Genomic DNA, 57,248 nt, shown 5'->3' with positions numbered 1-57,248 from the left:
AGGACGACGATGACGCGCGTCATGGCTGCCGTCTTCGTCACGCCGAGCGCGTTCACGATCGTGAGCGCCACGACGACCGCGACGGCGATGGCGCGTTCGAGATCCGCCGGGGCGACGTAGGCGGCGACGGCGAGCGCCATCGCCGCGCAGCTCGCGGTCTTGCCGACGACGAAGCACCAACCGGCGACGAAGCCCCACACCGGCCCCAGTTCGGCGCGCCCGTATGTGTAGGCACCCCCGGAAGTCGGGTGCGCCGCCGCGAGCCGCGCCGTCGAGCGGGCGTTGCACCACGCGACGACGGCGACGACGAGCAGCCCCACGAACAGGAGCGCGCCCGCCGATGAGGCGGCCGGAGCGAACACCACGAAGACCCCGGCGCCGATCATCGACCCGAGACCGATCATCACGGCGTCGCGGAGACCGAGCCGCCGCTCGAGGTCGGTTCTCCCGGCCGCGCTCGGAACAGACCCGGACGGCGTGGACATGCTCACCCGATCACCCTCTCACGAGGCGGTGAACGACGGGTGACGCCGATGACGCCATGACGCGAGGTCGACGACGTCATGGTGCACGCCGCCTGAACGCTCCTCGAGTCAGGCGGCGCCGTCGAACATCGACGTCACCGAGCCGTCGTCGAAGACCTCGTGGATCGCGCGCGCGATGAGCGGAGCGATGGGCAGGATCTCGAGCGTCGGGAAGCGCTTGGCGTCGGAGATCGGGAGCGTGTCGGTCACGACGACCGAGTCGATCGCGTCCGACTGCAGAAGCTCGGGAGCGGGGTCACTGAAGACCGCGTGGGTCGCCGCGACGACGACGCCGATCGCGCCGGCCGCTTTGAGCGCTTCCGCCGCTTTGACGATCGTGCGGCCCGTGTCGATGAGGTCGTCGACGAGCAGGCAGACGCGCCCCTCGACCTCTCCGACGATCTCGTGCACCGTCACCTGGTTCGGGACGAGCGGGTCGCGGCGCTTGTGGATGATCGCGAGGGGCGCCCCGAGCTTGTCGCTCCAGATGTCGGCGACACGCACCCGCCCCATGTCCGGCGAGACGACCGTGAGGGTCGACGGGTCGAGCTTCTCACGGAAGTGTTCGAGCAGCACCGGCATGGCGAAGAGGTGGTCGACAGGGCCGTCGAAGAAGCCCTGGATCTGCGCTGCGTGGAGGTCGACCGACATGATGCGATCGGCACCGGCCGCCTTGAAGAGGTCGGCGACGAGGCGAGCGGAGATCGGCTCGCGTCCACGACCCTTCTTGTCCTGGCGCGCGTAGGGGTAGAACGGTGCGACGACGGTGATGCGTTTCGCCGACGCACGCTTCAGCGCGTCCACCATGATGAGCTGCTCCATGAGCCACTCGTTGATCGGCGCGCAGTGCGACTGGATGACGAACGCGTCACTGCCGCGGACGCTCTCGTCGTACCGAGCGTAGATCTCACCGTTCGCGAACGTCCGGGCGTCCGTGTGGACGAGCTCCGAGTCCAACTCCTCGGCGATCGCTTCCGCGAGTTCGGGGTGTGCACGCCCCGAGACGAGCACGAGCCGCTTCTCACCACTGATCTTGATGCCGGACACTGGCCCTGCTTCCTGCCGTTTTCGGCTCTTGCGCTCTGATGCTCGGCTGGTTCACTCTTCGTCGGACGCGGCGCCTTCGGCCGCGGACGCGGCAGCGCTGCCCGGACGGTTGGCGACCGTCCACCCCTCGAGGTTCCGTTGGGGTGCCACGTTGATGGCGAGGGCGCCGGCCGGCACGTCCTTGCGAACGACCGTTCCCGCACCCGTGTACGCTCCGTCTCCGATTCTAACGGGAGCGACGAACACGTTGTGCGACCCCGTGCGGACCTCATCGCCGACGACTGTCGAGTGCTTGTGGACGCCGTCGTAGTTCGCGAAGATCGTGCCCGCGCCGATGTTGGCCCCCTCGCCGACCGTGGCGTCGCCGACGTAGGAGAGATGCGGGACCTTGCTGCGAGGGCCGATCTGCGCGTTCTTCGTCTCGACGAAGGCGCCGATCTTGCCGGCCGCACCGAGGTACGTGCCCGGTCGGAGGTAGGCGAAGGGTCCGACGGTCGCCCCTGCGCCGATGACGGCGAGGGTGCCGTCGGTGCGTCGCACCTCGGCCTCCTGACCGATCTCGCAGTCCACGAGTGTCGTGTCCGGACCGACCGTCGCGCCCGTCTCGACGACGGTCGCCCCGAGCAGTTGCGTGCCCGGCTTGATCGTGACGTCTTGCGCGAGCGTGACCGTGAGGTCGATCCACGTCGTCGACGGGTCCTGTACCGTCACTCCCGCGAGCTGCCACTTCTGGATGATGAGCGCGTTCAGGCGGGCGGCCTGCCGCGACAATTGGGCGCGGTCGTTGACGCCCTCGACGACCCACGACTGGGAGACCGGGACGGCCGCGACCTCGTGACCGACCTCGCGCAAGAGCCCGATGACATCCGTGATGTATTTCTCCCCTTGCGCGTTCTCGGTCGTGAGACGCACGAGCTGCTCGCGCAGCGGGCTGATCGAGAAGACGTAGACGCCCGCGTTGATCTCGGTCACGGCGAGTTCGTCGGGACCCGCGTCCTTCTGCTCGACGATGCGGTCGAGGGTGCCCTCCTCGGAACGCACGACGCGGCCGTAACCGGTCGCGTCATCGAGCAACGCCGAGAGGATCGTCGCGACCGCTGCGCCCGATCGGTGTCGCGCGAGGAGCTGGGCGAGGGTGTCGGAATCGAGCAACGGGACGTCGCCGTTCACAACGAGCACGTCGCCGTCGAAGCCCGCGGGGAGCGCCTCGACGGCTTGCTCGACGGCACGTCCCGTCCCCGGCACGTCGTCCTGGTCCACCACGATGCTCTCCGGGAGTTCGCGCGAGACGACCTCGGCGATCCGGTCGCGCTCGTGCCGCACGACGGTCACGACATGGTCGGCGCCGAGTGCTCGGGCCGTCGCGAGCACGTGCCCGAGGATCGGCACTCCCGCGAGGCTGTGCAGGAGCTTCGGGGTCGTGGACTTCATCCGGGTGCCTTGCCCTGCGGCAAGGATGACGACGGCGAGGGCTGGGTCTCGGGTGGTCTGTTCGCTCACGCTCCGCCTCCAGGATTCGAACCTGGTCCTAACAGCTCCAAAGGCTGTCGTGCTGCCGTTACACCAAGGCGGATCGTGCGAGCGCCGGGGCGCCGCACCGCTCCAGTCTGCCAGATCACGAGCACCGGGCCGGTGGACGCGGCGTTCGGAGGCACCGGGATAATGGGTCCATGGCGGAGCAGAGCGACGAGGTCGACCGGATCGTGGAGGCGTGGGAGCGCGAACGACCCGACCTCAACTTCTCTCCGCTCCAGGTGCTGTCGCGGGTGTCACGGCTCACCCGTCACCTCGATCGCGCGCGCCGGCGGGCCTTCGACCGCTCGAAGCTCGAATCGTGGGAGTTCGACGTGCTCGCCGCACTCCGCCGGGCGGGAGACCCTTACACGCTGAGCCCCAAGCAATTGCTGCAGCAGACTCTCGTGTCGAGCGGCACGATGACGAACCGCATCGACCGACTCGTCGCCGCCGGACTCGTCGAGCGCCGCACGGATCCTCACGACGGGCGCGGCATCCTCGTCGTCATGACGCCGACGGGGCTGACGCGCGTCGACGCGGCGATCACGCGTCTCGTCGACGCCGAAGCCGAACTCCTCGCGAGCCTCACCGCCGCCGACCGCGCGCGGCTCGCGGCGCTGCTGCGCAAGCTCAGCGTCGACTTCGACCAGGTCGGCGAGGGTTCGGTCTGAAGGCGATCCGTCTCGTCAGCGGCGCAGCACCTTGCGGGCGAGCCCGTTGCCGAGGAACTGGACGAACTGCACGAGCACGATCACGATCGCGAGAGCGGTCCAGGTGACGACGGGCTCGAACTGCCTGAACCCGTACTGGATCGCGAACGCGCCGAGCCCGCCGCCGTTGATGACGCCGGCGACCGCCGACATGTCGACGATCGCGACGAAGACGAACGTGTAACCGAGGATGAGCGGTCCGAGGGCCTCGGGGATCACGATCGTGACGATCGTCCGCACGGGGCCGGCTCCTGCGGCCCGCGCCGCCTCGATGACGCCCGGCGACACGGTCAGCAGGTTCTGCTCGACGATCCGGCTGATGCCGAAAGTCGACGCGAGAGACAGGGTGAAGATCGCCGCCTCCGTGCCGATCCCCGTACCGACCACGAGCCGGGCGAGAGGCTGGAACGCCGTCAGGAAGATGATGAAGGGGATGGGACGGAAGATGTTCACGACGACGTTGAGAACGCCGAAGACGGCGCGGTTCGCGAACAGATTGCCCGCTCGCGTCAGATAGAGCGCGAGACCGACGACGAGACCGCCGAGGCCGCCGAACAGAAGGCTCGCGAAGACGAGCCACAACGTCTCGAACGTCGCCTCCGCGAACAGCGGAGCGAGATCGACGAGCACGTCCATCACACCACCTCCACGATCTCGACGCGGCGACGCAATCGCTCGATCACGGCGTCGACGCGATCGCCGGCCCCGGTGAGTTCGAGAGTGAGGTTCCCGAACGCGCGGCCCTGGATCTCATTGACGCCTCCGTAGACGAGCTCGAAGCCGATGCCCTCGCGCCCGAACTCGAGGAAGACCTCCGACTGGCTCGCTCCCCCGTCGCGGAACGTCACGGTGACGAAACGTCCCGCGTGCCGCTCGCGGAGCGCCGCGAGCTCGGAGTCCGACGGCACGCCCTTGACCACGGTCGAGACGAACCGCTGCCCCGCGGGAGAACGGGGCCTCGAGAAGACCTCGAACACCTCACCGCTCTCGACGACGCGGCCGCTCTCCATCACGGCGACCTTGGTCGCGAGGGACTGTACGACGTCCATCTCGTGCGTGATGGCGATGATCGTCACGCCGAAGTCCCGGTTGACGGTGCGGAGCAGACCGAGCACCTCCTGCGTCGTCTCGGGGTCGAGAGCGCTCGTCGCCTCGTCGGCGAGCAGGATGCGCGGCGACGTCGCGAGGGCCCGAGCGATCCCGACGCGCTGCTTCTGACCGCCGGAGAGCTCGTCCGGGTGGTTCGACGCCTTGTCGGCGAGCCCCACGAAGTCGAGCAGCTCGTCGACGCGCTTCCGCGTCTCCGCTCGGGAGCGCCCCGCGACCTGCAGGGGGTAGGCGACGTTCCCGCGCACGGTCCGCGAGGAGAAGAGGTTGAACTGCTGGAAGATCATGCCGATCCCGAGCCGCAGCTTTCGCAACTCCCGCTCGGGGAGCGTCGTGATGTCGGTCCCGTCCACGACGATGCTGCCGGAGGTGGCCGGCTCGAGTGCGTTCACGAGCCTCACGAGGGTGCTCTTGCCGGCACCGGAATAGCCGATGATCCCGTAGACGTCGCCCTCCTCGATGTCGAGGTCGACGCCATCGATCGCGCGGACGGGGTCACCACTTCTCGTGGAGGGCGGGTAGACCTTCGTCACGTCACGGATCTGTACGAGCGGCACGTCTGCTCCTTCGTGTGGTGCGGGTCGAACGCGCGAGTGCGGCGGCCGGGTCGCGGTCGCCGCACTCGATGGGATGGTGCGTGGATCAGCCCTGGTCGGCGATGTCCGCCTGGACGTCCTCGAGTGACGACACGAGGTCCTCGACCGGGGTCGCGAGCATCACGGCGGTGTCGCCCGAGTTCTCGACGACGCCGTCCGTCACCGCCGGCGTGTCCTGGTAGATCTCCACAAGCCGCGTGTAGGTCTCGTTGTCGACGTCGGACGATCGGGCGGCGAAGATGTTCACGTACGGGAGGGCATTGGGGTCGTTGGGGTCGTCCTCGGCGATGACGTCGTCGGGCGAGAGACCGGCCTTCGTCGCGAAGTCGTTGTTGATGATCGCGCCGGCCACGTCGGGGAGCGACGTCGCCGTGAGATCGGCCGCGAGCGGCGTGACCGTCACGCGGGAGTCCTCGGCGACGATCTCGTCGGGCGTCGAGAAGATGCTTCCGCCGCCCTCGAGCTCGATGAGTCCGGCGGACTGGAGTACGAGCAAGGCGCGCGCCTGGTTGCTCTCGTCGTTCGGAATGGCGATCTCCGCCCCGTCCGGGATGTCCTCGACCGAATCGTACTGCGTGGAGTAGAGCGGCAAGGGGTAGATCGCGGTGGAACCGATCGGCTGCAGATCCTCGCCAGCCTCCTCGTTGTACTGCGCGAGGTAGACGATGTGCTGGAACTGGTTGAGGTCGATCTCCCCGGCGCTCAGAGCGGGGTTCGGTTGCGCGTAGTCGGCGAAGTCCACGAGCTCGACCGTGATGCCCTCGTCGGCCGCGGCGTCCACGTAGGTCTCCCAGTAGGGGTCGCTCGCTCCGACGACTCCGATCGTGACGGGGTTCGATTCCGTTCCCTCGTCCTCGGCGGCGCCTCCGGCGTTCGAGCCCCCTCCGCACCCCGCGAGCAGCCCGACGACCGCGATTCCCGAGATCGCCGCGGCGATCTTCTTGGTGACTGACATATGGTTCCTCCTGGCTGTGGTGCGAGCGGCGCGCGGGTTCAGCACCGCCGCCGTCCAGAGTATGCATGGTGTGTGTTACGTCCCGACCGGGACGTAACACAGCGGAACATGCGGCCCTCCGGGGGGAGCTGGACGCCACGGCTCAGGTGATCGCGACTGCGTCGAATGAGATCAGCCCCATTCCGAGCGAGTTCGAGATCCAGTCGCCATCGGCTATGTCCGCACTCGCAGGGCCGACCGATCCCGCGTGGCCTACGTAGCTCAACGTCGTCGTCGGAGGGACGGACGCAGTGAGGGTGAGCGTCAGCGTGCCGGTCCCGCAGGAGATGTCGGCCACAGTCGCCTGCGTGCCGGAGAGGCGGAAGTCCCGTGCAGCACCGGCGCGACACGTCAGCGCCAGACCGGGATCGGTGAGCGAGATCCGGATCGTCGTCCTGCCCGCGTCGCCCCACGTCGCCGTCGCGGCCTGCGGAGCGGCGATCGGGCCGGCCGGCGCCATGCCGAGACGGTCTCGGGACAGAGGGCGCACGATCCAGTCGGCAAGTTGTCTGTACCCTCTTTCGTACCCGAAATGGCAACCGTCGTGATTGTCGAGACCGTTCGTGCCGATGAGAGTCACATCGGCACGCGCATCGAGCCGACGCTGCACCTCCTGGATGTCGGAGGTGTCACCGCCGCATCCCGCTCGGACCTGGACAAGGTACGTCTGCTCGAGGGACGGATAATCGACGGCCCAATCCTCGAGGAGCGTCACGACGTTCGCCTGGTGGGCTGCTGCACCGAGCGGGACGTCGGACTCGCCCTGATACCAGATGATGGAGCGCACTGAATGCACGAGTCCACCCGCCTCGAGTCGTTGCTTGAGGCGTCCGTAGTTCGTGCGGGCGTCGGAGGGATTCGCGTCGGAGCGTTGAAAGAACGTCGATCGTTCTCCGGGATGTCCGCCCAGGATGACGGCAACCGGGACCCCGGCCTTTTCCGACATGACTTGTCCGATCCGCGCGCCGAGTCGCCCGATGAGACCGGGCGTCTGCCAATCAGGAATGCCCATGGACTGGCCAATCCCCCGGTACCACACCCGGTCCGCTACCGAAAGCGTCGGGTCCGCGGTCGTGGAGCCGAACGTCCGCACCCACGGCGACGAGTCGTCGCCGCTGCTGAACTCCGGAGCGTAGGACCAGACGGTCGCCACCGAATTGGACTGCCCGTTGATGACGTAGGTGTCGCCGGCGACGACGTCGACCGCGGAGCGGACGAGCACGTCGCGACCATCGGTGCGAATCGCCCGGAGCTCGAAATCGTATTGTGCGAACTCCGCGGTGATGCTCGGGCGGAAATCGAAGGCCGGACCCGTCGACCGAATGTCCTCGACCGTGACCCCGTCACGCCGCACGATCAGCCTGGTGCCGGCGATCCCGGCGTCGGTCGTCCGACCCGTCACCGGGACGGCGACGCGGTCCGACCCGCTGTCCCTCGGATAGAGCTGGTGGTTCGCGGGCGCTGCCAAGATGCTCACGCCGCCCGGCTTGACGAACACTTTGAGCCGCACGTCCCTGTACTCGGCGCGATTCTTGGCGAACGTCCAATCGGGGTGCGAGGTCGCGCGACTGCCGAAGCCGAGATCGAGCGGCGTCGCCGCTTGTGAGGCCCAGCCGTTGACGGCGAGCACGGTCGTACGATTCGTGACGTTGTGAACCTGGAATGAGCCGTACCCCGTCGTCGTCGTCGTCGGCAATCGCGTGTCCGAGTAGTCGTATGACGCGTTGTCGCCTCCCGCTGCTCCCCCGGCTGCGACGGCTGGCAGATACCGACTCGACCAGAGTTCGAGGTAACCGCTCGCGCCATTGGCCGGGGGCGCGACGGCACGCGACTGCACGATCGAGCTACGCACGGTGAGGCCCGTCACCGGTCGGCGGACGGAGGCTGCATCGGCCTCGGGCACAGCCAACGCATCGAGGTCCTGCGTCCAGGCGTCCATTGAGGCGTACGACCAGGTCGGTGTGAGCCCCTGCTGACCCTCGAGGCAATACGCCACTCTCGAGATCGGGGTGTCGATCGTCGCCGAGTTGTCGACGGCATAGTCGACACCGTCGAGCCAGGGCGCCGCGGTCGTCGGGACCTCCATGTCGTACAGAAGCGAATAGTCCGCCAACTCACCGACGCCGTCCTCGCACCCCGGAGCCGCCACGGGCGCGGCCTTGACATATGCCGACAGTGTGGCCGAACGGAGGCTCGCACTGGTGCCCGAGAATGTCCAGTCAGGGTGACCGGTAGTGCGATTGCCGATGCCGATGTCGAGAGGGTGTCCTGCTCGATTCCATCCGTTGACGGCGATGAGCGTTCGTTCGCCTGTCGTATCGTGGACCTGGAACGAACCGTACCGCGTGGTCGTGATTGGGGTGTCCGAGTAGTCGTACAAGGCTGACCCGGTGCCGGATGGTGACACGGGAATGTACCCGAATGACCACATTTCCACGGTGCCTCCCGGCGCGTCCGTGAGGGGAGCCAGGCCATCTCCTCGCACTGTGAGGTTGCTGACCGGTCGTGCGATCGGTGTGTCGCCGACGGGGATCTCGTAGTCGGCGGTGCGGGAGCTGAAGGCGTCGAACGAGACGAACGCTCGAGACGCACGCCCCGTCAGATCGACTGTCTCGAGACAGAATGCCACGCGCTCGAGAAGCCGTCGGCTATCCGGAGTGCGGTACCTGTAGGGAATCGGCGCGGCGGCCACCGGTTTCGTCGGAGCGATCTTAGGAAGCTCGGCGCGGTACAGCGGTTCGAAACCATCCGCCAACTCCGGAACATCCTGACATCCGTTCGCCTCGGCGACCGCCGATTCCCCTGATGCAACACTCGCCACCATGCCGCACACAAGAGCCACAGTCATGACGATCGCGCCCAATTTCGGGCGCACCCCATTCGCCGACCGATTCATCGGCCCCTCCGCTTCCCCCGGTATCGCGTTACGCGATCGACGACCGCTCACGTCGAGCGGCCCCGTTCGGCTGGAGATTATCAGGGGGACTACGGTGCGCGACTGCTGCCGTCGAAACCTGTGGAGAACGTCTGCGGAGGCTACCGCGCGCGTGACCGTCAGCCGAGCTGCTCCTGCAGTTCGAGCCAACGGAATTCGAGGCCGTCGATCTCGTCGTCGATCTCCTGCACACGGCGCTGGATGCCCCCGAGATGCTCGTAATCGCTCTGATCGGACTCGGCGAGTTCGATGTGGAGCTTCGCCCGCTCGCTCTCGAGCTTCGCGATGCGTCGCTCGGCGGCCGAGAGCTCCTTCTCCGCCGTGCGCCGCTCGGACCCGCTCAGCCCCGACGCGGTGGGTGCAGCGGCGGCGGAGGCCGTCGAGGCCGCGAACGACGACTCGTGGAGGGTGCCCGAGCGGGCATCGTCCTCGAGCGCGCGGAGGCGCACGTACTCGTCGACACCGCCCGGAAGGTGACGGAGCTTCCCCCCGATCACGGCGTACTGCTGATCGGTCACGCGCTCGACGAGGTACCGGTCGTGCGAGACGACGAGCAGCGTGCCCGGCCACTCGTCGAGGAGGTCCTCGATCGCGGCGAGCATGTCCGTGTCCATGTCGTTCGTCGGCTCGTCGAGAATCAGCACGTTGGGCTCCGAAAGGAGCACGAGCAGGAGCTGGAGCCGGCGGCGCTGGCCGCCGGAGAGCTCGCCGATCGCGGTCGAGAGTTGCGCGCTCGAGAAGCCGAGGCGTTCGAGGAGCTGACCCGGCGAGAGGTCCTTGCCGCCGATCGAGTACGCGGTGCGCAAGCGGCCGACGACGTCGCGGACACGCTCCTTCTCGAGTCCCTCGAGCTCCTCGAGACGCTGAGAGAGCGTCGCGACGTTGACCGTCTTGCCACGCTTGACGCGACCGCTCGTCGGTTCGAGGGTGCCCGCGACGAGCGAGAGGAGGGTCGACTTGCCGGCGCCGTTCGCGCCGAGGATGCCGGTCCGCTCCCCCGGCGCGATGCGCCACGTGACCCCGTCGAGGACACGCTTCGTGCCGAACTCGACACCGATGTCCTCGAGGTCGACGACGTCGCGGCCGAGCCGGGCTGTCGCGAGCCGCGAGAGCGCGATGCTGTTGCGCGCGGGCGGTTCGTCCGCGATGAGTTCGGTCGCGGCGTCGATGCGGAACTTGGGCTTCGAGGTCCGCGCCGGCGGGCCGCGTCGCAGCCACGCGAGCTCCTTGCGCATGAGATTCTGGCGGCGCGCTTCGGACGCCGCGGCCATTCGATCCCGTTCGACGCGCTGCAGGACGTAGGCGGCGTACCCGCCCTCGAAGGCCTCGACGACGCCGTCGTGGACCTCCCACGTCGTGGTGGAGACCTCGTCGAGGAACCACCGATCGTGGGTCACGACGACGAGACCGCCGGACGAGGCGCTCCATCGGGACCTGACGTGCTGCGCGAGCCACGCGATGCCCTCGACGTCGAGGTGGTTCGTGGGCTCATCGAGCATGACGACGTCCCAATCGCCGACGAGGAGGGCGGCGAGCGCGACACGACGCTGCTGTCCGCCCGAGAGCGTCGAGAGCTCGGCGTCCCACGCGATGTCTGAGACGAGGCCGGCGATGACGTCGCGGACCCGGGCGTCTCCCGCCCACTCGTGCTCGGCGCGGCCGCCGACTATCGCGGCCGAAACGGTGAGCGAGGGATCGAGGACGTCGCCCTGGTCGAGCATCCCGATCGTCACGCCGCGACGGCTCGTCACCCGGCCGTCGTCTGGTTCGAGCCGCCCCGCGAGGAGCGAGAGGAGCGTCGACTTGCCGTCGCCGTTCCGTCCGACGACACCGATCCGGTCGCCTTCGGAGACGCCGACGGTGACGCCGTCGAACACGACGCGCGTCGGGTACTCGAGGCGGAGCCGTTCAGCCCCGAGGAGATGTGCCACCGTTCGAGACTACCCGCGCGGCGACCGTCCATCCCCCACCCTGGGGTGAAGACTCGACGGGAGGGACGTGTGAGACTCGATCACCACCCCCGGCCCCTCCACCGGCGCGGTCTTCGACCCGACGAACAGAGCTCCCCGTGCATCGACGCCACCCCACCACCCTCGTCGCGCGATCCGCGCACCTCGAGGCGATCGCCGGCCACGCCGCTCGGGCGCTCTCGAACGCGGCCTTCGTCCTCGTGACGGCCCCGGCTGGATTCGGGAAGACGGCCCTCGTCGACGAAGCCGTCTCCCGGCTCGACGACCGCGAGGTCATCCGGTTGAGCGCCGACTCCTACGAATCGGACCTCGCCTTCACGACCGCCGAGGCCGTCTGCCGACGGCTCGGGGCGTCCTGGCCCCCCACGGACACGCTCGGTGCGCCGGACCCGATCGATGTCGGTCGAATGGTGCTCGACGTCCTCGACGCGCGCACGGAGCCCGTGTGCATCGTCGTCGACGACGCTCAGTGGGTCGACCCCGCATCCGCTCGTGCCCTCCGCTTCGTGCTCCGACGCCTCGACTCCCAGCCCGTGCTCGTCATCGTGGCGGGACGCGCGGCCGCCGACCCGCTCACGACCGCGTTCCCGCGATTGTCGGAGACCGATCCCGCATCCACCCTCGAACTCGAGCTGCCGCCTCTCGGCCCCGACGACACGCAAGCACTGGCCCTCACGGTCCTCGGTCGCCCCGTTTCACGGCGCTCCGCCGAACGGCTGACGTCGTCCTGCGGCGGTTCACCTCTCGTGATCTCCTCGGCGATCGCGGCGAGCGCGAGTCACGAGGTCGACCTCCTGCACCCCGGTGTCGAGGATCTCGTCATCCCCGAGAACGCCTCACTCGCCGCACGCGTGTCGGCCGTGCTCGAATCCGCCGAACCCGCCGCTCGCGAGACGGCGGCTCTCGTCGCCGTGCTGCGGGACGCCACGCCCGTCGTGCGGCTCCGGGCGATCGCCGACAGGCTCTCCAGCCCCCTCGACATCGACGGCGCCGTGGCCCTCGGACTCGTCCGGACGTCGGATCGCGACGGCGTGCCGGTCGTCGCCGCGGAACACGCGCTCCTCGCCGACACCGTCGTCTCCACGCTCCCGCACGAGCGGCGACTGGCCCTGCACAGCGCGGCCGCCGGTGAGTTCGGGGGCCACCGTGGGCTCCGGCATCGCGTCGAGGCGGCCGATGTGGACGACATCGACCTCGCGGACGACCTCATCGCCGCGGCGTGGGAGGCCGCCGACATCGGGCACCTCGACCACGCGATGGAACTCGCGCTGACCGCGGTGCGGATCGCCGGCTCGGAGACGGAGACCGAGTCGCGACTGCTCACGGCCGTCGGACTCATCGCCCTTTGCACGCGACGTCACGAGCGTGTGTTCGCGCTGATCCCCGCGATCGAGCGACTAGAGCACTCCCTCGAGCGTGACCTCATCCTCATCGAGCTCTATACGCTCACGGGTCAGTTCGACGAAGCGCTGCGCTGCGGCGAGCGGATCGTCACGGACCCGACGACGACTCCGGAGGCACGGCTCATCCGCGCAGCCGCGGCCGAGGACCTGGCTCGCGTGCTCCTCGCCAAGCAGGATTTCGCTCCCGTCGTCGAGCAGACGCGCATCGCGAGCGCCTTCATCGCGGTCGCACCGACCGACCCCGCCGACGTTGACGACGCGTCGCTGCGCTGGCTCGTGACTCCCGGTGAACGCGAGGTCCGGACGCTCGGTTGGCGCATCGCCGGCGCGGCGCGCATGGGCGACATCCCGACCATCCGGGCCACCATCGCTGATCTCGACGCCGTGCTCGCACGTCTGCCCGAGAGCGCGGCGACGATCGACGCCCTCGTGGCCCGCGGTCGGGTGTTCCTCGGCATGGGCGACATCGACAGGGCACTCGCCGACCTGTCGCGAGTCGATGCGCTCCTGCGCCGGTTCTCGACCAGCTGGTCGGGCGGGATCGGGCGCTCCATCTACGCCCACCTCCTCTTCATGACCGGCGATTGGGACGCGTCGCTCTCGGCAGCCGACACGGCGGTGGCGCTCGCCCTCGACGAGACGAACCTCTCGGGCTGGCCGATCGCCCTCGCGGTCTCGGCCCTCGTCCGCGCCGCGCGCGGCGACACCGACGGCTCCGACGCCCGCCTCGAGGCGGCCGTCGACGTGTCGTCCCGCTTGAGCTTCTCGGCCTATGACACCGAGCTCGTCGGCGTGGCGAGAGCCGAGTCGGCCCGCGCTCGCGGTGAGCGTGCCGCGCAGCTCGCCGCGACCGCGGAACTCGCCGCCGCGCCGCCCACGGGTTCGGCGAGCACGTGGGCGACCTATCGCATCGACGCTCTCGCCGCCCTCGGCCGACCCGACGAGGCCCGGCCGCTCCTCGACCTCTGTCGGGATGCCCGCAGCGGCTGGCGGCCGAGCGCCGGATCACTCGCATGGCTCGAGGGCCGCATCGCCGAGGCCGACGGCGACGTGACCGCCGCGGTCGCGAGGTACGCGGCCGCCGTCTCCGACCCCGTGTCCTCCCGCTTCCCCTTCCCGACGGCGCTCGCGCGCCTCGACCTCGGGCGCGTGCTCGCGCGCTCGGCGCGCACGGACGAGGCGATCGCCGAGCTGGAGGGCGCAGCAGCGGTCCTCGCCCGACTCGGCGCGACCCCGTATCTGGCGCGCGCGAGCGCTGCGCTCGCGGCGCTCGAGAGATCGGGCACGGTTCGGCTTGCGCGAGCCGGCCACGCCGACCCCCTCGCCGCCCTCACGACGAGGGAACGCCAGGTCGCGCACGCACTGAGCACCGGGCTGACGAATCGCGAGATCGCGGAGTCGCTCTACGTCTCGGTCACGACCGTCAACTTCCACGTCCGCAACGTCCTCGCGAAGCTCGGGCTGACGTCGCGTCGCGGCCTGCGGACGCTCCTCGCTGCCCGTCAGAGCGTCGACACGCGTCGGCACCGTTCGCACACCTGATCGCGAACTCCGCATCGGTCGCGCGACACATCCGATCCCGTCCCGCGAGAACGTGAGGGTCCCTGTCAATTCTTGACGGTTCTGATCACGATCCCTGGACCGGTACGGAACGAGCCCCTAGCGTCTTAATCACCCCCGAAGCGCCTGATCGCGCGCGGCCGCCCCGCGAGCCGACACCCGACCGCGATCACTTCCCGGTGCCCCTGGGTTCACTGGAGCCGGGTGGTCGAGACGCGAGTCCCGACCACCCGCTCCGGGAGTGGTCGCCACACAGCGCAGCGTCGCGCTGAGTGACGATCCACCCGCATCCGCCGCCCGTACCCTGGAGCGTCAGTCCGCGACGACCCGTGCTCCCGCGACGGGTCCGGTGACTCGGGCCGACCGCAAACCCGACGCGCTGAGCGCCACCTGCAGATCGATCGCCGACTCCACGTCGCTCGCGAGCAGCGCGACCGTCGGCCCCGATCCGGAGACGATGCCGGCGAGAGCCCCGCTCGTCTCCCCGAGCTCGAGCACGTCCGCGAGTTCGGGGCGGAGCCGGAGCGCGGGGGCCTGCAGATCGTTCGAGAGGCAATCCGCGAGCATCTCCGGGTCGCCCGCACGCAGCGCGTGCAGGACGTGGGGATCGACGGACGGTGCCGAGGACGCCGGGCGGATATCGGCGGCGTAACGCTCACGGTGGGCGTCGAGAGCGGTGTACACGGCGGGCGTCGACATGCCATGGTCGGAGAACGCGAGCACCCAGTGGAAGGAACCGCGAGCGAGAGCGGGTGACAACCGATCACCACGGTCGGTCCCGATCGCCGTACCGCCCATGAGGGCGAACGGGACGTCGGCGCCGAGCCGGGCCGCGAGCTTCAGCAGCTGCTCCTTCGGCAGTGCCGTGCCCCAGAGGGCGTCGCACGCGACGAGCGCGGCCGCCGCGTCGGCGGAGCCGCCGCCCATGCCGCCGGCGATGGGCACGTTCTTCTCGATCTCGAGACGCACTCCCCCGCGGTGACCGGTCCGACGCGCGAGTGCCCGGGCCGCACGGACGGCGAGGTTCGATGCATCCGTCGGCAACGACGAGACGTCGACGGACCCCGTGAACGACACGGAGAAGCCGTCGTCCGGGTGCGCGACGACGTCCTCGTAGAGCGAGACCGCCTGGTACGCCGTCGCGACGTCGTGGTAGCCGTCGTCTCGCACTTCCCCCACGCTGAGGAAGACATTGATCTTCCCGGGCGCACGCACGCGCACGGGCTCATGCGCGACCGGGGCTCCCATGCCTCCAACCTAGACCAGCGCGAGAGGAGTCATCGTCCGCATCTGGCGGCCCCCGGTCAGGCCACCGGCGAGGAGTCCCCGTCGGGGGCACCGTTCGCCGCGAGCAGCGCGCGGCCGATCGCGATGAAGCCCCCGACCTCGAGCTCCTCGCCCCGCGCCGTCGTCGGCACGCCCGCGGCCTCGAGAGCCGCGCTCGATCGCGCCGAGTCTCCGAACAGCGGCGCGAGCGACTGGCGGAGCATCTTGCGGCGCTGACCGAAGGCATGATCGACGACCTCGAAGGTCGCCCGGCGAAGACTCTCGTCGCCCGGCTGTTCGTCGGCCCGTTCGAAGGCGACGAGTACCGAATCGACGTTCGGGACCGGCCAGAACACTTGCCGTCCGACGTTTCCGGCCGTCCGGAAAGACCCGTACCACGCCGCCTTGACGCTCGGCGATCCGTAGACCTTCGACCCCGGCACGGCGGCGAGGCGATGCCCGACCTCCGCCTGCACCATGACGACGCCCGAACGCAATGACGGGAAGTGCTCGAGGAAATGCAGCAGGACCGGCACCGACACGTTGTACGGCAGGTTCGCGACGAGGCGCACCGGCTCTCCCGGGAGCTCCTCGATGCGCAAGGCGTCCCGGTGCACGACCGTGAGCCGACAGCCGGGCGCGAGCAGCTGGACGGTCTTCGAGAGCTGTTCGGCGAGTCGTCCGTCGATCTCGACGGCGACGACGCTCGCATCCGCCGAGAGGAGGCCGAGGGTGAGCGAGCCGAGACCCGGGCCGATCTCGACGACGGTCTCGCCCGCGCGCACGCCCGCCACCGTCACGATGCGACGCACTGTGTTGGCGTCGATCACGAAGTTCTGGCCGAGCTTCTTCGTGGGCTGCAGGTCGAGCATCTCGGCGAGGTCCCGGATCTCGGCCGGGCCGAGCAGTCTCACGTCAGCCATCGAGGCCGTCGTCCCACGAGCCGTAGACCCGCTCGGTGTTGGCCGCGACGTCAGCGGCGAGTTCGTCCTCATCGATCCCGAGCGTCGCCGCCATCGAGCGCAACGTGTACGGGATGAGGTACGGGGCGTTCGGCCGACCGCGGAACGGCGTCGGTGTGAGGTACGGGGCGTCCGTCTCGACGAGGACGAGTTCCCGCGGGGCGGATGCGAGGGCGGCCCGCAGACCCGACGCGTTCGAAAAGCTCACCGTTCCGGCGAACGACAGGTACCAACCGTGCTCGGCGCAGATCCGTGCGAGCTCCTCGTCGCCGGAGAAGCAGTGGAACACCGTCTTCTCGGGCGCACCGACGCGCAGGAGCGTCTCGACGACCGCGTCGTGGGCGTCGCGGTCGTGGATCTGCAGGGTCGTTCCCGTGCGCTTCGCGATCTCGATGTGCGCCTCGAACGCCGCGAACTGCGCGTCGCGCCCCTCTTCGCCCGTGCGGAAGAAGTCGAGGCCCGTCTCGCCGACCGCACGCACCCGCGGACGGGCTGCGAGCTCGGAGATGGTCTCGAGCGCGTCATCGAGCGAACCGGCGGCGGCGAGCTCGGGCGCATCGTTCGGGTGGATGGCCACGGCCGCGAGCACTCGGGCCTCGACGGCCGCGAGTTCAGCGCTCCAGATCGACGTCGCGACGTCGGTGCCGACTTGCACGACTCCCCGGACGCCCGCCGCCCCGGCTCGAGCGAGCTGCGTCGCGACGTCGAGCGGTGCGTCGCCGTCCGCGACCTCGAGGTGGGTGTGATTGTCGTACACCGCCACCGCGAGGGGGCGCGGTTCCTCGGGCCAGCTCCGGTCACGGCGCCCACCGTCCGACCGGGACCTCACGTGTGATGCGTCCGTCATGCTGCTCAGGACGCCGCAAGCTCGATGCGCGGGAAGAGCGGCTCGAGGGGCGAGACCGTGGCTCCCGCGGGCAACTGGCCCCACCGACCCGCGTCGCGGATCGGCTGGTCGCGGAGAGCGCCGAGCGTCTCCTCGGCGCCGATCGCCGACCACAGAACGGGCGTCGCCTTCGTCAGCACCGGCGAGAGGAGGACGGCGAGCGCCCGGAGGCCCTCCGTCGCGGTGTAGAGCACCGTCGCGAGGCGGTCGCGCTGCGCCTCGTCCTTCGCGAGCACCCACGGCGCCTGTTCCGTGATGTAACCGTTGAGCGCATCGACGATCGTCCACACGGCACCGATCGCCTCGTGCAGGGCGAGCCGATCGATCGCCGCGTCGGCGACGTTCGTCGCCTCCGCGACGATCCGCTGGATCTCCTCGTCCGCCGCCGTGGGCGCCGTCGCCTCGGGCAACACACCGTCGACGTACCGCCCGACCATCGCGATCACCCGGGAGGCGAGATTGCCGAAGCCGTTCGCGAGCTCCGCGTGGTACCGGGCGTGCAGGTCCTCCCAACTGAACGAGCCGTCCTGCCCGAAGGCGATCGCGCGGAGGAAGTAGTAGCGGAAGGCATCCGAGCCGAACGTGTCGGTGATCTCGCGGGGCGCGATGCCCGTGAGCTTCGACTTCGACATCTTCTCGCCGCCGACGAGGAGCCATCCGTGCGCGAAGATCTGCTTCGGCACGTCGAGGCCCGCGGCCATGAGCATGGCGGGCCAGATGACCGAGTGGAATCGCAGGATGTCCTTACCGACGACGTGTGTGGCCGGCCAGCGCCGGGCGAACTCCTCCATGTCGTCGGAGAGGCCGACCGCGGTCGCATAGTTGAGAAGGGCGTCGAACCACACGTACACGACGTGCGACTCGTCCCACGGCACCTTCACGCCCCAGTCGAAGCTCGACCGGGAGATCGACAGGTCGTTGAGCCCCTGCTTCACGAACTGCACGATCTCGTTGCGCGCGGAGTCGGGCTGAACGAAGTCCGGCTGCTCGTCGTAGAGTGCGAGCAGGCGATCGGCGAACGCGCTCATGCGGAAGAAGTAGTTGCGCTCGCGCAAGAGCTCGACGGGCTTCGAGTGGATGGCGCACACGAGCTGGCCCTCGTACTCGCCGGTGCCGTCGAGGAGCTCGCTCGGTTGCTTGTACTCCTCGCAGCCGACGCAGTAGTAGCCCTCGTACTCGCCCGCGTAGATGTGGCCGTCGTCGTAGAGCTTCTGCAGGAAGGCCCGGACGTTCCGCTCGTGGTGAGGGTCGGTGGTCCGGATGAAGTCGTCGTTCGCGATGTCGATCGTCTCGAGCAGCGGCTTCCACGACTCGGCGACGAGCCGATCGGCCCACTCCTTCGGCGTGACGCCGTTCGCGACGGCCGTGCGCAGGATCTTCTCGCCGTGTTCGTCCGTGCCCGTGAGCGACCACGTGTCATCGCCCGCCTGACGGTGCCACCGGCTCAACACGTCGGTCGCCGCCTCCGTGTACGCGTGCCCGATGTGCGGGGCGTCGTTGACGTAGAAGATCGGCGTCGTGATGTAGAAGGAACGGCCTGAAGACATGCTGTCAATCCTAGGACGCGCGGGAGCGAGGGACGGCCGTGTGACGACCTCCCGCTCACCCCTGGTTGACGCATATCCGCGGTGTTCGGGCGGACCCGACGCGGATTCGCGACAACCCGATGCGTTCGCGCGGGGTCCCCAGGGGACGTGCGGCTCAGGAGGGGCGGCGCGCCTCGAGCGCAGCCTGGTACAGCTCGCGTCGGCCGAGTCCCGTCGCCTCCGCGACCTCGGCGGACGCCTCCTTGAGCCGCGCCCCCGCCGCGACGAGCGCAAGCACCTGCTCCGTCCCGGAGGCGAGCGACAGCGTCGCCGGCGCGGCCCCCTCGATGACGAGGCAGATCTCGCCCTTGACTCCACCCGCCGCCCACTGCGCGAGCTCCGCGAGACCCCCGCGTCGGACCTCCTCGAAATGCTTCGTGAGCTCGCGGCACACGGCGGCCCGGCGGGTCGCACCGAGGACCTCGGCGGCCGATGCGAGGCTCTCGGCGAGCCGCTGCGGCGACTCGAAGAAGACCATCGTCCGGCTCTCTCCGGCGAGCGCGGTGAACGTCGCGCGGCGCTCCCCCGCGCGACGCGGCACGAAACCCTCGAAGCTGAACCGGTCGGTGGGAAGCCCGGAGACGGCGAGCGCCGCGAGCACCGCACTCGGCCCGGGGATCACCGAGACCCGGACGCCCGCCGCTATCGCCGCTTCGACGAGGTGGTACCCGGGGTCCGAGACCGTCGGCATCCCCGCGTCACTCAGCACGAGGACATCGGCGTCGCGCGCGAGCTCGACGAGATCGGCGCTCCGCTCCCGCTCGTTGTGGTCGTGCATCGCGATGAGGCGCGGGCGCTCCTCGATTCCGAGTGCCGAGAGAAGTCTCACGGTCGTGCGGGTGTCCTCGGCGGCGACGACGGGAACCGTCCGCAGCGCCTCCACGAGCCGTGGCGAGGCATCACCGAGGTTGCCGATGGGGGTCGCTCCGAGCACGATCATGTCCCCAGTCTGGCAGGCAGCAGCCCGCCGTCAGCCGGGCGACCACCTAGCATGGTGTTTCGTGACGGCAACCGGTCAGGGCGGCGAGCGCTCGGGCGCGACGTTCGACGACGTCCTCCGCGATGGGTCCGGCCGGCCGACGCCCGGCGACCGGGCAGGCCACGACCAGGCGCCCCACGACCAGGCACCTCATGGCCGACTGATGAGACGATCACCGCTGTCGGCATGGATCGACGCGTGGTGGAGCGGCGTCCTTCGCACCCCTGCCCGTCGCCGGTTGTGGTGGTGGGGCGGACCGGCGTTCGTGACGCTCATCGCGGCCGTCCTCCGGCTCTGGAACCTCGGGCACCCGCACGCCCTCGTCTTCGACGAGACCTATTACGTCAAGGATGCCTGGACCCTCTGGAACACGGGGGCCGAGCGATCCTGGCCCGACGGAGCGGACGATGCGTTCGTCGCGGGCGACGTGGACTCGTGGCTCGAGACCCCGAGCTACGTCGTCCACCCACCGCTCGGGAAGTGGCTCATCGGGCTCGGGATGGCGCTCGTGGGCCAGGGCACCGACAGCGCCGGCTGGCGACTCGCAACGGCCGTCATCGGTGTGCTCGCCGTCCTGCTCCTCACTCTCATCGCGCGACGCCTCTTCTCGTCCACGGCGCTCGCCGTGCTCGCGGGCGGCCTCTTCGCGATCGACGGCCACGCGATCGTCATGTCGCGTGTCGCCCTGCTCGACACGATGGTGATGTTCTTCGCCCTGCTCGGGGTCGGCGCGGTCCTCCTCGACCGCGAATGGTTCCGGCGACGCCTCGACGACTGGATCGTGCGACGCGACGCCGGGGCCGGTGATCCCTGGGGTCCGGTGTACTGGAACCGCCCGTGGGTGCTCGCCGCCGGCGTGGCGTTCGGCCTCGCCACGAGCGTCAAGTGGTCGGGTCTCTACTTCCTCGCCGTGTTCGGCGTGTACCTCGTGGTCGTCGACGCCCTGGCGCGCCGGCGAGCACGTATCCCCTTCTTCTGGAGCTCGGCGGTCCTGCGCCAGGCGCCCGCGACCTTCGTCCTGCTCGTACCCGTGGCGCTGCTCGTCTATCTGGCGAGTTGGACGGGCTGGTTTCTCGGGGACGACGGCTACGACCGGACATGGGCGGACCAGCCGAGCAACGCCTGGACCGGTCCGTTCGCGTGGGTCCCGACGGCGCTCCAGAGCCTCTGGCACTACCACGAGTCGATGTACGGCTTCCACGTCGGACTCAGCTCGCCGCACCCCTACCAGGCGTCGCCGTTCAGCTGGCTGCTCCTCGTCCGCCCCACGTCGATGTGGTACTCCGCTTCCCCCGGGGGCGCCGAGGCCATCACGTCGATCGCGAATCCGATCATCTGGTGGGCGTCGGTCGCGGCACTGCTGTTCCTCGTCTACCGCATCGTCGTCCGGCCGGACTGGCGGATCGGACTCATCCTCACGGGGATCGTCGCGGGCTACGGACCGTGGCTGCTCTACCCCGACCGGACGGTCTTCCAGTTCTACACGATCGCTTTCGAGCCCTATCTCCTGCTGGCGCTCACCGTCGCGATCGCGACGATCATCGGGCGACCGGGCGACGAGCCGTCACGCCGCTCCGCCGGCATGATCGCGACAGGGGCCTTCCTCGTCGTCGCCGTTCTCGCGAGCGCCTTCTGGTACCCGCTCTGGACGGCCACGTGGGTCCCCGACCTCTTCATCCGCGTGCACTACTGGCTGCCCGGCTGGATTTAGGGCGGCTGGATCTCGGCCGCGCTGGATCTCGGCCGCGCTGGATCTCAGCCGACTGGATCTCGGCCGCGCTGGATCTCAGCCGGCTGGATCTCGGCCGGCGCGAGCCGGGAGCGGAACCGCCGGCACGTTCGAGAACGGGCACGATACCCGTGGTGCGCGCGCGTGAGGCGCGTGGCAAGCCCCGATCCGGCGCGTCCCCGCCACGTAGTCTTGACCACGATGTCTGATCAATTGAGCGACCTCGATCGCCGCACCCGGTGGAGGGCGTTCGCCGCTTGCGTCGCCGTCGCCTCCCTGACCATCCTCGACCTCTCGAAGGTCAACGTGGGACTGCCGTCCATCGAGGAGGCGCTCGGCGCCGGCCCGACGGACCTGCAGCTCATCGTCGCGGGCTACGCCCTCGCGTTCGGGCTCGTCCTCGTGCCGGCGGGGCGCTACGGCGACCTGCACTCGCGCAAGCGGATGTTCCTCGTCGGGCTCGCGGCGTTCGCCGCCGCGAGCCTCGCGTGTGCGATCGCACCGACGAGCCTCGTGCTGCTCGTCGCGCGCATCCTTCAAGGGGCCGCGGCCGGTCTCCTCATGCCCCAGGTCCTCGGTCTCATCCAGCAACTCTTCGTGGGGCCGGAGCGTGGGCGCGCCTTCGGACTGTTCGGCGCGATCATCGGCCTCTCGACCGCGTTCGGACCGACTCTCGGCGGGCTGCTCATCGCCCTCGGTGGACCCGAGAGCGGCTGGACCCTCCTGTTCTGGATGAACGTTCCGCTCGCCCTCATCCTGCTGCCGGTCGCAGCCAAACTCCTGCCGGCGACACAGCCGAAGGCCGCTGGAGCGGCATCGCTCGATCCCATCGGCATCGTCCTCCTCGCGATCGCGGTCCTCGGCCTCATGCTGCCGTTCGTCCTCACGACGGGCGGTCCGGACGACGACCCCGCGCGGTGGTGGCTCCTCGTCGCCTTCGCCGTCTTCGGGGCACTCTTCGTGCTCTGGGAGGGACGTTACTCCCGTCGTGGTGAGACCCCCGTCGTCGACTTCTCCCTCTTCCGGATCGCGGGCTACCGTAACGCGATCCTCATCGGGACGAGCTACTTCGCGGCCATGCCCGCGACGTTCCTGACCCTCACGCTCTTCGTGCAGCAGGGCCTCGGTCTCGCCCCCGTGTTCGCGGGCATGATCACGATCCCGTTCGCCCTCGCCTCCGCCGTGAGTTCGTGGTGGAGCGGTCGGCACGTCGAGCGCTTCGGTCGTTCATTGGTCGTCGCCGGCCTCGTGCTCGTCGTCGTGGGCTTCTCGGCCAACTCGGTCCTCGCCGCGCTCCTTCCCCCGGAGATCGCGCCGTTCGCGATGAGCGCGGCGATGCTCGTCGCGGGCATCGGCGGAGGGGCGGTGATCTCGCCCAACCAGACGCTCATGCTCGCCGACGTGCCGGTGTCCTCCGGCGGCGTCGCGGGCTCGATCGGTCAGCTCGGCCAGCGCATCGGCACCGCCGTCGGGCTCGCCGCCGCGACGGCGGCGTTCTACGCGACCGTGTACTCGGAGACCGGTACGGTCTCCGAGCTCGCCGTCTATCACGACGCCTACCGCAACGCGACGATCGTCACGATCGCCTTCGTCGCCGCCGCACTCGTCTTCGCCCTGCTCGATCTGCGCTCCCGCCGCGTCCGTGCCGACACCGACGTGCGCTCCTGAGGCGACGCATGACGAGGTCGAGGGTCAGTGGGCGTCGGAGACGAGCTTCAAGCCGATGACGCACGCGATGATTCCGAGGATGAGCACGACCTTGACGATGCTCGCGGGCTCGTCTCCGGTGATCATCGCGTAGGTCACGGTAATCGCGGCACCGATGCCCACCCAGACGGCGTACGCGGTGCCGACGGGTAACTCGCGGAGGGCCCGCGCGAGCCCGGCCATGCTGAGGACCAGACCTCCCCCGAACACGAGGGACGGGACGAGCTTCGTGAACCCCTCCGACTTCCCGAGGGCGGTGGCCCAGACGGCCTCGAGGACTCCGGACAGGATGAGGACGACCCACGACATGACGATGCTCCTTCGAAGCGTCAGTCTTGTCGCTGTCCGGGTACTGCGCCCTCGTCCGGAGCCGCGGTCGAGCGGCTGAGAGCAGTGTGACAGAGCCGCCTGGTCACCTCCTGCGCACGATGTGACCCCGCGTTACGCAAGGCGGTTCCGGCGTCGCACGTGCGGACTAGCGTTGTGGGCATGGCAGATCGCGAATACGGCTTCCGCACGAGGGCCATCCACGCCGGCAACATCCCGGACGCCGTGACGGGCTCCCGGGCCCTCCCGATCTACCAGTCGACGGCCTTCGTCTTCGACGACACGGCCGACGCCGCGGCGAGGTTCGCCCTGCAGAAGTACGGCAACATCTACTCCCGTCTCGCCAACCCCACGGTCGCGAGCTTCGAGGAGCGTGTCGCGAGCCTCGAGGGCGGCCTCGGCGCCGTCGCGACGGCGACCGGTCTCGCCGCGCAGTACATCACGTTCGCGAGCCTCGCAGGAGCGGGTGACCACATCGTCGCCTCGGCCAACCTCTACGGCGGGTCCATCACCCAACTCGACGTCACGCTCCGCCGCTTCGGTGTCGAGACGACCTTCGTGCGCAGCTCCGACCCGGCCGACTACGCCGCCGCGATCACCGATCGGACGAAACTCGTCTTCGCCGAGACCGTCGCGAACCCGTCGGGAGAGATCGCCGACATCGAGGGGCTCGCCGACGTCGCCCACGCCCACGGGCTCCCCCTCATCATCGACTCGACCATCGCGACGCCGTTCCTCAACCGTCCGATCGAGTGGGGCGCCGACGTCATCACGCACTCGGCCACGAAGTTCCTCGGCGGTCACGGCACGACGCTCGGCGGCGTCGTCGTCGAATCGGGACGCTTCGAGTGGGACTCGCCGAAGTTCCCGCTCTTCACGGAACCGGTGCCCTCGTACGGCGGACTGCAGTGGTCGGGCAACTTCGGCGAGTACGCCTTCCTCACCCGGCTGCGCGCGGAGCAGCTCCGCGACATCGGTCCCTCGCTGTCCGCCACGTCGGCCGCGACGCTCGCTCAAGGCGTCGAGACGCTGCCCTTCCGTATGCGCGCTCACGTCGAGAACGCTCGCCTCGTCGCCGAGTGGCTCGCCCAGGACTCCCGCATCGAGGAGGTCTACTGGGCCGGTCTTCCCGGTCACCCGCACCACGATCGCGCGAACAAGTATCTGCCGCTTGGACCGGGTTCGGTCTTCAGCTTCGTCGTGAAGGGCGGCCGCGCGGTCGGTCAGAAGCTCATCGAGTCGGTCAACCTCGCGAGCCACCTCGCGAACATCGGCGATGCGAAGACCCTCATCATCCACCCGGCTTCGACGACGCACGCGCAGCTCTCCGAGCAGCAGCTCGTCGACGCGGGAGTCCTCCCCGGCGTCGTGCGCATCAGTGTCGGCATCGAGGACCCGGAGGACATCATCGACGATCTCGATCAGGCGCTCGCCGCCGCCGTGGAGGTGTGACCGTGTCCGAACTCGTCGAGACCCGACTGCAGAACGGGCTCACGTGTGCCCTGCCCGCGAACTCGCCCCTCGCGAAGCTGCTGAAGACGCAGCGCACCTGGACGGGTCCCGACGCGAAGCAGCGCTTGCGTATCCTCCGAGAGGCGAAGTCGATCGCCGTCGTGGGGGCATCGCCGAACCCCGCGCGCTCGAGCTTCTTCGTCGGGACCTACCTCCAGCAGTCGACCGACTACCGCGTGTATTTCGTGAACCCGAACGCCGACGAGATCCTCGGCCAGAAGGCCTATCCGGACCTCGCGTCTCTCCCCGAGGTCCCCGACATCGTCGACGTCTTCCGGAAGCCCTCTGACATCCCGTCCGTCGTCGACGACGTGGTGGCGATCGGCGCGAAGACGATCTGGGTGCAGCTCGGCATCTGGAACGAGGAGGCCGCCTACGACGCGGAGGCGAGGGGACTCACGGTCGTCATGGACCGCTGCATCAAGGTCGAGCACGCCCGCTTCCACGGCGGTCTCCACCTCCTCGGCTTCGACACGGGGCAGATCTCGGCGAAGAAGCAGTTGCGCTGACCGCCGGCCGGCCGCCGTCAGCAGTGTTCGAAGACGTAGCCCGGTTCACCGGCCGGGACCAGGTCACGATCGCGCAGCACCGTCGACGCGGGCGTCTCCGCGTCTGCGCAGACGTCGGCGAACGTGCCCCGCAAATCGTCCGCGTACTCGATGTCGATGACCGCGCCGCCGTAGACGTCGGTGTAGGCGGCGCACTCGGTGTACCGGTGACACTCCTCCGCGACGGCGAAATCGAAACCGAGCTGCTCGCGCGCGTCGGACGAGAGCTCCGCCGCGTTCTTCTGCCCGATGGCGAGGCCGCGGTCGTGGGCACGCTCGGCGTAGAGGGCGGCGAGCGCGAGATTGGATTCGATCGTCAGGCGATCGGCCGAGCGTGTGAAGCTGTCGAGGTTGTCGATCTCGACGGCTTCGAAGCCCGCGTCGGCGCACGTGTCGATGATCGGGCCCATCACGCCCATGATCGCGAGCCGGTTCGCCGGGGACGAGGTGTCGAGGATGTACTCGTCCGGCCAGTTCGGGTCGGCGAGCGGTCCTCCGTCGACGTGGAGCACGAGATGCGGGCGCTCACCGAGCCACTCGTCGGCGCCCGGCTGCGTCTGGAAGCCGTTCACGTAGCAGATCGACCACACGTCCTCGGCCGGCTGCTCGGTGCTGTCCCGCGCGACGATGCCGACCCCTTCGCCGGGCGGATACGCACCACCGAGCTGGTAGTCGACGCCCGCGCCCACGGGGAACGCACTCGGCTCGGCCGTGACGTCCGGCGTGTGGATGGCGCTGAGATCGTCCACGGGATCGGACGGAGTGCCGCACCCGACGAGGCCCGGCGCGAGGACCGCGAGGGCGGCGACCGTCACGGCACAGCGGTGCGGGAGCCTGCGCACGCTACTCATCGACGACCCGATCGCCCGTTGCGGGAGCCCCGCCCCCGACCGGTCGCCGGGCGGGCGCCGCGCGGTCTTCCGCCCGCTCCGGTCTTCCGTTTGTCGGCGCGCTGATCGGCCTTCCGTTTGTCGGCGGCGCGCTTCTCCGCGGCACGCGCGTCCTCGGCGGTGTCGTCGCTGCGGCCGCGCGAGCTGTTCTCCCCCCGGCCCCGTACGACCCCGACGAAGTCCTCGAGGTCGCGGACGAGCACGTCGTCGGCGTCGTCGGCCGGGCGCGGCCAGGCGAGCGCGATGCGCGACGGCGCCGCGTCCCGGAGCGGCCGCCACTCGAGCCCTTTCCCGCCGGCGAGACGCGCGACCGATTGGGGCAGTACGAGCAGTCCCACTCCCGCCCGGACGACCTCGATGGTCTCGAGAAGGGAGGCGTCCGTCGGGTGGATCAGTTCGCCGGCGATGTCCTCCGCGGTGAGTTCCTCCGCCGCCGTCACGTCGTGGTCCGCAGAGGCGAGGACGACGGTCACCTCCTCGTAGAGCGGGATCACGTGGAGGAGGTCCTCCGGGAGGGCGGCGTCGAGCGGCAGCCTCACGAACGCCATGTCGGCGCGGCCCTCGAGGAGCGGCGCGAGTTGCGACTGCTGCTCCGTCGGGACGAGTTCGAGGGGGGCCTCGGCATGGCGGCCGTTCCAGATGCGCTGCCACTTGCCCGGCAGCACGCCACGGACGAACGCGACGGTGAGCGCACCGCTCCCGCTCGAGTGTGTTCCCGTCATCGCCATTCCCGCCTCCCCGACGAGCCTACAAGCCTCTTCGAGCGGAGGATTCCGGGGCAACCCGGCGGCCGGGCTCGCCGACCCTGGGCTCACTCGCGACCCCTTCCGTACGAGCCCCCTGCGACTCACGAGCGCCACTCACCCGCGGAGCGCCGCCGTCACCTCGTCGGGCTCCGTCACCGGGAGCCGACAGACGAAGTCCCGGCAGACGAAGGCGGCCGCACTCCCCCCGCGCGGGGAACGGTCAGCGAAGAGTTCGAAGCCGGCCTCCTCGAGAGCCCGGGCGGCCGGTTCCGACACCGAGACGGCGACGGTCGCGGTCGTCGCCCCGGTGATACTCCTGGTGAGGGGGTCGCGCGCGCGATCGAGGTCGTCGGGTCTGATCACCACGAGTTGCACGAGGTCGGACGCCAGCCGGTGCGCCAGAGCGAGGCTCGCGCCGAACGACACCGGCGACGCGAGTGCGAGGGCGGAGACGGTCGCCACGGTGGACGCTGCCGCGGCACGGTAGCGCTGCTCCCCCGTCAGCGCGAACAGCTCGAACGCCGCAGCGGCGCAGGCGCTCCGGCCCGAGGGGTACGCACCCTCGGACGGGTCGCCGGCGAGCGCGAGTCCTCGGGCGACGAGCACGGGATCCCCGCCTCCCGGCTCGGTGAAGCCGCCATCGGCGTCCAGCACCGCGTCCAGCACGCGCCGCCCGGCGTCGACGAGGTCCGGTCGTTCCGCCGCGAGGCCGACCGCGATGAGTCCCGAGGCGAACATCCCGTGGTCCTCGAGGGTCGCGACCGCCGAGGAGGCGCGGCCCTCGAGCGTCGCACGGACGAGCGAACCGTCCGCCAGGACGTGCTCGGCGACGAGCGCGTCACTCACCTCGGCGGCGGCAGCGAGCCAGGCGGCGTACCCGAAGGCCTCCCCGGCACGCGCGAGCGCTGCCATTGCGAGCCCGTTCCACCCCGTCAGGACCTTCCGATCCAGCGCGGGCGGCGTCTCCGCACGCCGCTCGTCCGCCGACAGCGCGTAGTAGCCCCCCTCCGACCGCTCGCCGCGCACGGTGCTCTCCGAGTCCTGGGCGCTCGCGAAGCCGCTGCCCGCGATCCGCATCGTGCCCGTGAGGAAGCGGGCGATGCCGGCGGCCGCCTCAGCGGCCCAGGAGCGCGAAGGATCCTGGCGCCAGGCACGGGTATAGGCATCGAGGAGCAGAGCATTGTCGTACAGCATGCGCTCGTAGTGCGGCACCGACCAGTCGGCCTCCGTCGCGTAGCGGAAGAAGCCGCCCTCGACAGGGTCGCGCAGATCCGAGCGCGCCATCGCCTCGAGCGTGCGCGCGGCGATGTCGTCCCCGCCGGCTTTCAGGAGGAACAGCAGCGCCGGGGCGACGGGGAATTTCGGCGCCCCTCCGAATCCTCCGTTGACCCGGTCCTCCGCACTCCGTATGAGGTCGACGGCACGGTCCAGTTGCGCGCGATCCGGGAGAGCGGGGTCGCCCGCGGAAGTCGGCATGCTCGCCCGGACGGCGTTCGCGACCGCCGATCCCGTCGCGATCGCCTGCTCGCGCCGGTTCGTCCAGGCATCGACCACGGCGGCGACGACGCGCCGGAAGGACGGGTGCCCCTGGACGTCGGCCGGTGGGAAGTAGGTGCCGGCGAAGAAGACCTCGCCCTCGGGTGTCGCGAACACGGAGAGCGGCCACCCGAGGTTCTGCGTGAACGCACTCGCGCTCGCGAGGAAGGCGGCGTCGACCCCCGGATGCTCTTCGCGATCGACCTTGATGCTCACGACCGAGTCGGCCATCAAGCGCGCGACCTCAGGATCGGAGAAGCTCTCCCGTGCCATGACGTGGCACCAGTGGCACGTCGCGTAGCCGATCGAGACGAACACGGGGACGTCGCGGCGCCGCGCCTCGGCGAACGCCTCCTCGCCCCAGGGCCACCAGTCGACGGGATTGTCAGCGTGCGCCCGCAGGTACGGGCTCACGGCGTCGGCGAGTCGGGAGGCCATCGTCAGACCGTCCCGGCGCCCGCGACCGTGCCGTGGTCGCCGCTCGCGTCTCTCCGCACGAGCGCCGTCTCGCCCGCCCGGACCGGCGTCGAGAACCGGTTGTTCGGCGGCGGCAGCGGACAGACGTACTCGTCGCTGAACGCGCACGGCGGCAGGTACGCACGATTGAAGTCGACGCGCACCGCACCGTCGGGGCCGGGAGCGGGCATTCCGAGGAACCGGAAGCGGTAGCTCTCCGTGCCGCTCGTGCCGTCCGCAATGACAGCGCGCAGGCCACGCGGGCCACCGGTGACGGTGAGCGCGAGTTCCTCCTCGCCGAGTCTCAGGGCGACCGTGCCCGCGAAGCGCTCCTCGGCGACATACCCGTCGATCGCCGTCACCGACATCGTCGCCGTGTCGTCAGCCGGGGTGAAGCGCCCCTCGACGACCCAGCGCTCGTCCGGCGGGAAGTGGCCGATGCCGCTCGTCTCGCGACGGATGACGGCGTGGGGATCGAGCACACGGAGGGCGAGGGAACCATCCCGGTCGAAGAAGCGCAAGCGGCGCTCGCCCCAGACGAGGTCGGTCCCCGGCGACAATCGCGCCTCGTCGCCCGTGACGACCCCGACCGACTCGCCATCCCGCAGGACGGTGAGCCCGTCGAGGTCGGCACCGCGACCGACGACCGTGTCGATGTCCGCCGACCACTCGCCGGGGACACCCGGGAGCGACTGCGGCGTGCTCGAGAGCCAGTGCGTCGCCGTGAGCGAGGCGATGCCGAGTGGCGAGAGCGTGGCACGCAAGCGCGCGCGATGCCACGCGCTCCACGCGCGGGCGAAGGCCTCCGCGGCGGATTCCTCGGCTGCGTGGTCGTCCCAGGCCGTCCCGGTCACCTCGGTGTCCGCCGTTGCGGCGTCCCCTCTCGTCTCGGTCATGCCATCCCTCCCGCCGGTCGGATCGTCGCTGCTTCCGGTCAGTTGACCTCGTCCGGGTGCGCGCTCACGCGACCGCCGCGCTCGAGACCCGAGATCGCCTCGACCTCCTCGGGCGTCAGCTCGAACCCGAACAGGTCGAGGTTCTCGCGGATGCGCTCCGGCGAGTTCGACTTCGGGAAGACGATGTTGCCGATCTGCAGGTGCCACTTGAGCACGGCCTGTGCTGGGGAGACATCGTGGACGCGCGCTGCGGCGGTGACGGGCTCCTCGTCGAAAAGCGGATACTTGCCCTGCCCGAGCGGACCCCACGCCTCGATGTGGATGCCGTTCTCACGGCTGAACTCGGTGACGTCACGCTGCTGGTACGCCGGGTGCAACTCGATCTGGTTGACCGCCGGAACGGTCCCTCCCTCGGCGATGACCCGCTCGAGGTGCGGAACGAGGAAGTTGGAGACACCGATCGACCGGCTCTTGCCGTCGGCGGCGATCTGCTCGAGAGCGTGCCAGGACTCGATGTAGCGGTCCTTCTTCGGCGTCGGCCAGTGGATGAGGTAGAGGTCGACGTAGTCGAGTCCGAGCTTCTCGAGGCTGCGGTCCATCGCGGCGAAGGCGGAGTCGGTGCCCTGGTCGTCGTTCCACAGCTTCGTCGTGATGAAGAGTTCGTCGCGTGCGATCCCGGAGGCGGCGATGGCGCGGCCGACGCCCTCCTCGTTGCCGTAGATGGCGGCGGTGTCGATGTGGCGATAGCCGGCCTCGAGCGCGTCGGTCACGATGCGCTCGGTCTCGGCCGGGTCCACCTTGAAGACGCCGAAGCCGAGCTGCGGGATGGAGTGGCCGGAATTGAGGTCAAGAGTGGGAACAGTCATGACCTCAACGCTAGCGACGCCCACCGACACCGACATGGGGTTGCGTGTCGTCTCCTCATGCGCTGGACGCGCGTGGGTCGCCGAGCCGGGAAAGCGTCCGAGAGAGTTCGCCGCCGTCGTACGATGGAGGGCTATGCTTCCCGCGATCGTCTATCCCCCAGAGCTGCCCGTCAGCGCCATGCGCGACGAGATCGCCGCAGCGATCCGGGACAACCAGGTGGTCATCGTCGCGGGCGAGACCGGCTCGGGGAAGACGACCCAGCTCCCGAAGATCTGCCTCGAGCTCGGTCGCGAGAGCATCGGCCACACGCAGCCGCGCCGGATCGCCGCCCGCACGATCGCCGAGCGCATCTCCGACGAACTCGGCACGGAACTCGGCGGGATCGTCGGCTACCAGGTCCGCTTCACCGACACGGTCTCGGCCGACACGAAGATCAAGCTCATGACCGATGGCATCCTGCTCGCGGAGATGCAGCGGGACCGCCTGCTGCGTCGCTACGACACCATCATCATCGACGAGGCGCATGAGCGCAGCTTGACGATCGATTTCCTGCTCGGTTACCTCAAGCAGCTCCTCCCCCAGCGGCCCGACCTCAAGATCGTGATCACGTCGGCGACGATCGACCCGCAGAGCTTCTCGAAGCACTTCGGCGACGCGCCGATCGTCGAGGTGTCCGGTCGCACCTATCCCGTCGAGATCCGCTATCGCCCGCTCGTCGCCGAGCAGTCGACCGACGACGACGATGAGGTTTCGGACGCCCCGAGCGACGACCGCAACTACATCGAGGGCATCTCGGACGCCCTCGATGAGCTGGCCCGCGAGAGCTCGGGCGACGTGCTCGTCTTCCTCTCGGGCGAGGCCGAGATCCGGGACGCCGCGGACGCGCTCCGTGCGAAGTACGCCGGGGAACGCGGCGGCGTCACGGAGATCCTCCCCCTTTACGGTCGGCTGAGCTCCGAGGAGCAGCATCGCGTCTTCCGCCCGTCGACCGTCGCGGGCGTGCGGCGGCGTGTCGTCCTCGCGACGAACGTCGCCGAGACGAGCCTCACCGTGCCCGGAATCCGCTATGTCATCGACGCCGGTACCGCACGCATCTCCCGCTACAGCACCCGATCGAAGGTGCAGCGTCTTCCGATCGAGGCGATCTCGCAAGCCTCCGCTCGTCAGCGCTCGGGCCGTGCCGGTCGCACGAGCGCGGGCATCGCCATCCGCCTCTACTCAGAGGAGGACTTCGAGCGGCGCCCCGAATACACCGAGCCGGAGATCCTGCGCACGGGCCTCGCGGCCGTGATCCTCCAGATGGTGTCGCTCGGTCTCGGCGACATCCAGAAGTTCCCGTTCCTGCAGCCGCCGGACACGCGCGGCGTGCGTGACGGCCTCGACCTCCTCGCCGAGCTCGGCGCCCTGAAGGATCCGCGAAGCGCCGAACCGAGCCTCACCCGCACCGGTCGCGACCTCGCGAGGCTGCCCATCGATCCTCGGTTCGCACGCATGATCGTCGAGTCGCGCCGCTGGAACACGACGCGCGAAGTGCTCGCGATCGTCGCGGCCCTCACGATCCAGGACCCGCGCGAGCGCCCGCTCGAGCAGCGCGGTCGGGCCGACGAACTCCACGGACGATTCGCCGACCCGACGAGCGACTTCCTCTCTCTCCTGAATCTCTGGAACTACCTCGAGGAGAAGCAGCGCGAGCTCTCGTCGAGCGCCTTCCGCCGACTGTGCCGGGCCGAATTCCTCAACTATCTGAGGGTCCGGGAGTGGCAGGACGTCTACCGGCAGCTCAAGCGCCTCGCAAAGCCCCTGCGTCTCACGGTCGGCGAACCGGCCGTCAATCCGGACGGAATCCACCGCTCCCTGCTCTCGGGCCTCCTCTCCCACATCGGCGTGAAGGACCAGTCGGCTGCCGCGGCGGCGAAGCCGTCGGGCAACCGGGACCGGAAGATGCCGGGGCCGCCGAAAAAGGGCGACTACGTCGGCGCACGCGGAATGCGCTTCGTGATCTTCCCGGGTTCCGCACTCGCGAAGAAGCAGCCGAATGCGGTCATGAGCGCCGAGCTCGTCGAGACATCCCGGCTCTTCGCCCGCAACAACGCGTCGATCGATCCGGCGTGGGCCGAGCAGATCGCCGGCGACCTCTGCAAGCGCAGCTACTCGGAACCGCACTGGGAGAAGAAGCAAGGCGCCGTCGTGGCCTACGAGAAGGTCACCCTCTACGGGGTGCCGATCGTCCCCAAGCGGCGCGTGCAGTACAAGCGCATCGACCCCGAGCTGAGCCGCGAACTCTTCATCCGGCACGCCCTCGTCGAGGGTGAGTGGGAGTCGCCGCAAGCCTTCGACCGGGCGAACAAGGCGCTGCGCCGTGAGCTCGAGCAACTCGAGGAACGCACGCGCCGACGAGACATCCTCGTCGACGACGAAACGGTCTTCGACTTCTACGACGCCCGGATCCCGGCCGATGTCGCGACGACGCGCGACTTCGAGGGCTGGTGGCGTCAGACGCGGGCGAAGACGCCGGACCTCCTCACCATGACGCGCGCCGACCTCCTGCCGGAGGAAGAGGTCGCGGAGGTCGATGAGTCGCTCTTCCCGCCCACCTGGCGCCAGGGCGATCAGAAGCTCCGCTTGCGGTACCGCTTCGACCCGGGCTCCGACGACGACGGCGTGACCGTGCAGGTCCCGCTCGCCCTGCTGCCGCGCCTCTCCCCCGCCGGCTTCGACTGGCAGGTCCCCGGGTTCCGCAAAGACCTCGTGACGGCGATGATCAAGTCGCTGCCGAAGGCCATCCGACGAAACGTCGTGCCCGCGGCGGACTGGGCGGAGAAGCTGCTCGCCGATCTGCCGGACCAACCCGACGTGGCGCCGACGACGAATGCCGACACGCTTGCGGCGCGACTCGCCATGTCCATCAAACGGCTGTCGTACATGGCGATCGAAGCGGGCGACTTCGACGTCGCCCGCGTGCCGGACCACCTGAAGATGAACTTCCGCGTTGTGGATGAGCGCGGCCGCGAGGTGGGCAGTGGGCGCGACCTCGGCCGACTGCAGGAGCGGCTCGCGTCGCGGTCGGCGCAAAGCGTCGCGTCCGTCGCCGAGTCGAGCCCGCACGCGATCGAGCGGCGCGGCCTCACGACGTGGGACATCGACGAGTTGCCCCGCTTCATCGACGTGAAGCAAGGCGGCGGCGTCGTGCGGGGCTATCCGACGCTCATCGACGACGGCGATTCCGTGTCGATCAGCATCGTGGCGACACCCGAGGAGCAGGCGAAGACGCTACCGGCGGGCGTCCGCCGTCTCCTCCGGCTCGCCGTGCCGTCGCCCGCGTCGTACGTCCAGTCCCACCTCACGCAGAACGAAAAGCTCTCGCTCGCGACGAGCCGATACGCCTCGACGAATGCCCTCTTCGACGACTGCCTCCTCGCGTGCATCGATGACGTGTTGTACCGCGTGAGCCCGGACGGCACCGTGTTCCTCCGGGGCCAGTACGAGGCGATCAGGGACCGGGTGTCGGGCGCGGTCATGAACACCATGTTCGAGACGGTCTCCCTCGTCGCGCGGATCCTGCAGGCGGCCCGGGCCGCCGACAAGGCACTCAAGGACGCGACGGGGATGGCGGTCATCGCGCAGGTCGCCGATGCGCGTTCTCAGCTCGAGTCGCTCGTGGGACCGGGATTCGTCGGGCAGACGGGCCTTGCGCGTCTCCAGCACCTGCCCCGCTACCTCTCGGGCATCCGGATGCGGGCGGAGAAGCTCCCCGACAACCCGCACCGCGACCGCGCCTGGATGACCGAGTACCAGTCGGCTGCGGAGCGCTTCACCGCGGCCGGCGGCACGATCCCGATCGATCAGCACGGTCGGCCGTCGCTCGTGCACGCACGCTGGATGCTCGAGGAGTTCCGCGTGAGCCTCTTCGCCACCCAGCTCGGCACCTCCGAGTCGGTCTCGCTTCAACGCATCACGAAGGTCCTCGCGGCCTGAGCCGGGGTCTCCCTGCGTTTTGCGTACGCAAACGCCTTCCGCGGGTGTCATCGCACCCGCAGATGTCCGTTGCGTACGCAAAACGCGGCCTGGCGCGGTGGGTTCCGGATCAGGGGGTGGGGCCGGTCGCGACGGGGCGGTCCGGGTGGTTGGACCATGCGCTCCACGAGCCGGGGAAGAGGGCTGCGTCGATCCCGACGACCGCGAGGGCCGCAATCGTGTGGGCCGCCGTCACTCCCGAGCCGCAATAGACAGCGACATCACGGTCCGCCACAACCCCGGCGGCCCGAAAGCGTTCACGGAGCACGTCGGGCGGAAGGAATCGACCGTCGGGCGCGAGGTTCCCCGCCGTCGGAGCGCTGACCGCGCCGGGGATGTGTCCGGCGCGAGGGTCGACGGGCTCGACGTCCCCGGCGTAGCGTTCGGCGGCACGCGCGTCGACGAGTACGCCGTCGGCGGGGACGGAGGCCACCTCGTCCACGTCGACGACGCGTGACCCGCCCTCTGTCAGCGTGATGGATCCCCTCGGAGGATCGACGAGGCCCTCCTCGATCGGGAGGCCCGCGTCCTTCCACGCGCGGAACGCGCCGTCGAGGATGCGGACGTTCCGGACCCCGTGATGGCGCAGTAGCCACCACGCGCGGGCGGCGGACATGCCCCCGAGGTCGTCGTACACGACGACGGGATCGCCCTCGTCGAGACCCCAGGCGCGAGCGGCCTCCTCGAGGTCCTCGCGGGTGGGGAGAGGGTGTCGACCGTCGGTCGGTTCGCCGAGACCCGCGAGCTGCGACTCGAGGTCGACGAACACCGCGCCCGGGATGTGACCGGCGGCGACGTCGGGGCGGCCGTCGGGCCGATCGAGGCGCCACCGGACGTCGAGAACGTGGACCCGCGTCCCCTCGAGCTGGAGCGCACGCACGTCCTCGACCGAGATCAGCACCGTCATCCCGCCAGCCTACGGCGGGCCGTACCACGGTCGTCACAGACGGTAACCGGGCTTGCCGTGGTGGACGGAAGCGACGAGGTTGGAATGTGAGGGAGTGCCGGTGCGTTCCCTCACATGGCAGACGACAGATCGAGGAACCCCCGGTGAGCATCACGAACTCCGCAGCATCCTTCTCCGACGACTCGACCCCGCGCCTGGGCTTCGACGGGGTCGGTCCCGATGAGTTCAAGGCGGTCTTCCGGCACCACGCCGCAGGGGTGTCTCTCATTACGGCGGACAACGGCAGCGGACCCGCTGCGCTCACCGCCACCTCGGTCTTCTCCGTGAGCGCCGAGCCGCCGATCTTCGTCTTCTCGATCTCGTCGTCGTCCTCGACGGCCCCCGTCATCACGACTGCAGACACGCTCGTCGTACACATCCTCGACGCCGACCGACTCGACCTCGCGAAGCTCGGAGCCACGAGCGGCGTGGACCGGTTCGCGGACACCTCGGCGTGGTCGCGTCTTTCCACCGGCGAGCCCGTCTTCACGGGCGTCAGCACGTGGATCCGGGGACGCGTCATCAACCGCATGGAAGCGGGCAACTCGACGATCATCGCCGTGCACGCCCTCGAGACGAGCCAGACCGCGGGCGACGCCGGCGGCCGGGAGCACGGCGCCCCTCTCGTCTATCACAATCGCACCTGGCACTCGCTCGGCACGCACTCCGCTCTCGACTCCTGACACCCGGGTGGCGCGGACTCCGTGCCGACTGATGGCCTCGTCGAGTCCCTTCTCCGGATTTCCCTCCCCACCGCCGTCATGATCGCGACGTCCCGGCATCTCCTTCAGTGAGGAGGCGTCCATGCGGACGCCGAAGGAGTGGGATCGGTCATGGAACGCATCTGGGAATGGACGCGACAGGCGGCGGTACGTGCGGGATCCGCCCGCGCGAGCGGCGCGGTGTACGTCCCCGACCGGATGGCGTCCGCGGCGGAGCGTCGCTACTTCGATTCACTCGTGGGCTCGGGTTCCGCGCACCGCGACCCGGAGGCGGTGCACTGACCGGAGCTCAGGCACGGTGTGGGCCGCGGTCGTCGGAGGGGGGACGACCGCGGCCCGCACCGTATGCAGACGAGGCCCGTCCCGATCGACCAACCCGGTATCGGTTCCGCTCCGAACGACGACACAACGGGGTGGGGGTGTCCGTCGATGCTGCCATCTCGTCCGCACCGACCGCCCGCCGCGGAGGTGCGGAAAAGACGCGCGGGGCGTGGGCTCCGGTCGATCTTCCAGGGGGAAGGTCGATATCGGCTCATGCCTCGCGGCGCCGTGACGAGTGACTCGCTGGCAGTGTTCCGCCCGCGGTGAGACAGACGAGGGCCCCTGACGGTGCGTCGGGGGCCCTTGTCGTGGCATCAGGATCGGTGCGGACTAGAAGTCCCAGTCCTCGTCCTCGGTGTTGACGGCCTTTCCGATGACGTACGACGAGCCTGACCCCGAGAAGAAGTCGTGGTTCTCGTCGGCGTTCGGCGAGAGCGCCGACAGGATCGCCGGGTTCACGTCGGTGACGGTCTTCGGGAACATCGGCTCGTAGCCGAGATTCATGAGCGCCTTGTTCGCGTTGTAGTGCAGGAACTTCTTGACGTCCTCGGTGAGACCGACCTCGTCGTAGAGGTCCTGCGTGTACTGCACCTCGTTGTCGTAGAGCTCGTACAGGAGCGAGAACGTGTAGTCCTTGATGTCCTGGCGCTCGGACTCCGTGAGCTTCTCGAGCCCCTTCTGGAACTTGTAGCCGATGTAGTACCCGTGAACGGCCTCGTCGCGGATGATGAGGCGGATCATGTCGGCCGTGTTGGTGAGCTTGGCGCGGCTCGACCAGTACATCGGCAGGTAGAAGCCGGAGTAGAACAGGAACGACTCGAGCAGCGTCGAGGCGGCCTTCCGCTTGAGGGGCTCGTCGCCACGGTAGTACTCCATGACGATCGCGGCCTTCTTCTGCAGGTTCGGGTTCTCGACCGACCAACGGAAGGCGTCGTCGATCTCGCGCGTCGATGCGAGCGTCGAGAAGATCGACGAGTAGCTCTTCGCGTGGACCGACTCCATGAACGCGATGTTCGTGTAGACGGCCTCCTCGTGCGGCGTGAGCGCGTCGGGGATGAGCGACACGGCGCCGACGGTGCCCTGGATCGTGTCGAGGAGCGTGAGCCCCGTGAACACCCGCATCGTCAGCTGCTGCTCGGTCGGGGTGAGCGTGTTCCACGACTGGACGTCGTTCGACAGCGGCACCTTCTCGGGCAGCCAGAAGTTGTTGACGAGGCGGTTCCAGACCTCGACGTCCTTCTCGTCCTCGATCCGGTTCCAGTTGATGGCCTGGACCGAGTCGACGAGCTTGAGCTTCTCAGACACTGGGTGACTTCTTTCGGGGAGTTCGGAAAGGTGCGGTGGTGATACGGGGGTGGTCCCTGAGCCTGTCGCCCTTCGACCCTCTGACAGGCTCGGGGCGGTCGGGCTCAGGGACCGGAGGGGTCGAGCCTCTACAGCATGCAGCTGACGCAGCCCTCGACCTCGGTGCCCTCGAGGGCGAGCTGGCGCAGACGGATGTAGTAGATCGTCTTGATGCCCTTGCGCCATGCGTAGATCTGCGCCTTGTTGATGTCGCGCGTCGTCGCGGTGTCCTTGAAGAACAGCGTGAGCGACAGGCCCTGGTCGACGTGCTGCGTCGCCGCGGCGTAGGTGTCGATGATCTTCTCCGGGCCGATCTCGTACGCGTCGGTGTAGTACTCGAGGTTGTCGTTCGTCATGAACGGCGCCGGGTAGTACACGCGACCGAGCTTGCCTTCCTTGCGGATCTCGATCTTCGACGCGATCGGGTGGATCGACGACGTCGAGTTGTTGATGTACGAGATCGAGCCCGTCGGCGGCACGGCCTGGAGGTTCTGGTTGTAGATGCCGTGCTGCTGGATCGAGGCCTTGAGGGCCGCCCAGTCCTGCTGCGTCGGGATCGCGACACCTGCGGAGGCGAAGAGCTCCCGCACACGCGGCGTCTCGGGCTCCCACACACGCTCGACGTACTTGTCGAAGAAGGCGCCAGACGCGTAGGTCGAGTCCTCGAAGCCCTCGAAGGTCGTGCCGCGCTCGATCGCGATCCGGTTCGACGCCCGCAAGGCGTGGAACAGCACCGTGTAGAAGTAGATGTTCGTGAAGTCGATGCCTTCTTCGCTGCCGTAGTGGATGCGCTCACGAGCGAGGAATCCGTGCAGGTTCATCTGGCCGAGGCCGATGGCGTGCGACTTGTCGTTGCCGTCCTCGATCGAGCGGACCGACGTGATGTGGCTCTGGTCGGACACCGACGTGAGACCACGGATCGCCGTCTCGACCGTGCGGCCGAAATCGGGAGAGTCCATCGTGAGCGCGATGTTGAGCGAGCCGAGGTTGCAGGAGATGTCCTTGCCGATCTCCTTGTACGAGAGGTCCTCGTTGTAGGTCGTCGGAGTGTTGACCTGCAGGATCTCGGAGCAGAGGTTCGACATGTTGATGCGGCCCTTGATGGGGTTCGCACCGTTCACGGTGTCCTCGTACACGATGTACGGGTAGCCCGACTCGAACTGGATCTCGGCGATCGTCTGGAAGAAGTCGCGCGCCTTGATCTTGGTCTTCTTGATGCGGGCGTCGTCCACCATCTCCTGGTATTTCTCCGTGATGGAGATGTCGCCGAAGGGCACACCGTAGACGCGCTCGACGTCGTACGGGGAGAAGAGGTACATGTCCTCCCCGTTCTTCGCGAGTTCGAACGTGATGTCGGGGATGACGACGCCGAGCGAGAGGGTCTTGATGCGGATCTTCTCGTCGGCGTTCTCGCGCTTGGTGTCGAGGAAGCGCAGGATGTCGGGGTGGTGCGCCGAGAGGTACACGGCGCCGGCGCCCTGACGCGCTCCGAGCTGGTTCGCGTAGCTGAACGAGTCCTCGAGGAGCTTCATGACGGGGATGATGCCCGACGACTGGTTCTCGATCTGCTTGATCGGCGCACCCGACTCGCGGATGTTCGACAGCGAGAGGGCGACGCCGCCGCCGCGCTTCGAGAGCTGCAGGGCGGAGTTGATGCCGCGGGCGATCGACTCCATGTTGTCCTCGATGCGGAGGAGGAAGCAGCTCACGAGCTCGCCGCGCTGCGCCTTGCCCGAGTTGAGGAAGGTCGGCGTGGCCGGCTGGAAGCGACCGGAGATGATCTCCTCGACGAGGTTTGTGGCGAGCTGCTGGTCGCCGTCGGCGAGGCCGAGCGCCGTCATGACCACGCGGTCCTCGAAGCGCTCGAGGTAGCGCTTTCCGTCGAACGTCTTGAGCGTGTACGACGTGTAGTACTTGAACGCGCCGAGGAAGGTCTGGAAGCGGAACTTCTTCGAGTAGGCGAGGTCGTTGAGCTGCGAGATGAACTCGAAGGGGTACTTGTCGAGCACGTCCTTCTCGTAGTACTGCTTCTCGACGAGATAGTCGAGGCGCTCCTTGAGCGTGTGGAAGAACACCGTGTTCTGGTTGACGTGCTGCAGGAAGTACTCGCGCGCCGCCTCACGGTCCTTGTCGAACTGGATCTCGCCGTTCGGGCCGTAGAGATTGAGCATCGCGTTGAGGGAGTGGTAATCCATACCCTGAACGGCGGGGATCTCCGTCACTGTCTGTTCCAAAACTGTTCCAATCCGTCATGAACCTGCTCGACGTCGTCGGGGGTCCCGAAGAGTTCGAAGCGATAGAGGTTCGGCACGTGGCACTTGGCCGAGATGATGTCGCCGGCGATCCCGTAGGCCTCGCCGAAATTCGTGTTCCCCGCCGCGATGACGCCGCGGATGAGGGAACGGTTGTGGGGGTCGTTGAGAAAGCGGATGACCTGTTTGGGCACCGCTCCGCCCTCGGAGCCGCCTCCATAGGTCGGGAGGACGAGCACGTAGGGTTCGTCGACCGTGAGCGCCGGGTCCTTGGCGAAGAGCGGGATGCGCTTCGCGGGCACGCCGAGCTTGTCGATGAATCGCTTGGTGTTGCCGGAGACGCTCGAGAAGTAGACGATCCGAGGGGTCGCGGTCTCCGGAGAACCCGTCTCCATAGTGTCGCCTCCCGAGGGCTTCCATCGAGCGATGAGGGGATCCGGGACGAACCGGGTCGAGAGGGGCTCAGTGACCGCCCCCTCTCTCGTGGCGCCGATCGGCGCCGTCGGCGGTAGCCCTACGCGAGGCGCTGGGCGAGCTCCTCGATCTTGTCGGGGCGGAAGCCGGACCAGTGGTCCTCGTCGGCGATGACAACGGGTGCCTGGAGGTACCCGAGCGACTTGACCGCTTCGAGCGCCTTCTCGTCGGCGGAGAGGTCGAAGACCTCGTATTCGATGCCCTTGCTGTCGAGTGCGCGGTACGTGGCCGTGCACTGCACGCAAGAGGGCTTCGTGTAAACGGTGATCGCCATGGTGGGGACCTTTCTCCTCGAGTGCGGATCGTTCTGGAAGTTGATGCCGGCGGGGTGATCTGGAGGTCGGGATTCCCGCTCCTGGAGAGCGGTCTCCACCGGCGGACCGGTTGGACCTCCGGTGTTTCCCACCGGGCTTCCGATACTACATCTAGTGAGCCCGCCGAGTCTGCACCCCAAGGGGTAGTAGTTACACGGATGTAGTTTTCCACCGGGTTATCCACGGGAATCGCGAGTTATCCACTCATTTCTCCACCGATCGCGGCCCCTCCCCCGAACGAGGAAAAACGCCGATTCCGCCGGAAATCTTGAGCGGATCCGTTGCGATCCCTCCACAGATTTCAACGTATTCCGGACCACCGACATTCCGGTTCGCGACCTCTTCATGTCGGCGTGTCGCACCCCAATACACTGTTGTCCTGTGTCCAGCTACCGAAGCCTCCTCGCGGCCCCCGGCGTCGCCCGGATCATCGGCGCGCAACTCGTCGCGCGCTTCCCCTTCGGCATGCTCTCGCTCGCCTTTCTCCTGCACATCGAGCAAGTGACGGGCTCATACGGTGCCGCGGGACTCGTGCTCGCCGCGACGAGCATCGGACAGGCGATCGCCGGCCCGCTCACGAGCCGCTGGATGGGCTCGTGGGGAATGCGCAAGGTCCTCGTCACGACGCTCGTGGTCTCGGTCGTCGTCGTCAGCACGATCGCGCTCGTGGAGATGTCCGTCCCCCTCTACATGGTGCTCGGTTTCTTCGCGGGCATCAGCACGCCCCCGATCCAACCGGCCGTGCGCACCATCTATCCCAAGATGGTGACCTCGCAACAGCTCACCCCGCTCTTCTCGCTCGACGCATCGGCGCAAGAGATCATCTGGGTCCTGGGCCCCGTCATCACGACGTTCGTCTCCACGCAGGTCGGCACCGTGTGGGGCATCATGCTCGCCGTCGTCATCATGGTCGTCGGCGGCATCTGGTTCATCGCCTCACCCGAGGTCGGCCGTGTCCGCATCCCCCGCAGTCGCCGCAAGGTCGGGCAGGTGCTCGCGAAGCCCCCCGTCCTCCTCGCGACCGTCGTCGGATTCCTGCTCATCGGGGCGTGCTCCGCGATCGAGGCCGGAGTCGTCGCGACATTCGGACACGACGGCCTCGAAGCGGGCATCGTGCTCGCCATCTTCTCTGTCGGCAGCCTCGCGGGAGGGCTCGCGCTCGGTCACGTCCCGATCGGCCCGTGGGCTCTCGCACGTCGCATGTTCGTGGTCTTCGCAGGAGTCGCGCTCGCCGCGCTCTTCCTCAACGCCTGGTGGCTCGCCGTCACGCTGTTCATCGCGGGCATCGGCATCGCCCCCGCGCTCGCCGTGCTCTTCGCCATCGTCTCGTCGAGTGTGAAGTTCAGCGACACCGCCGAGGCGTACGGCTGGGTCGGCACGGGTCAGCTCATCGGAGCGGCCCTCGGTTCGGCCGCCGCCGGCTTCCTCATTGACGAGAGCGGACCGAGCGGCGCCTTCTGGGCCGCCATCGCGCTCGCCCTCGTGGGCTTCGTCGTGCCGGCGCTCGGGAAGCGCTGGCACCCCGACCTCCGTGGCCGCGACGCGAGCCCGCTCGCGGACACGGAACCGGTGCCCATTCAGCCCTCCTGATGAGGAATGCCGGGCGACCCCCTGGCGGAACCCGACGAGCGGGCGCCGATGCATCCCCGACCGCCGCAAGCGGGACCGCCGGAAGCGGGACCACCGCAGGCGGTCCCGCTTCCGTTCGAGCGGTCCTACCGCGCGACGAGCGCCTCGCGGCGCACGACCGAGAGGGACTGTTCGAGCTCCTTGATCTCGATGAGCATCGAGTCGAGAGCGGCCGACTGACGGTCCGTCGGCAGGAAGAAGCCGTCGTCGACCTGCCGCCGCACGAAGGGGACGTCGACCGTCGCGGTCGTGGGCACAAGTCCGAGGCTGTGCAGGACCGGCAGCAAAGCGGCGACGCCGCGCGTCCCGCCCGCCACTCCCCCGTAGCTCACGAATCCGACCGGCTTCCGAGACCACTCGTGGAAGAGATAGTCGATCGCGTTCTTGAGTGCGGGAGCGTAAGAGTGGTTGTACTCGGGTGCAACGAAGACGAAAGCGTCAGCGGCGTCGACGCGCCGGCTCCACGCGTGCGTGTGGCGGTACGAGTAGCGACCGAGCTTCGGATCGAGGGGCTCGTTCATGAAGGGAAGGGCGAGCTCCGCGAGATCGACGAAGTCGATCTCGAAGCCGCCGACCTCGGACACGCGATCGTGGACCCAGAGGGACACGGGCAATCCGGCTCTGCCGGGTCGGACGCTGCCCACGATCACCATGAGTCTCATGGGTTCACCGTGGGCACGGTCGAAGGAAATGGGCATGCACAAGCCTCCTGATAGGCGTCTGTCGTTTCGGGTTCAACAGGTGAGGAGGGTGCGACTCCACAACCGGGACGACGCGAGGGCGTCCGGGGGAACGCCCGTGTCATCGGTTCGTGTCGGTGCCGCGGTAACGGCCGCCGACACGATGCCCACTGGGGATTCGGGTCCGTCGTGGGGTTACGAGACGATACTCCCGAACAGGGGTCATTCGGTAGAGCCTGCGCACGATAATCGAAAAATCCGCTCTCGGTTCGAAGGTTCGTTCAACGTTCGATGAACCTCCGGCGCCGGTGGATTCGTGAGCAATCCGTGACGATCCGCGACGACGGCCGCTCGTAAGGTGAAGACATGTCCCGATCGTCACGAGCCCCCGCCGTCCTGATCGCCGCCCTCGCGATCGTCCTGGGGGTGACGTCGTGTTCATCCTCCGGCGGCTCATCGTCGGATGGCGGCGGGGCAGTCCCGGCACCCGGCCGCGTCCTCCCGGGCGAGCGGCTGCCGGTCGAACCCCTCCCGGGCTCGGTCCCTGGCTCGGTCCCGGACGGCGGCGCCGAGGAGGACGGCGATTCGGATGCCGAGCGTGACATCATCGTGACGGCGTGGATGTCCCTCGGCGATGCACGACCCTTGGCCGTCGCGGACGCGATCGAGGAGATCACGTCCGCCGTGGGCGGTCGCGTGGATCAACGCTCGGACTCACCTGCGGGAGCCGCAACGCCGGCGTCGGCCTCCCTCGTCCTGCGCGTCCCGACGGACGAGCTCGACGAGACGATGGACGAGATCGCCGAGCTCGCGACCGTCGTGTCGTCGGCTCTCGACCGACGTGACGTGACCTCATCGGTGGCCGACATCACGGCGCGGATCGGCGCTCTCGAAGCCTCGATCGACCGCTTGCTCGAACTCCTCGCGGGCGCGAGTTCCACGTCCGACCTCATCACCATCGAGAACGAACTCACGAGCCGCCAGGCCGAGCGCGACAGCCTCATGGCCCAGCAGCAGTCGCTCGTCGAACAGGTGGCCTTCTCGACCGTGACGATCGACATCGGCGTCCCCGAAGAAGTCGGCGGGACCGGACCGACGGACCTCTGGAGCGGACTCGTGCTCGGGTTCCGTTCCGTCGGGTCGTTCCTGTCGGGGGCCCTCGTCGTCGTCGGGGTGCTCATCCCGTGGCTGCTCCTCGTCGCCGCGGTCGGCGCTCTCGTCTGGTGGCTGGGCCGCCGGCGCCGCATCCGGCGTCCGGCAGGCACTCCCGGTCCGGCAGGCACTCCCGGTCGGGCCGGCACTCCCGGTCCGGGCGGGGTTCCCGGTGCGACGTCCGAGGTTCCCCGTCCCGTCGGGACGCCGCCTGCGGCCCAGAACCCCCCGGCGGACCCGGAACACCCGATTCCCCCGAGGCCTCCCCTGCCGACAGCGGACCCGCGCACGGACGGGGCGCCGCCGATGTCGGAGGCGCCGACTCCGACAGAGCCTCCAGCGACACCCACGGTGGAACCGACGGTGAAACCGGACGCGAAATCGAAGGCCGCACCGAAGGCCAAACCGAGAACCACGTCGAACGCCACGACACGTTCGACCGGGTCGAGCCGTGCGGCGCCCCGGACACCACGCACTCCCCCACCCGGCCCGAAGGACGAGACATGACGCAACTCCTGAGCGACGAGCTGCTCGCCCGCATCCACTCGCGCGCTGCCCGGTACGACCGGGAGAACGCCTTCTTCACGGAGGACCTCGACGAGCTCGCCGCCGCCGGTTACCTCCTGTCCTTCCTTCCCGCCGAACTCGGCGGCCTCGACGCCTCGCTCGTCGAGGTCGCCGAGGCGCAATCGCGACTCGCCGCCGCCGCCCCTGCGACGGCCCTCGCCGTCAACATGCATCTCGTGTGGACGGGCGTCGCCCGCCTCCTCCGTCGGAGGGGAGACACCGGTCTCGCGGAAGTCGAGCGACGAGCGGCCGCCGGCGAGGTGCTCGCCTTCGGAATCAGCGAGGCCGGCAACGACCTCGTGCTCTTCGGGTCGGACACGGTGGCGGAGCCGGACGGCGCCGGTGGCTACTCGTTCACGGGCACGAAGATCTTCACGTCGCTCGCCCCGGCCTGGACGACGCTCGGCGTCACCGGTCTCGACTCGACGTCGCCCGACGGTCCGAAGATCGTCTACGCCCTCGTCTCACGAGAGGGCGTCACGACACACGACGATTGGGACACCCTGGGCATGCGCGCGAGCCAGAGCCGGACGACCGTGCTCGAAGGAGCGCACGCTCCCGCCGGCGGCGTCCTGCGGCGACTCGATCCCGGGCCGAACGCCGATCCTCTCGTCTTCGCGATCTTCGCGGTCTTCGAATCGCTCATCGCGTCCGTCTATACGGGCATCAGCGGTCGAGCCCTCGAACTCGCCGTCGACGGCGTGACGCGCCGCCGGTCGAAACGGACGGGCGCCCCTCTCGCGGACGACCCGGACCTCCGGTGGCGCCTCGCGGACGCGGCGATCGCTCATGACGCCTTGTGGCCGCAGATCGCCACCGTCGCGGCGGACGTCGAGAACGGCGTCGACCGCGGCACGCAGTGGTTCCGGACCCTCGTCGGTCTCAAGACACGAGCGACCGAAACCGCTCGCGTCGTCGTGGACCAGGCGATCCGTGTCTCGGGCGGTTCGAGCTACTTCTCGCAGAACGAACTGAGTCGGCTGTATCGCGACGTGCTCGCGGGGATCTTCCACCCATCGGACCCCGAATCCGCTCACTCGACCGTCGCGACCGCGTTGCTCGGCCCGGTGGGGACGTCGCGCACCGAGTCGCGCGCCTGATTCAGGAACCCCGGTTGTTGGAGAGCTCGAACACCTTGAGCAACTCCGCCACCGCGGCCTCCCGCTCCTCACCACCCGCTTCGAACATCGATGTGACGTGCGTGCGGAGGTGGTTCTCGACGATGAGCTTGTTGAGCGAGCCGAGGGACTTCTGGATGGCGAGCGACTGCGTGATGATGTCCATGCAGTAGTCCTCGTTCTCCACCATCTTCTCAAGGCCGCGCATCTGGCCCTCGAGGATACGGATGCGGTGGAGGGAGCGCTTCTTGATGTCGTCGATCACGGGCTCAGAATACCTCCCCGGGGTGTCACCGGGGAGCGGAGAGGACCGCGGCGCGGGACGCTAGTTCTTGCGCAGGATGTGAACCGGGATGAAGATCGCGAGGCTCACGACGAGCACACCGGCGATGAAGATGACACCCTCGAACCCGGGGACGAGGAACGCGAGCGCGAAGAGGTACATTCCGGCAAGGAAGAGCAGGATCGAGATCGCGAAGGCCATGGTCTCATCTTAGCCGAGGACGCGGCTCAGACGATGCGCGCGCCGCTCGCGTCCCAGAACGTGAGTTCCGGACGCCGCTGGGCGAGCTGACGGAGCGCGACGGAGCCCTCGGGGGTCGTCGGCGGCCACGTCCACCACGCGATGTCCGGGACGGCCGACAAGCTCGCCTCGAAGAGTTCGAGTTCGGTCCCCGTCCCGCGATGACGCGCCGGCACCTCGACGCTCACGATGCGACCGTGGCCCTGGATCGTGAGGAACTGCAGGAGCGCTCCGGTCTTGTCGTCGCGCACGATGAACTCTCGACTGCCCGGCAGGTCCGCCGGGATCTCCGTGACGTCGAAGCGCGCGGACGCGCCGCTCGAGAAGCTCCGCCAGAGGCTGCGGCCGAAGAGAGCCAGCAGGATGACGAGCATGAGGGCGATGAAGAGGAACCACATGGTCTGGCCGCCGGGGAGCAGGTCGTACACCGTGTGATCGCCTCCTTCGCGAGTTCGTCGGGTCAGTGCCACCGCGCGTCGGCACCGTCGACAAGCCTACGTCGGCATCCGGCGCATAGCCTGTGAAGACCGCGCCGACCGGGCCGGGAATCTCCAGCGGCGGTCCACTGTTGGAGATCGTGTGGGCGGCGTGAACCGTCGCCCGTACCGACGGACCGATCGGCCACGTCGGTCGACGGACGAAGAGGAGAACCCATGGCGACCATCGAACTCACCGAGGAGACCTTCGGGACGACCGTCGAGGAGAACGGCATTGTGCTCGTCGACTTCTGGGCGGAGTGGTGCGGCCCGTGTCGCCAGTTCGCCCCGACATTCACGGCGGCGTCGGAGAAGCACCCGGGCGTCGTGTTCGGAAAGGTCGACACCGAGGCGGAGCAGCGGCTTTCGAGCGCTGCCGGCATCACATCCATCCCCACGCTCATGGGCTTCCGGGACGGAATCCTCGTCTTCTCGCAGCCCGGCGCGCTCCCGCCCGCCGCGCTCGAGCAGCTCGTCACCGCGATCGAGGACCTTGACATGGACGACGTCCGGCGACGCATCGCGGAGTCCGAGGAGGGCCGTTCGGACACGGCCACTTCTGAGGCTGCTCCGGCCGAGTGATCCGAGCGGAGCGGCCGACGGCCGCCCGCGCGACCGAACAGAACGCCCGTGTCCCCGGGATCCGGGGACGCGGGCGTTCCGTGTGACAGCGTCTCGACCGCGCTCGTCCGCGTCAGGCGAGCACAGGCTCCGAGCGCGAGGTCGTGGCGAGGACCTCATCGATCGCGGCGAGGTCGTACCCGAGCGCCGACGCCACACCGGCGTTCGTAAGCACGCCGTCGTGCGCGTTGAGCCCCGCCCGCAGGGCCGCGTCCTCGACGAGGGCCCGGCGCCATCCCTTGTCGGCGAGCGCGAGTGCGTACGGCAGGGTCGCGTTCGTGAGGGCCCGCGTCGACGTCTCGGGCACGGCACCCGGCATGTTGGCGACGCAGTAGTAGATGCTGTCGTGGACGCGGAAGGTGGGATCGTCGTGCGTGGTGGCCACGGAGCCCTCGAAACAGCCACCCTGGTCGATCGCGATGTCGACGAGCACGGATCCCGGCTTCATCGACGCGACCATCTCGTCGGTCACGAGTTTGGGCGCTTGCGCGCCCGGGATGAGGACCGATCCCACGACGAGGTCGGCATCACGCACGAGTTGCGCGATCTCGTAATGCGAGGACACCGCCGTGCGGATCGCCCCCTGGAAGCGGCGTTCGAGATCACGCAGGCGCGGGATCGAGAGGTCCACGATCGTCACGTCGGCCCCCATGCCGAGCGCGTTCGCGGCGGCGTGCTCACCCGCGACACCGCCGCCGATGACGACGACCTTCGCCTTCGGCGTTCCCGGCACTCCGCCGAGCAAGGTCCCGCGACCGCCCGCCGACCGCATGAGGTGGTAGGCGCCGACGAGAGCCGAAAGCCGACCGGCGACCTCGCTCATGGGCGAGAGCAACGGGAGCGACCGGTCCGCGAGCTGCACGGTCTCGTAAGCGACCGCCGTGGTGCGCGCCGCGAGAATCGCGTCGGTGCACGCCCGCGATGCGGCGAGGTGCAGGTAGGTGAAGAGGACCTGGTCGGCGCGCATCCGGGAGTATTCGACCTCGATCGGCTCCTTGACCTTGAGGAGGAGGTCTGAGCCTTCCCACACCGCGTCGGCGCCGGCAACGATCGTGGCTCCGGCGTCCGCGAAGTCCTCGTCGGACACGGACGAGCCGAGCCCGGCACCCGATTGGACGAGGACCTCGTGGCCTCGTCGCACGAACTCGTGCACCCCCGCAGGCATGACCGCGACGCGGTTCTCGTTGTTCTTGATCTCCGTCGGCACTCCGACCCGCATGGTGTTCTCCTCTTCTCGCCGCACGGCCCGTAGCGGGCATGGTGTCATTCTGACGACCGATTCGTTGCGACGGCGTAAACTCAGAACATCGAGCAGCTATTGGGTGGGCAAGCCGCCTTTTCTGCGGCAGCAGGACGGAGACACGAGGTGGCGCAGAACAATGTTCGCGACCGGGCCGGGGGCACGATCGATGACGTCGACGCGGCCATCATCGAACATTTGCAGAAGGATGCGCGTATCCCGAACAACCACCTCGCCGAACGCGTCGGGATCGCCCCGTCCACGTGTATCGCACGAGTCCGATCGCTCATCGATCGCGGGGTCGTGACGGGGTTCGAAGCGAAGGTCGACCCGGCAGCGCTCGGACTCGGGCTGCAGGCCCTCATCAGCGTGAGCGTGCGTTCCGGGGCGCGTCACCGGATGGCGGAGTTCAGCGCCGAGATGCGGCGCATGCCGGACGTGCTGCAATTGTTCTTCCTCGGGGGTTCCGAGGACTTCATCCTGCACATCGCGGCGCGCGACAGCGCACACGTCCGCGACTTCGTCCTCGAGCATCTCTCGGCGCACCCGTTCGTGGCCTCGACGCGCACGAGCATGGTGTTCGAACACGTGAGCAGGGCCGTCACGATTCCGTGACGGCCCTGCTCAGGATGGCGATTTGGTCAGGATGGCGATCCGGTCAGGATGGCGATCCGGTCATGATGGCGATCCGGCCCGGGCGATGATGTCAGGCGGCGGATCGGGCTCGCGGGAGGACCCGCGGGATCCGACCGGCCGGGACGTCTCCGCCCTCCGGTACCTTCGTGTCGTTCGCGAGCCGTGCAAAGTCGCCGATGGTCGCTCCCGCGCCGATACGCGAGAAGCTGCCGATCTCGGCCCCACGGCCGACGACGGCACCCTCACCCACGTGCACTCCCGCGCCGATGACGGCGTGATCGAGCACGACGGCGTCCCGATCGATCCAACTGCCGCCGCTCACGATGACACTGCGGCCGATGCGTGCGCCGGACTCGACGTACGCCGTCGACTCGACGAGTGTCGAGGGGTCGACGCGCGCGGACGTCGCGACGTTCCCGCGCCCGTTCTCGTGGCGACGGTACCGAGTGACGACTCCGTGCTCGTCTTCGAATTCGATGATGGTCCTACCCATGGCGCACTCCTCTCCCGGTTCAGCGATGGTGCTTCGGGCTGCGCTGCCCAGCGAGGCCTCGGGCTCTCCACCGTGTGCTGCCTCGACTCGACGTCGTGAGGCTCGATACGGCCCGTTCGGACGGCCGTCGCTCGATCGGCCGTCACTGAGGTCAACGGTGCACCCCCCTCGGGTATTCCCCGTCGCACGCCGGCTTGCGCGCTCGCTCACCCGAGCGCGACGACGATGACGATCTGGGCGACGGCCGCGACGAGACCGACGCCCGTGAGGATGATCCCGAGGAGGACGAGCACGCGCGATCCATGCGTCCGCTTGTCGAGATGCGCCCGCAGCGGCCTGTCACGGCGGTAGTGCACCGTCACCCTCTCGGACGAGCCGATCGAGTGCCTCTCGTCCGGATCGAGGAAACGGCGGTACACCTCTCCGTCCTCCCCCACCCAGGCGAGCTGCACGTCGCCATCGATCTCGGCGACATCGGCCTCGGCCGTCAGCCAGCTGCCCTCGAAGAGGCGGACCGTCAGGCCGGCGAGGAGGACGAGCACACCCGTGAGGAGACCGAACCAGGTGAAGAGCTCGGCGATCTCACCGATGCGCACGAGCATGTCTTCCACCCCCTCACGCTATCGCGACTCGGGAGGGCGTCCCGACGTCAATCCTCCTCCGCCATCCACACCGTCGTATCGCTCGGCAGCACGCCCTCGGCGAGTGGGCCGCTCGCCACGAGGACGCTACCGGCGGGGAGGCGGACCGATCGGTCCGAGGCGTTCGCGATGACCCGGACCGAGCCGCGGCGCAGGTCGAGCACGCCCTCGTCCGATTCGAGCCACTCGACCCGGCCCGAGCCCAGTGCGCGCTCGCGTCTCACGACGAGGAGCCGTCGGTACAGCGCCAACGTGGACGACGCGTCCTCCTCCTGGGCCGCGACCGAGAACTCGGCGAAGTAGGTCGGCTGCGGCAGCCAGGTCGTCACACTTCCACCGAAGCCGAACGACGGCCCGTCGCTCGACCACGGGAGCGGCACGCGACAGCCGTCACGACCGCGGATCGCCCGCCCGGACCTCTCCCACACGGGGTCCTGGCGTGACGAGTCCGGGAGGTCGGTCACCTCCGGGAGGCCGAGCTCCTCTCCCTGGTAGAGGTAGGCGGACCCCGGGAGGGCGAGCATGAGTGCCGTCGCCGCTCGAGCACGACGCAGCCCGAGCATGCGGTCGGGCTGCGGATCGTCGATCCCGACCCCCGACTCGAGTTCGACGGGACCGTCGTAACCGTAACGGCTGGCGTGACGCATGACGTCGTGGTTCGACAGGACCCACGTGGTCGGGGCGCCGACGGCGTCGTTGGCGGCGAGCGACTCGTCGATCGTCCGACGGAGGTCCCTCGCGTCCCAGACCTGCTCGAGGAATCGGAAGTTGAACGCCTGATGCATCTCCCCCGGTCGCACGATACGCGCCGCTCGTTCCGGGGCGAGCCACGCCTCGGCGCACAGGATGCGCTCGCCGTCGTACTCGTCGAGCACCGAGCGCCACGACCGGAAGACCTCGTGGATGCCCTCCTGGTCCCACATCGGAGGCATCACTCCGTCGATCGGCTCGACGACGCCCTTGGTGCGGTGGGGCCAATCGGGGAGGCCCGGAGCCTTGATGATGGCGTCGCACACGTCGACACGGAACCCGTCGACTCCGCGGTCGAGCCAGAACCGGAGCGTGCGCTCGAAGTCCGCTCGAACGGACGCGTCGTCCCAGTTCCAATCGGGCTGGGAGGAGTCGAACAGGTGCAGGTACCACTGGCCGGGGCTGCCGTCCGCCTCGACGACCCGCGTCCACGCCGGTCCCTCGAACATCGACGTCCAGTCGTTCGGCGGCAGGTCGCCGCCCTCGCCGCGACCGTCGCGGAAGTGGAACTTCGCGCGTTCGACCGAACCGGGAGCGGCGGCGAGAGCGGCCTGGAAGTCGACGTGCTCCGAACTGCAATGGTTCGGCACGAGGTCGACGATGAGGCGGAGGCCGAGCCCGTGAGCACGCCGGATCAGGTCGTCGGCGTCCTCGAGGGTACCGAACTGGGGATCGACGTCACGGTAGTCGGCCACGTCGTAGCCGCCGTCGCGCTGAGGAGAGGGATAGAAGGGCGAGAGCCAGACCGCGTCGGCTCCGAGCCGCGCGACGTGGTCCAGGCGGGCGGTGATCCCGGCGAGGTCGCCCGTCCCGTCCCCGTTCGCGTCGGCGAACGAGCGCGGGTAGATCTGGTAGATCACGGCGGAGCGCCACCACTCCGTACCGGGGACGGACGCCGTCCCGACGGATTCGACCGCCGACCCGCCGGTCACCGCGAACCCTCCGTCCCGTAGACGTCCGAGCGGCGGTCGGCGAGCAGGTCGTTGTGCGGCGAGATCGACTTGTCCCGCGCGAGGCCGAGGAAGACGTCGGCCGTCGCTCGCCCTGTTCCCGTGACGCGGTCGATCGGCCAACCGAACTGGTCCACGATGACGGTGCCCTCCGTCCACTGCTGCCCGCGCTCGATCCCCGATCGATCGCAGCAGGCGATGAAGACGCCGTTCGCCCGCGCCGAGGCCTGGGCGTGGATGATCTCGGGGGCGCGCTCACCCGCCGGGACGTCGGTGAGCGGCCAGTTCGTGGGCACGGCGATGAGATCCGCACCCCGCAGAGCCAGGGCTCGCGGCATCTCGGGGAACTCGAGGTCGTAGCAGACCATGACCCCGACCTTTCCGTGCGGGGTGTCCACGACGGGAGGCCTCGCCGAGCCGGGCGTGAAGACGAGAGTCTCCCGGTCCCAGAGGTGCACCTTGCGATAGACCTCCACGAGGCCCTCCGCGGTCATGACGGCCGCGCTGTTGAAGAGCTGTGGACCGTCCGACTGCTCGCAGAACCCGAAGACCACGACCGAGCTCGTACCGACGAGGAGTCCGGACACCTGATCGAAGAAGCCGTCGTCCCGCCGCATCGCGAGCGAGCGCGCCTCGTCGGCTGAATCGAATACGTAGCCGGACGTCACGAGTTCCGGGAGCACGATGATGTCGGCACCGTCGGCGATGTTCCGTTCGACCGTCTCGAGGACGAGCCGCTGATTGCCCGCGAGGTCGGCGATCGTGGGGGCGAGCTGCTCGCACACCACTCGGGTGGCCGCGGGGACCGGCGAGGCGGGGGGTGGGTTCGCGGTCACTTCACCGCTCCTTCCGTGAGTCCGGCGATGAGTCGACGCTGGAGGATGACGTAGGCGACGACGATGGGCGCGGCGACGATCACGGCCGCCGCTGCCGTCACGCTCGGGTCGATGGTCCGCCCGGCCCCCGCGAAGAAGGACAAAGCGAGTGGAGCGGTCTGGACGAGCGGATCCTGAGGCACGAGCACCAGTGCGAGCAGGAACTCGTTCCACGTGAAGAGGAACAGGATCGTCGAGAGGGTCGCGATCGCTGGGCCGGCGACGGGCAGGAGGACGAGCCGGAACGTCTGGAAGCGACCCGCACCGTCGATCCGCGCGGCCTCGAGCAGCTCGCCCGGCACCGACGCGAAGAACGACCGCATCCAGAACACCCCGAGCGGGACCGAGAGACCGATCTGCGGCAGGATGAGCGCCCACCACGTGTCGAGGAGCGCCCAGTCCGACATGAGCTGATAGAGCGGCAGCACGGTCACCTCGTAGGGCAGGACGAGGCCGAGCAGGAGAATCGGCAGCATGAGGCGCCCGCCCGGGACCCGCATGGTGGCGAGCGCGAAACCGGCGAGACTCACGAGGATCACCGTCACGACGACGACGGTGATCGAGATGAACGCGCTCGAGAGCAGCGCCGAGCCGAAGCCGCCGCGCTCCCAGGCGATGTCGAAGCTCGCGAGACCGATGGACCCGTCACGTCCGCGGAGGGCCGAGAGCACGATCGAGACGAGGGGATAGACCGCGATGATCGCGGCGACGACGAGGAGCGCGTGCGTGAGCGTCGTCTCGGTGCGTGAGACCTTCATCGGGCACCCCCCGAGTGCCGACGTGACCGCGCGCCGACGTCCGATCGTTCGCGCAGGGCCAGTTGGACGAGACCGACGATCACGAGGATGAGCAGGGTCAGCACGACGGCGAGAGCCGAGGCCTGTCCGAGGGCGCGGTTCTGGAAGGCGTCCTGGTAGATGTAGACGCTCGGCACCGCCGTCGAGGTGCCCGGGCCTCCCCTCGTCGTGTTCCAGATGATGTCGAAGTTCCGAAGCGCGAACGTGATACAGAGGATGAGCGCGATCGAGATCTGCGGACGGAGCGCCGGGAGCGTGATCGCGCGGAACTCGCGCACCGCCCCGGCGCCGTCGAGTCGCGCGGCCTCGTAGAGCGAGCGGTCGATCCCGACGATCCCGCCGAGGAAGAGCACCATGCAGAGTCCGTACTGGACCCACGTGCCGATGGCCCCGACGGCCGGGAGCGCGGTGTCGAAGTTCCCCAGCCAGCTCGTCGCGATCGAGCCGAGACCGACGGCGCGCAACGCGTCGTTGACGGGGCCGTCGGTCGCGAGCAGTCCGCGCCAGGCGACGGCGACGACGACGCTCGAGAGCACCTGCGGGATGAAGAGCGCCGCACGGAAGAATGTCAGGCCGTAGATCCGGATGCGTGAGAGCGCACCCGCGAGGACGAGGCCGATCGCCACGGGGAGAGCGGCGTAGAACACGAGGAGCACGAGGGAGTGCAGAAGCGCCTCACGCAACGAGGGGTCCGTGAACACCGCGACGTAGTTGGCGGCACCGACGGGCGTCGCGACCGTCAGCCCGTCGTACGCGTAGAACGACGTCTGCACCGAGATGCAGATCGGATAGATGACGAAGACACCGAAGAACAGCAGGGCCGGCGCCACGTAGAGCAGAGAGCTCCAGCTGTACGCGGTGGCGGGCGACCGCCGTCGCCGGCCACGAGGGCCGGCGACGACGGCGCGCGTCGCGGTGGTGACGGCCATCAGGACGCGCCGTGTTCCTTCGACCAGGCCGTCTGGACGGCATCGACGAATTCCTCGGCCGACGTCCGTCCGGCCATGACCTCCTGGAGCCCTCCACCCATGACGGAGAGCATGTCGGTCGTCGTCCAGTCGTAGTAGCCGACCTGCGTGCCCGCCTCGATCGTCGCCGTGAGGGCGTCGAGGGTCTGCTGCTGCAGGTCACCGGAGGCGGTGACGCCGTCGGTCACGACAGGGAGGCGGCCCTCGTCGAGGATCCACTGGGCCGTCTCCGGCGAGTGGAGCATGTCGAGGAACGCGATCGAGGCGATCGCCTCGTCGCTCGACGAGCTGATGTGCCACGGGGAGGCCGTCGCACCGACGCCGCCCGAAGCGAGCGCGCCGAAGCCGAAGTCGTCGGCGTCGAGGTACGCGCCGTTCCAGGACCCGCCGACGAAGAAGACGCCGTCGCCCTCGGCGAAGCGCGCGATGGCGTCCTGGTTGCCGAGCCCGTCGTAGCCCTCACCGAAGTAGCCGTTCGACGCCCATTCGGCCATGGTCTCGGCGGCCTCGATGTTGCCGTCGGTCGCGAAGGTCTCGTCGGGGTCTCCTCCGATCCACGCCCGGATGTCCTCCGGGTCCTGCGTCGTCGCCGCGATGTCGGAGAAGATGTGCGTCGCGGCGTACTGGTCGGAGTTGCCGAGCATGATCGGCGTCTCTCCTGCCTCCGCCGCGACGGGAAGCGCGGCCTCGAGGTCTTCGATCGACTCGGGCGCCTCGAGGCCGAGCTCCGCGAGCTTCGCCTCGTTGTAGTAGATGCCCTGGACCTCGCTGATCGGCGACATCCCGTAGAGGGTACCGTCGCCGAACGTCGAGCCGTCCTCCGTCCAGCGCGAGGGGGCAAGGGTGCTCGCTCCCGTGCCGTCCTCCCACCCGTACACGCTCGCGACGTCGTCGAGCGGTCGCACGAGGCCGGCCTTCACGAGGGCCCCATCGACGGCGTAGCCGATGTTGCCCTGGAAGAGGTCGGGGGCGTCAGCACTGTTCGCGGCGTTGACGACGGTCGCGATGAGGTCGTCGAAGCTCTTGTAGGTCACGTCGACCGTGACGTTCGGATACGCCTCCTCGTAAGCCGGGACGAGCAAACCCATGAGGGGCTCCTCGGCCTGGTCCGCCCAGAGGGTGAGGGTGACGTCGCCGAGGTCGGCGATCTGCTCCGCCGTCACCGTCGAGGTGATCTCGTCCTGTTCGACGGCTGCGGAGCCGGAGCCGGAGCCGGGGGCCGCGCAGCCGACGAGTGTGACGGCGCTGAGGCCGACCAACCCGCCGAGCAGGAGGCGTCGGGACGGGGATGTTCGGGAGAAGGGAGTCATGATGTCTTTCGCAGGGTCGGTGGTGCGATCACTGAGTGTAGGTGGCGAGACGCATCGTGGCCGTCGCCTGGTGGGCGGTCATCCCCTCGCTCGCGGAGATGACGTCGACCGCGTGCGCGAGGTCGGGTGTGGCCTCGCGAGCGATGCGCTGGTAGGTGAGCGGCTTGAGGTAGCGGGACAC

51 protein-coding genes, 1 tRNA gene and 1 riboswitch (2 of these 53 only partly in view) are annotated in these 57,248 nt (G+C 68.9%); of the genes, 14 read left to right on the top strand and 38 right to left on the bottom strand.

What is annotated here, in order from left to right:
- The 4 genes from ELQ92_RS07755 to ELQ92_RS07740 form a co-directional block, all read right to left on the bottom strand.
- Window positions 1-485, bottom strand: the 5' portion of a protein-coding gene (locus ELQ92_RS07755) for an APC family permease (RefSeq protein ID WP_128498557.1). The gene continues 838 nt to the left of window position 1, outside the view; only the first 485 of its 1,323 coding nucleotides appear in the window; the start codon lies at window positions 483-485; its stop codon lies off the left edge, out of view.
- A 108-nt stretch (window positions 486-593) separates the two neighbouring features.
- Window positions 594-1,571 (bottom strand): ribose-phosphate diphosphokinase, encoded by a 978-nt coding sequence (locus ELQ92_RS07750; RefSeq protein ID WP_128498408.1) that lies wholly within the window; start codon window positions 1,569-1,571, stop codon window positions 594-596.
- A 51-nt stretch (window positions 1,572-1,622) separates the two neighbouring features.
- A complete protein-coding gene (gene glmU / locus ELQ92_RS07745; protein WP_279432161.1) occupies window positions 1,623-3,071 on the bottom strand; it encodes a bifunctional UDP-N-acetylglucosamine diphosphorylase/glucosamine-1-phosphate N-acetyltransferase GlmU in 1,449 nt (482 codons plus the stop codon).
- A gap of 1 nt (window position 3,072) precedes the next feature.
- A tRNA-Gln gene (locus tag ELQ92_RS07740) sits at window positions 3,073-3,144 on the bottom strand.
- 97 nt (window positions 3,145-3,241) lie between these two features.
- On the opposite strand from ELQ92_RS07740, the gene ELQ92_RS07735 reads away from it, so the two are divergent.
- Window positions 3,242-3,757 carry a MarR family winged helix-turn-helix transcriptional regulator gene (locus ELQ92_RS07735; protein WP_128498407.1) on the top strand — a complete coding sequence of 172 codons (516 nt, stop codon included), beginning with the start codon at window positions 3,242-3,244 and terminating at the stop codon, window positions 3,755-3,757.
- Window positions 3,758-3,772: 15 nt separating this feature from the next.
- Here the strand turns inward: ELQ92_RS07735 and ELQ92_RS07730 are convergent, their stop codons facing one another.
- From ELQ92_RS07730 to ELQ92_RS07710, 5 genes are all read right to left on the bottom strand, one after another.
- A complete protein-coding gene (locus tag ELQ92_RS07730; RefSeq protein ID WP_128498406.1) occupies window positions 3,773-4,432 on the bottom strand; it encodes a methionine ABC transporter permease in 660 nt (219 codons plus the stop codon).
- The gene (locus ELQ92_RS07725) at window positions 4,432-5,460 is read right to left on the bottom strand and encodes a methionine ABC transporter ATP-binding protein (RefSeq protein ID WP_128498405.1); all 1,029 of its coding nucleotides are present in this window, start codon (window positions 5,458-5,460) and stop codon (window positions 4,432-4,434) included. Before ELQ92_RS07725 ends, ELQ92_RS07730 begins: the two co-directional genes overlap by 1 nt.
- An 85-nt stretch (window positions 5,461-5,545) precedes the next feature.
- Entirely contained in the window at window positions 5,546-6,454 is a 909-nt protein-coding gene (locus ELQ92_RS07720) for a MetQ/NlpA family ABC transporter substrate-binding protein (RefSeq protein ID WP_128498404.1), read from the bottom strand.
- 142 nt (window positions 6,455-6,596) lie between these two features.
- Window positions 6,597-8,642, bottom strand: coding sequence for a sialate O-acetylesterase (locus tag ELQ92_RS07715; protein WP_166426738.1), 2,046 nt, complete (start codon window positions 8,640-8,642; stop codon window positions 6,597-6,599).
- Window positions 8,643-9,547: 905 nt separating this feature from the next.
- Entirely contained in the window at window positions 9,548-11,359 is a 1,812-nt protein-coding gene (locus ELQ92_RS07710) for an ABC-F family ATP-binding cassette domain-containing protein (protein ID WP_128498402.1), read from the bottom strand.
- A 137-nt stretch (window positions 11,360-11,496) separates the two neighbouring features.
- Here ELQ92_RS07710 and ELQ92_RS07705 point away from each other — a divergent pair, with 137 nt between their 5' ends.
- On the top strand, window positions 11,497-14,343 hold the full coding sequence (locus ELQ92_RS07705) for a helix-turn-helix transcriptional regulator (protein WP_166426737.1): 2,847 nt from the start codon (window positions 11,497-11,499) through the stop codon (window positions 14,341-14,343).
- Window positions 14,344-14,673: 330 nt separating this feature from the next.
- On the opposite strand, the gene ELQ92_RS07700 is transcribed toward ELQ92_RS07705, so the two are convergent.
- The 5 genes from ELQ92_RS07700 to rsmI form a co-directional block, all read right to left on the bottom strand.
- Complete coding sequence (locus tag ELQ92_RS07700) at window positions 14,674-15,609, bottom strand: 4-(cytidine 5'-diphospho)-2-C-methyl-D-erythritol kinase (protein ID WP_128498400.1); 936 nt, start codon at window positions 15,607-15,609, stop codon at window positions 14,674-14,676.
- A gap of 56 nt (window positions 15,610-15,665) precedes the next feature.
- Complete coding sequence (rsmA, locus tag ELQ92_RS07695) at window positions 15,666-16,550, bottom strand: 16S rRNA (adenine(1518)-N(6)/adenine(1519)-N(6))-dimethyltransferase RsmA (RefSeq protein WP_128498399.1); 885 nt, start codon at window positions 16,548-16,550, stop codon at window positions 15,666-15,668.
- Entirely contained in the window at window positions 16,543-17,436 is an 894-nt protein-coding gene (locus ELQ92_RS07690) for a TatD family hydrolase (protein ID WP_128498398.1), read from the bottom strand. Before ELQ92_RS07690 ends, rsmA begins: the two co-directional genes overlap by 8 nt.
- A gap of 5 nt (window positions 17,437-17,441) precedes the next feature.
- Entirely contained in the window at window positions 17,442-19,022 is a 1,581-nt protein-coding gene (gene metG / locus ELQ92_RS07685; RefSeq protein WP_128498397.1) for a methionine--tRNA ligase, read from the bottom strand.
- A 154-nt stretch (window positions 19,023-19,176) separates the two neighbouring features.
- Window positions 19,177-20,001 (bottom strand): 16S rRNA (cytidine(1402)-2'-O)-methyltransferase, encoded by an 825-nt coding sequence (gene rsmI, locus ELQ92_RS07680; protein WP_128498396.1) that lies wholly within the window; start codon window positions 19,999-20,001, stop codon window positions 19,177-19,179.
- A gap of 61 nt (window positions 20,002-20,062) precedes the next feature.
- Here rsmI and ELQ92_RS07675 point away from each other — a divergent pair, with 61 nt between their 5' ends.
- Together ELQ92_RS07675 and ELQ92_RS07670 are read left to right on the top strand one after the other, a co-directional pair.
- On the top strand, window positions 20,063-21,751 hold the full coding sequence (locus ELQ92_RS07675) for a dolichyl-phosphate-mannose--protein mannosyltransferase (RefSeq protein ID WP_243694920.1): 1,689 nt from the start codon (window positions 20,063-20,065) through the stop codon (window positions 21,749-21,751).
- A gap of 219 nt (window positions 21,752-21,970) precedes the next feature.
- Entirely contained in the window at window positions 21,971-23,437 is a 1,467-nt protein-coding gene (locus tag ELQ92_RS07670; protein WP_128498395.1) for an MFS transporter, read from the top strand.
- A 24-nt stretch (window positions 23,438-23,461) separates the two neighbouring features.
- Here the strand turns inward: ELQ92_RS07670 and ELQ92_RS07665 are convergent, their stop codons facing one another.
- Window positions 23,462-23,785, bottom strand: coding sequence for a DMT family transporter (locus ELQ92_RS07665; RefSeq protein ID WP_128498394.1), 324 nt, complete (start codon window positions 23,783-23,785; stop codon window positions 23,462-23,464).
- A 14-nt stretch (window positions 23,786-23,799) separates the two neighbouring features.
- Window positions 23,800-23,866, bottom strand: a riboswitch (guanidine-III (ykkC-III) riboswitch).
- Window positions 23,867-23,965: 99 nt separating this feature from the next.
- On the opposite strand from ELQ92_RS07665, the gene ELQ92_RS07660 reads away from it, so the two are divergent.
- Both ELQ92_RS07660 and ELQ92_RS07655 read left to right on the top strand, forming a co-directional pair.
- Window positions 23,966-25,255: an O-acetylhomoserine aminocarboxypropyltransferase/cysteine synthase family protein gene (locus tag ELQ92_RS07660; protein WP_128498393.1), complete on the top strand. Its 1,290-nt coding sequence runs from the start codon at window positions 23,966-23,968 to the stop codon at window positions 25,253-25,255.
- Between the two features lie 77 nt (window positions 25,256-25,332).
- Window positions 25,333-25,824: a CoA-binding protein gene (locus ELQ92_RS07655; protein ID WP_424979904.1), complete on the top strand. Its 492-nt coding sequence runs from the start codon at window positions 25,333-25,335 to the stop codon at window positions 25,822-25,824.
- A gap of 17 nt (window positions 25,825-25,841) precedes the next feature.
- Here the strand turns inward: ELQ92_RS07655 and ELQ92_RS07650 are convergent, their stop codons facing one another.
- From ELQ92_RS07650 to ELQ92_RS07630, 5 genes are all read right to left on the bottom strand, one after another.
- On the bottom strand, window positions 25,842-26,714 hold the full coding sequence (locus ELQ92_RS07650) for an endo alpha-1,4 polygalactosaminidase (RefSeq protein WP_128498391.1): 873 nt from the start codon (window positions 26,712-26,714) through the stop codon (window positions 25,842-25,844).
- Window positions 26,711-27,475, bottom strand: coding sequence for a LysR family transcriptional regulator substrate-binding protein (locus ELQ92_RS07645; RefSeq protein ID WP_166426736.1), 765 nt, complete (start codon window positions 27,473-27,475; stop codon window positions 26,711-26,713). Before ELQ92_RS07645 ends, ELQ92_RS07650 begins: the two co-directional genes overlap by 4 nt.
- Window positions 27,476-27,613: 138 nt before the next feature.
- Entirely contained in the window at window positions 27,614-29,473 is a 1,860-nt protein-coding gene (locus tag ELQ92_RS07640; RefSeq protein ID WP_128498389.1) for a thioredoxin domain-containing protein, read from the bottom strand.
- A 2-nt stretch (window positions 29,474-29,475) separates the two neighbouring features.
- Entirely contained in the window at window positions 29,476-30,387 is a 912-nt protein-coding gene (locus tag ELQ92_RS07635) for a DUF1684 domain-containing protein (RefSeq protein ID WP_128498388.1), read from the bottom strand.
- A 38-nt stretch (window positions 30,388-30,425) separates the two neighbouring features.
- Window positions 30,426-31,253 carry an aldo/keto reductase gene (locus tag ELQ92_RS07630; RefSeq protein ID WP_128498387.1) on the bottom strand — a complete coding sequence of 276 codons (828 nt, stop codon included), beginning with the start codon at window positions 31,251-31,253 and terminating at the stop codon, window positions 30,426-30,428.
- 133 nt (window positions 31,254-31,386) lie between these two features.
- On the opposite strand from ELQ92_RS07630, the gene hrpA reads away from it, so the two are divergent.
- Window positions 31,387-35,229, top strand: a complete 3,843-nt coding sequence (gene hrpA, locus ELQ92_RS07625; protein WP_243694941.1) for an ATP-dependent RNA helicase HrpA — start codon at window positions 31,387-31,389, stop codon at window positions 35,227-35,229.
- Between the two features lie 109 nt (window positions 35,230-35,338).
- Here hrpA and ELQ92_RS07620 read toward each other — a convergent pair whose 3' ends face one another.
- Window positions 35,339-36,175: a sulfurtransferase gene (locus tag ELQ92_RS07620; RefSeq protein WP_128498386.1), complete on the bottom strand. Its 837-nt coding sequence runs from the start codon at window positions 36,173-36,175 to the stop codon at window positions 35,339-35,341.
- Between the two features lie 143 nt (window positions 36,176-36,318).
- On the opposite strand from ELQ92_RS07620, the gene ELQ92_RS07615 reads away from it, so the two are divergent.
- Window positions 36,319-36,897 carry a flavin reductase family protein gene (locus ELQ92_RS07615; protein ID WP_243694919.1) on the top strand — a complete coding sequence of 193 codons (579 nt, stop codon included), beginning with the start codon at window positions 36,319-36,321 and terminating at the stop codon, window positions 36,895-36,897.
- Between the two features lie 150 nt (window positions 36,898-37,047).
- Window positions 37,048-37,218 carry a hypothetical protein gene (locus tag ELQ92_RS16260; RefSeq protein WP_166426735.1) on the top strand — a complete coding sequence of 57 codons (171 nt, stop codon included), beginning with the start codon at window positions 37,048-37,050 and terminating at the stop codon, window positions 37,216-37,218.
- 369 nt (window positions 37,219-37,587) lie between these two features.
- On the opposite strand, the gene nrdF is transcribed toward ELQ92_RS16260, so the two are convergent.
- The 4 genes from nrdF to nrdH form a co-directional block, all read right to left on the bottom strand.
- Window positions 37,588-38,562, bottom strand: coding sequence for a class 1b ribonucleoside-diphosphate reductase subunit beta (gene nrdF / locus ELQ92_RS07610; protein ID WP_128498385.1), 975 nt, complete (start codon window positions 38,560-38,562; stop codon window positions 37,588-37,590).
- Window positions 38,563-38,690: 128 nt separating this feature from the next.
- Entirely contained in the window at window positions 38,691-40,796 is a 2,106-nt protein-coding gene (nrdE, locus tag ELQ92_RS07605) for a class 1b ribonucleoside-diphosphate reductase subunit alpha (protein ID WP_128498552.1), read from the bottom strand.
- A 23-nt stretch (window positions 40,797-40,819) separates the two neighbouring features.
- The gene (gene nrdI, locus ELQ92_RS07600) at window positions 40,820-41,248 is read right to left on the bottom strand and encodes a class Ib ribonucleoside-diphosphate reductase assembly flavoprotein NrdI (RefSeq protein ID WP_128498384.1); all 429 of its coding nucleotides are present in this window, start codon (window positions 41,246-41,248) and stop codon (window positions 40,820-40,822) included.
- A gap of 119 nt (window positions 41,249-41,367) precedes the next feature.
- Entirely contained in the window at window positions 41,368-41,601 is a 234-nt protein-coding gene (gene nrdH, locus ELQ92_RS07595; protein WP_128495622.1) for a glutaredoxin-like protein NrdH, read from the bottom strand.
- A gap of 421 nt (window positions 41,602-42,022) precedes the next feature.
- Here nrdH and ELQ92_RS07590 point away from each other — a divergent pair, with 421 nt between their 5' ends.
- On the top strand, window positions 42,023-43,231 hold the full coding sequence (locus ELQ92_RS07590) for an MFS transporter (RefSeq protein WP_128498383.1): 1,209 nt from the start codon (window positions 42,023-42,025) through the stop codon (window positions 43,229-43,231).
- A gap of 125 nt (window positions 43,232-43,356) precedes the next feature.
- On the opposite strand, the gene ELQ92_RS07585 is transcribed toward ELQ92_RS07590, so the two are convergent.
- Window positions 43,357-43,968: an NADPH-dependent FMN reductase gene (locus tag ELQ92_RS07585; protein ID WP_208004270.1), complete on the bottom strand. Its 612-nt coding sequence runs from the start codon at window positions 43,966-43,968 to the stop codon at window positions 43,357-43,359.
- Between the two features lie 348 nt (window positions 43,969-44,316).
- Between ELQ92_RS07585 and ELQ92_RS07580 the strand changes: the two genes are divergently transcribed.
- Together ELQ92_RS07580 and ELQ92_RS07575 are read left to right on the top strand one after the other, a co-directional pair.
- Entirely contained in the window at window positions 44,317-45,609 is a 1,293-nt protein-coding gene (locus tag ELQ92_RS07580; protein ID WP_128498382.1) for a DUF4349 domain-containing protein, read from the top strand.
- Entirely contained in the window at window positions 45,606-46,769 is a 1,164-nt protein-coding gene (locus tag ELQ92_RS07575; protein ID WP_128498381.1) for an acyl-CoA dehydrogenase family protein, read from the top strand. The genes ELQ92_RS07580 and ELQ92_RS07575 overlap by 4 nt, the downstream gene beginning before the upstream one ends.
- A gap of 1 nt (window position 46,770) precedes the next feature.
- On the opposite strand, the gene ELQ92_RS07570 is transcribed toward ELQ92_RS07575, so the two are convergent.
- From ELQ92_RS07570 to ELQ92_RS07565, 3 genes are read right to left on the bottom strand one after another with little or no spacing between them, the layout of a single operon-like run.
- A complete protein-coding gene (locus ELQ92_RS07570; RefSeq protein WP_128498380.1) occupies window positions 46,771-47,052 on the bottom strand; it encodes a metal-sensitive transcriptional regulator in 282 nt (93 codons plus the stop codon).
- A 60-nt stretch (window positions 47,053-47,112) separates the two neighbouring features.
- Window positions 47,113-47,271, bottom strand: coding sequence for a hypothetical protein (locus ELQ92_RS16255; RefSeq protein ID WP_166426734.1), 159 nt, complete (start codon window positions 47,269-47,271; stop codon window positions 47,113-47,115).
- A gap of 26 nt (window positions 47,272-47,297) precedes the next feature.
- Window positions 47,298-47,738, bottom strand: a complete 441-nt coding sequence (locus ELQ92_RS07565; RefSeq protein WP_128498379.1) for a hypothetical protein — start codon at window positions 47,736-47,738, stop codon at window positions 47,298-47,300.
- 225 nt (window positions 47,739-47,963) lie between these two features.
- Between ELQ92_RS07565 and ELQ92_RS07560 the strand changes: the two genes are divergently transcribed.
- Window positions 47,964-48,368 (top strand): thioredoxin family protein, encoded by a 405-nt coding sequence (locus ELQ92_RS07560; protein WP_128498378.1) that lies wholly within the window; start codon window positions 47,964-47,966, stop codon window positions 48,366-48,368.
- Window positions 48,369-48,480: 112 nt separating this feature from the next.
- Here the strand turns inward: ELQ92_RS07560 and ald are convergent, their stop codons facing one another.
- Window positions 48,481-49,626, bottom strand: coding sequence for an alanine dehydrogenase (ald, locus tag ELQ92_RS07555; protein WP_128498377.1), 1,146 nt, complete (start codon window positions 49,624-49,626; stop codon window positions 48,481-48,483).
- A gap of 147 nt (window positions 49,627-49,773) precedes the next feature.
- On the opposite strand from ald, the gene ELQ92_RS07550 reads away from it, so the two are divergent.
- Window positions 49,774-50,262 (top strand): Lrp/AsnC family transcriptional regulator, encoded by a 489-nt coding sequence (locus ELQ92_RS07550; protein WP_128498376.1) that lies wholly within the window; start codon window positions 49,774-49,776, stop codon window positions 50,260-50,262.
- A 91-nt stretch (window positions 50,263-50,353) separates the two neighbouring features.
- Here the strand turns inward: ELQ92_RS07550 and ELQ92_RS07545 are convergent, their stop codons facing one another.
- From ELQ92_RS07545 to hisD, 8 genes are all read right to left on the bottom strand, one after another.
- A complete protein-coding gene (locus tag ELQ92_RS07545; protein ID WP_128498375.1) occupies window positions 50,354-50,776 on the bottom strand; it encodes a transferase in 423 nt (140 codons plus the stop codon).
- 206 nt (window positions 50,777-50,982) lie between these two features.
- Entirely contained in the window at window positions 50,983-51,387 is a 405-nt protein-coding gene (locus ELQ92_RS07540) for a DUF3592 domain-containing protein (protein ID WP_128498374.1), read from the bottom strand.
- A gap of 38 nt (window positions 51,388-51,425) precedes the next feature.
- On the bottom strand, window positions 51,426-53,099 hold the full coding sequence (locus ELQ92_RS07535) for a glycoside hydrolase family 13 protein (protein ID WP_128498373.1): 1,674 nt from the start codon (window positions 53,097-53,099) through the stop codon (window positions 51,426-51,428).
- Window positions 53,096-53,953 carry a nitrilase-related carbon-nitrogen hydrolase gene (locus ELQ92_RS07530; protein WP_128498372.1) on the bottom strand — a complete coding sequence of 286 codons (858 nt, stop codon included), beginning with the start codon at window positions 53,951-53,953 and terminating at the stop codon, window positions 53,096-53,098. The genes ELQ92_RS07535 and ELQ92_RS07530 overlap by 4 nt, the downstream gene beginning before the upstream one ends.
- Window positions 53,950-54,750 carry a carbohydrate ABC transporter permease gene (locus ELQ92_RS07525; protein WP_128498371.1) on the bottom strand — a complete coding sequence of 267 codons (801 nt, stop codon included), beginning with the start codon at window positions 54,748-54,750 and terminating at the stop codon, window positions 53,950-53,952. The genes ELQ92_RS07530 and ELQ92_RS07525 overlap by 4 nt, the downstream gene beginning before the upstream one ends.
- Window positions 54,747-55,718 (bottom strand): carbohydrate ABC transporter permease, encoded by a 972-nt coding sequence (locus tag ELQ92_RS07520; RefSeq protein ID WP_128498370.1) that lies wholly within the window; start codon window positions 55,716-55,718, stop codon window positions 54,747-54,749. Before ELQ92_RS07520 ends, ELQ92_RS07525 begins: the two co-directional genes overlap by 4 nt.
- Complete coding sequence (locus tag ELQ92_RS07515) at window positions 55,718-57,067, bottom strand: ABC transporter substrate-binding protein (protein WP_128498369.1); 1,350 nt, start codon at window positions 57,065-57,067, stop codon at window positions 55,718-55,720. The genes ELQ92_RS07520 and ELQ92_RS07515 overlap by 1 nt, the downstream gene beginning before the upstream one ends.
- Window positions 57,068-57,095: 28 nt before the next feature.
- Window positions 57,096-57,248, bottom strand: the final stretch of a protein-coding gene (gene hisD / locus ELQ92_RS07510) for a histidinol dehydrogenase (RefSeq protein ID WP_128498368.1). The gene runs 1,167 nt beyond the window's last position; the window shows 153 of its 1,320 coding nt (coding positions 1,168-1,320); its start codon lies off the right edge, out of view; it ends in the stop codon at window positions 57,096-57,098.

The sequence above is a fragment of the Labedella populi genome (assembly GCF_004078655.1).
Taxonomy (GTDB): Bacteria; Actinomycetota; Actinomycetes; order Actinomycetales; family Microbacteriaceae; genus Labedella; species Labedella populi.
This window is presented reverse-complemented; position numbering and strand designations above follow the sequence as displayed.

Coding starts and splice junctions, on each gene's coding strand:
- ELQ92_RS07735 (WP_128498407.1), top strand. CDS start 3,242: ATGGCGGAGCAGAGCGACGAGGTCGACCGGATCGTGGAGGCGTGGGAG.
- ELQ92_RS16260 (WP_166426735.1), top strand. CDS start 37,048: ATGGAACGCATCTGGGAATGGACGCGACAGGCGGCGGTACGTGCGGGA.
- nrdI (WP_128498384.1), bottom strand. CDS start 41,248: ATGGAGACGGGTTCTCCGGAGACCGCGACCCCTCGGATCGTCTACTTC.
- ELQ92_RS16255 (WP_166426734.1), bottom strand. CDS start 47,271: ATGGCCTTCGCGATCTCGATCCTGCTCTTCCTTGCCGGAATGTACCTC.
- ELQ92_RS07620 (WP_128498386.1), bottom strand. CDS start 36,175: ATGACGGTGCTGATCTCGGTCGAGGACGTGCGTGCGCTCCAGCTCGAG.
- ELQ92_RS07575 (WP_128498381.1), top strand. CDS start 45,606: ATGACGCAACTCCTGAGCGACGAGCTGCTCGCCCGCATCCACTCGCGC.
- ELQ92_RS07650 (WP_128498391.1), bottom strand. CDS start 26,714: ATGAGTAGCGTGCGCAGGCTCCCGCACCGCTGTGCCGTGACGGTCGCC.
- ELQ92_RS07645 (WP_166426736.1), bottom strand. CDS start 27,475: ATGACGGGAACACACTCGAGCGGGAGCGGTGCGCTCACCGTCGCGTTC.
- ELQ92_RS07585 (WP_208004270.1), bottom strand. CDS start 43,968: ATGCCCATTTCCTTCGACCGTGCCCACGGTGAACCCATGAGACTCATG.
- ELQ92_RS07635 (WP_128498388.1), bottom strand. CDS start 30,387: ATGACCGAGACGAGAGGGGACGCCGCAACGGCGGACACCGAGGTGACC.
- nrdE (WP_128498552.1), bottom strand. CDS start 40,796: ATGGATTACCACTCCCTCAACGCGATGCTCAATCTCTACGGCCCGAAC.
- ELQ92_RS07515 (WP_128498369.1), bottom strand. CDS start 57,067: ATGACTCCCTTCTCCCGAACATCCCCGTCCCGACGCCTCCTGCTCGGC.
- rsmA (WP_128498399.1), bottom strand. CDS start 16,550: ATGGCTGACGTGAGACTGCTCGGCCCGGCCGAGATCCGGGACCTCGCC.
- rsmI (WP_128498396.1), bottom strand. CDS start 20,001: ATGATCGTGCTCGGAGCGACCCCCATCGGCAACCTCGGTGATGCCTCG.
- ELQ92_RS07520 (WP_128498370.1), bottom strand. CDS start 55,718: ATGGCCGTCACCACCGCGACGCGCGCCGTCGTCGCCGGCCCTCGTGGC.
- ELQ92_RS07640 (WP_128498389.1), bottom strand. CDS start 29,473: ATGGCCTCCCGACTCGCCGACGCCGTGAGCCCGTACCTGCGGGCGCAC.
- ELQ92_RS07720 (WP_128498404.1), bottom strand. CDS start 6,454: ATGTCAGTCACCAAGAAGATCGCCGCGGCGATCTCGGGAATCGCGGTC.
- ald (WP_128498377.1), bottom strand. CDS start 49,626: ATGCGGGTCGGAGTGCCGACGGAGATCAAGAACAACGAGAACCGCGTC.
- ELQ92_RS07690 (WP_128498398.1), bottom strand. CDS start 17,436: ATGACGGACGCATCACACGTGAGGTCCCGGTCGGACGGTGGGCGCCGT.
- ELQ92_RS07545 (WP_128498375.1), bottom strand. CDS start 50,776: ATGGGTAGGACCATCATCGAATTCGAAGACGAGCACGGAGTCGTCACT.
- hrpA (WP_243694941.1), top strand. CDS start 31,387: ATGCTTCCCGCGATCGTCTATCCCCCAGAGCTGCCCGTCAGCGCCATG.
- ELQ92_RS07630 (WP_128498387.1), bottom strand. CDS start 31,253: ATGACTGTTCCCACTCTTGACCTCAATTCCGGCCACTCCATCCCGCAG.
- ELQ92_RS07700 (WP_128498400.1), bottom strand. CDS start 15,609: ATGGGAGCCCCGGTCGCGCATGAGCCCGTGCGCGTGCGTGCGCCCGGG.
- ELQ92_RS07560 (WP_128498378.1), top strand. CDS start 47,964: ATGGCGACCATCGAACTCACCGAGGAGACCTTCGGGACGACCGTCGAG.
- ELQ92_RS07670 (WP_128498395.1), top strand. CDS start 21,971: ATGTCTGATCAATTGAGCGACCTCGATCGCCGCACCCGGTGGAGGGCG.
- ELQ92_RS07525 (WP_128498371.1), bottom strand. CDS start 54,750: ATGAAGGTCTCACGCACCGAGACGACGCTCACGCACGCGCTCCTCGTC.
- ELQ92_RS07730 (WP_128498406.1), bottom strand. CDS start 4,432: ATGGACGTGCTCGTCGATCTCGCTCCGCTGTTCGCGGAGGCGACGTTC.
- ELQ92_RS07665 (WP_128498394.1), bottom strand. CDS start 23,785: ATGTCGTGGGTCGTCCTCATCCTGTCCGGAGTCCTCGAGGCCGTCTGG.
- metG (WP_128498397.1), bottom strand. CDS start 19,022: ATGTCTTCAGGCCGTTCCTTCTACATCACGACGCCGATCTTCTACGTC.
- ELQ92_RS07660 (WP_128498393.1), top strand. CDS start 23,966: ATGGCAGATCGCGAATACGGCTTCCGCACGAGGGCCATCCACGCCGGC.
- nrdH (WP_128495622.1), bottom strand. CDS start 41,601: ATGGCGATCACCGTTTACACGAAGCCCTCTTGCGTGCAGTGCACGGCC.
- ELQ92_RS07580 (WP_128498382.1), top strand. CDS start 44,317: ATGTCCCGATCGTCACGAGCCCCCGCCGTCCTGATCGCCGCCCTCGCG.